Genomic DNA, 40,399 nt, shown 5'->3' with positions numbered 1-40,399 from the left:
TGATGCCAAGCATGCGGGGTTGGCTGGGGCCGTAAATATCCGCATCCAGCACGCCGACCTTGGCCCCTTCGGCAGCCAGCGCCAGCGCCAAGTTGACCGACACGGTGGATTTACCCACGCCGCCCTTGCCGGAGGCGACCACGATGATGTTCTTCACCTGGGGCAACGGCGCCAGGGTGCCCTGCACCTTGTGTGCGTAGATGCGGCTACCGATCGACACCGCGGCCGCGTCAATCGCCGCGTCGGCCTGCAACACCTGCCTGGCCCGTGCGGCCAGGGCATCGATGGCCCCGCTGGCGGGGTAACCCAATTGGATATCCACGGAAACCCTGGCGCCATCCACGCCAATCGCTCGCACGGCCTCAGCCAACGGCGCACCGGTGTGGGGGTCGGTCACATCGCCAAGAAGGCGCCGGACCAGGGCTTCACTCGCCTGTGTCATGTCGTATCGGTATATGAAGAGGGGGAATGCGCATTATGCCAGTGCGCTGGCCCAGGCATGCCCGGCACGGTTGCGCGTTGCAGCTTGACGCCTCCGCCAAGCCTCGTCAGGCTCGGACCATACTGTTCCGTACAGAGGAGGGCACCATGAAGTCATCGTTCCGCTTAGCCATCATCACTGGCCTGTTGCTGGGCACCAGTGCGGTGTATGCCGCCGTCGACACCCCCGTAGGCACCTGGAAAACCATTGATGACGAGACCGGCAAACCCCGCTCGATCGTGGAAATCACCGATCACAACGGGGAGTTGCAGGCCCAGGTGAAGCAGGTTTTGAATCGGACGCCCGAAGAAATCGCCAAAGATGGCGAGCACCCGACCTGCAAAAAATGCGATGGCGAGCGCAAAGACCAGCCGATCGAAGGCATGGTCATCATGTGGGGCGTGAAGAAAGACGATGATATCTGGGATGGCGGCCTGATTCTCGACCCGAAGAAAGGCAAGACCTACAAGGTCAAGCTCACCCTTACCGATAACGGTCAGAAGCTCGACGTGCATGGCTATATCGGCTTCTCCCTGCTGGGCCGCAGCCAGGTCTGGGAACGGCAGCAATAATCTACCGCACTGCGGCCGTTACTGCGGCGGCAGCGCCAAGCCTGGGCTTGTCCAACGGGGCGATCGATCGGCCGTGTCGTCGCCCCGTTGGTTTTTCAGTTTTGCCACGCCTGGCGACACCGGCCTCAGGCGACTGCGTCCGCTCGATGCACCGTTACGTTATGCGCAGCAAACGCCGCCCGAACAGCCTGCTCGACGTCGTGCTCGACCACCAGGTGTTGCACGTCGTCGATGCCGGCAACCCGATGCATCGCCGTCGCGCCGAGCTTGTCATGCGTCACCGCGACAACGGTCTCGCCACTGGCCTCGATCATCGCCCGCTTCAGCAATACCTCTTCGCTATCGAAACCCCATAGCCCGTCGTCGGCGTCGATGGCACACGCACCAGGAAAACACAGGTCGGCACGCACGCGCTGAATTTCCTGCACGGCTTGGGCACCGATGGCAGCGCCGATACGCGCATTGATCCGGCCGCCAATCAACAGGATTTCGAAACCTTCGCGTTCGGACAGAATCTGCGCGATTTCCGGCGAATTGGTCACCACGGTAAGACCAAAATGTTCGGACAAGGCGGAGGCAATCGCCGCATTGGTCGAGCCGGAGTCGATCATCAGCACCTGTCCTTGCCGCACCAGCGTAACCGCTTTGCGCGCCAAGGCCAGCTTGCGGCCGGTGTGCTCCTGGCGGCGCTGCTTGAGTGGCGTAGAGATCGCCGGGGCGGGTAGCGCACCGCCATACACACGCTTGCATAAGCCCTGCGCCGCCAGCTCGCGCAGGTCGCGACGAATCGAATCCTCCGACACATCGAACTCGGCCGAGAGTTCTGCCGCGATCACTCGACCATGACTGCGCAGGCGGTCGAGTATCCACTGCTGCCGCTCTTGCGGCATCGCCTCAGACGCATTCACTTTGCCGACATTCGGCTTAGCCATCAGAACTCACCCCCAGCGGAACCTTCTCATCATGCAGGCCTGCGGCTAGCAAGCCTAGACCAGTCAGCTCATGGCGCAAGCTCACTGCATCGCGAAACAGCAAGGCATGCAAGCCCTGTTGTGCGGCAGCCTCTACGTTACGCGGCGCATCGTCGATATATACGGCACGCGACGGGTCGACCTCATAGCGCGCCAACAAGCGCTGATAAATCGCCGGATTCGGCTTCATCATGCCCTCCTGCCCGGAGACCACAATGCCTTCGAAAGTATGCAGGAAGGGATACAACGCCCAAGCGATGGGAAAAGTTTCCTGCGACCAGTTGGTCAATGCATACAGGCGCACGCCGCGCGCACGCAGCTCTTCGAAGATCGCGATGCTGTCGTGCATCAGCCCGCCAAGGGTCTCTACCCAACGCTCACGGTAAGCCCGGATCAAGGGGGCATGCTGCGGAAACTCAGCGCTCAGCGTCTCGATTGCCTCGCTCCAAGGTCGCCCTGCATCTTGCTGCTCGTTCCAATGCTGGCTGCACACCTCACGCAGGAAGTGCTCCATCGCCGTCTCGTCATCGAACAATTGGCGATAAAGATGTCGCGGGTTCCAGTCGATCAACACCCCACCAAGATCGAAGATCACCGTATCCAGCGTGCTTACCTCGACTGCTTTATTTATCACCGTCATGAGCGCCTCACGATGTTGGCGGCCATCGTCACCAGTAACAGCAAACCGGCGACCACGACCAAAGCTGCTTGCAGACTGCTGGCATGGGCCAGCAAGCCGATGAAAGCCGGGCCGCTGAGCAATCCGGCATAACCTAGCGTGGTTACCGTGGCGATCGAAATCGCCGGCGGGGTCCCTGACAACCGGCCTGCCGCGCTGAACATCACCGGCACAATATTCGACGCACCCAAGCCAATCAGTACAAAACCGAGCAGCGAGAACGCCGGCCACGGCAGCATAGTGGCGAGCAGGAACCCCATCGCGGCGGCACTGGACCCCGCACGCACCGCCCAAACCGGGCCCAGGCGTGCGATGACCAGGTCTCCCGCAAATCGCCCTAGCGCCATCGCCACTGAAAAAAACGCGTAGCCCATACCCGCTGAGGCAGCAGCAAAACCATGCACATCGCGCAGTAATACCGCGCTCCAATCCAGCATCGAGCCCTCGGCCAGAAAACTGATAAAGCACAGCAGGCCAAGCAGCAGCACCAGCCCTTGTGGCATACGCAAGCTGGCCTTGGCAGCGTTTGTATCCTCGACCTCGCTTAGCAAGCTGCCGTACTGAGTGATCACCACGCCCACCTGCACCACTGAAATCGCCAAGGCACACATCCACAGCGGGCACCCCAGCGCCAACAGCAAACTCATGCTTGCCGCGCCCGCCAGGCCACCGATGCTGAATAGCGCGTGGAAACCCGACATCAGCGCCCGGCCATCGCGCCGTTCCACCTCGACGGCGTGTGCATTCATCGAGACATTCAGCGCCCCAAGCGCGACCCCAAAATAAAGCAGCCCGGCGACCAACATCACAGTGCTCGACGCCACCGCCAACATCGGCAAGGCCAGGCTGAGCAGCAAACCGGCAATGCCCATCACCCGGCGATTGCCATACTGATGCGTCAGCCAGCCCATCAATGGCATCGACACCATCGAACCGCCCCCCAAAGCCAGCAGCACCAGACCCAGCGTCGCGTCATCCAGCCCAAGCCGGGCTTTGGCATACGGCACCATCGGCGCCCAGCCGGCCATGCCGATGCCCGAGATAAAGAACATCAAACGGGTCGCCCGGGTGGCCGGGGCAAGTGGCGGACTTTCGGACAAGCAGGCTTCGTTTGCGGCATTCACGGCAGGTACGCCCATCGACAGAACGTGCATAAATGTAAATCAACAAGCACAAACATGCAATATCACGCACCAACAGGTGCAAACAAAGCCACCCAGTCACCCAAGCACCAGCCATTTGCCTGCCCGATCACGCATGCTTCGCGTCCCCTGGAATGGAACTCCCGCCGATGCCAACCATCATTTCTCACGCTGTCGTACCGCTCTTGCTCGGTGCCGCGGCGGGCAAACAACGGATCAGCCGCCGTCTGCTTGCGGCCGGAGCCATCGCGACGATGCTGCCCGACGCCGATGTGCTGGGCTTCAAATTCGGCATCAGCTACGCCGATGCCTTTGGCCACCGAGGCGCCAGCCACTCCATCGCCTTTGCGTTGTTGCTGGGCCTGTTTGCCGCACTACTGCATCAGCCGTTGCGAACGTCGGCGTGGCGAGCCTTCGGCTTTGTCGGTCTGGCCGCACTCTCGCATCCGCTGCTGGATGCGCTCACCAATGGCGGCCTCGGGGTCGAGCTGGGCTGGCCGCTCGACCTGCATCGCTATTTCTTCGCGTTCCGGCCGATCGAGGTTTCGCCGATCGGCGCCCGCTTTTTCAGTGCGCGCGGCTGGGCGGTGATTCAATCGGAGCTACTGTGGATCTGGCTGCCTGCCGCCTTGCTCGCACTGCTGCTGTGGTCATGGCCAATTCATCGCGATAAGCACGGCCAAGCCTGACCTCGCATGCAATAATCGCCAGCCCTGCCACCACCATCGAAACCATGTCCCGCCGACTCCTCGTTACCAACGCCCTGCCCTACGCCAACGGCCCGCTGCACATGGGTCATATGCTGGGTTACATCCAAGCGGATATCTGGGTGCGTGCGCGGCGAATGCAGGGTAACGAGGTGATCTACGTCTGTGCCGACGACGCGCACGGCACGCCGATCATGCTCGCCGCAGAAAAAGCCGGGCTCTCGCCGGAAGCCTTTATCGCGGGCATCCGCCAGGGCCACGAAGCCGACTTCGCCGCATTCGGCGTCGCCTTCGACCACTATCACACCACCCACTCCGACGAAAATCGCGAGTTGGCGTCGATGATTTATCTCCGCCTGCGCGATGGCGGCTTTATCGCGCGCCGTGATATCCAGCAGTTGTTCGATCCGGAAAAGGAAATGTTTCTGCCGGATCGCTACATCAAAGGCACCTGCCCTAAATGCGGCACCCACGACCAGTACGGCGACAACTGCGAAAACTGCGGTGCCACCTATGCGCCTACCGACCTGATCAACCCCTATTCGGTGATGTCTGGCGCTACACCGGTGCTGCGCGACTCAGAGCACTACTTCTTCGAGCTGAGCAAATTCGAGTCGTTATTGCGTGACTGGTTCGCAGGCAGGCGCACCGATGGTGCGCCGGTGGCTAACAGCGGCGTCGTGGCCAAATTAAAAGAGTGGCTGGACGGCGGCCTGAAGGACTGGGACATCTCGCGTGATGCGCCGTACTTCGGCTTTCCGATCCCCGACGCACCGGGCAAGTTTTTCTACGTGTGGCTGGATGCGCCCATAGGTTACCTCGCCAGCTTCAAGGCGCTATGCGATCGCAGCGGATTGAGGTTCGATGATTTCCTCGCCGCCGACAGCAGCGCTGAGCTGCATCACTTCATCGGCAAGGACATCATCAATTTCCACGGCCTGTTCTGGCCCGCCATGCTGCATGGCGCGGGCCTGCGCACGCCGACGGCCCTACATGTCAACGGCTACCTGATGGTGAACGGCGCGAAGATGTCCAAATCGCGCGGCACCTTCATCATGGCCCGCACCTATCTGGATGTCGGTTTGCATCCGGAATTCCTGCGCTACTACTTTGCCAGCATGCTGGGTGATGCGCCGACTGACGTCGATCTCGATCTCAAGGCTTTCGAGGACCGGGTCAATTCGCACTTAATCGGCAAATGGGTGAACATCGCCAGCCGCACGGCCGGCTTCGTACACAAGTTTTTCCATGGTCGCCTCGCGCCGAACTTCGATCACGAAGAAGCCGCGTTGTGGCAAACCTTGCAGACCCACTACGACGACGTCGAGGTGCTTTATCGCGACGGTGACTTTGCCGAGGTCACCCGGCGGTTCGTGCTGATTGCCGATATCGTCAACGGCCATATCGCCGCCAAGGCGCCATGGGTGCTGGCCAAAGACGAGAACCGTCGCACCGAGTTGCATCAGGTCTGCTCGTTCGCCCTGGCTGCTTTCCGCCTGCTCGCCGGCCTGCTCAAGCCGATACTTCCGGCCACGGTTGCCGCTGCCGAACACTTCCTCGCTGCACCCATCGCTGATTTCGACGATGCCCGTGCCGAGTTGCACAGCCACACCATCAACCCCTTTGAACCCTTGCTCAACCGGATTGACCCGAAGCTTATCGAGGCCATGGTTGAAGCCTCCAAAGAATCATTGGGCGGCCCCGCCGAAACGCCACCGCCCGCCAAGAAAAAAACCAAGGAATCCCGCCAGACCATGAGTGAAGTGAGCACCACTAACGCCACCGCTGGCGAAGCCAGCGTCATTGGCATCGATGATTTTGCCAAGCTCGACCTGCGTGTCGGCAAGGTGCTGGCCTGCGAGTTTGTCGATGGCTCGGACAAGCTGCTGCGCTTTGAACTGGATGCTGGCCCGCTGGGCAAACGGCAAATTTTCTCCGGCATCCGCTCTGCCTACGGCGAGCCTGAAAAACTGATCGGCCGCAATATCGTATTTATCGCCAACCTCGCGCCGCGCAAAATGCGCTTCGGCCTTTCCGAGGGCATGATTCTTTCCGCAGGCGATGGCGGTGCCGATTTGTTCTTGCTGGATGCGGATCAGGGAGCGGCACCGGGCGCCACCGTCCGTTGATCGCGTGAACACCGTCGAGCCCACACTCGTGCTGATGCCAGGGCTCGACGGTAGCGGGGAGCTGTTCGAATCTTTTGAAGCCCTGCTACCCGCGGAGCTGGCCCGATGCCGCATCAGCTATGCGGCATCGCTGCCTGCGGCGATCGATGCTTATGTCGAGCACGTGCAAGCCCAGCTTCCCGCGCACGGCCCGCTTATCGTTATCGCCGAGTCGTTCTCCGGCCCCACGGCGATACAGCTTGCGCAGCAACTAGGTAACCGGCTGAAGGCGCTGATCCTGTGCGCATCCTTCGCCAGCACACCGCACCCGCTCACGAGCTTGGCCAGCCGGCTACCGGTTTCGTTACTGGCACCCATAAAAAAGCATCGTCAGCTGTTACGGCAAACCTGCATGGGTACGCAGGCCCCCGCCAGTGTGGTCGAACGCTTGTCGCAGACACTGCAACACCTGGACGGCCGCATCATTCAGCAACGACTTCGATTACTGGCATCGATTGACTCGACCCGGCAGTTGCAGGCTTTGAACCTGCCCATGCTATTGCTGCAAGCTACTAACGACTGGCTGGTCACCACGAAAGCACAACGCCAACTTGAAGCGGCGGCGCCACGGGCGCAAATTATACGCATCGCGGGGCCGCACTTTTTGCTGCAAGCGCTCCCTGAAATTTGCTGGCAGCGCATTCAAACATGGATGAAACAGCATGCCCTTCTATCAAGGCCTGATGACCTTCCGACCGCATCGGGCCCTTTGAAAATGTCCCACTCTCCGTAAGCAGCTGAAAAGCGCATCTGATCAGGCCGATTTATTTTCAAATGAATGCCCTCGTCGAACACATCGACGCCTTGCTTCCTCAGACTCAGTGTGAGCACTGCGGTTACCACGGCTGCCGCCCTTACGCGGAGGCGATCGCGCGCGGCGAGGCAGAGATCAACCAATGCCCGCCAGGTGGTTTGGCCGGCATCGCCAAGCTGGCCGAACTATTGAAGCGCGCGCCGATGCCATTGAATCCCCAGCATGGCGTCGAGAAGCCGCGCACCCTGGCCCGCATCATCGAGGCCGATTGCATCGGTTGCACCAAATGCATTCAGGCCTGCCCGGTCGACGCCATCGTCGGCGCAGCCAAGCTTATGCATACCGTGATCGTTGACGACTGCACCGGTTGCGAGCTGTGCGTCCCCGCCTGCCCGGTCGATTGCATCGTGCTCGAACCGATGCCGATGCCCCATAGAGACCAAGAGCATGCCGACGCCGCACGCCAGCATTTTCAACGCCGCGAGGCGCGCCTGGCCAGCGAACGCGCACAGCGCCAGGCAGAACTGACCGCACGCAAAGCCGAAGTGGGTGTGCAGGTAAACCCCGTGCTCGCCGCACTGGCTCGCGCAAAAGCCAAACAACAGGAGCCCAAGCCGTGAAGCGAGCTGATATCGTCGAGCTGTTTACCCGTTTGCGCGAGATCGACCCGCATCCGACTACCGAACTGGACTACACCACGCCGTTTGAACTTCTGGTAGCGGTGGTGCTGTCGGCGCAGGCCACCGACGTCGGTGTCAACAAGGCAACGCGCAAGCTTTATCCCGTCGCCAATACACCGCAGGCGATGCTCGATCTCGGCGAAGACGAGTTGAAGCGCTACATCAGCACCATTGGCCTGTTCAACGGCAAGGCCAAGAACGTGATGGCGCTGTGTCGCATCCTGCTCGAGCAATACGGCGGTGAAGTGCCCGATACACGCGAGGCACTCGAGGCACTTCCCGGCGTCGGTCGCAAGACAGCCAATGTGGTGCTCAACACCGCCTTCGGCGTGCCGACCATCGCCGTGGATACGCATATTTTTCGCGTTTCCAATCGCACTGGGCTGGCGCCGGGTAAAGACGTACGTGCCGTTGAAGACAAGCTGGAGAAAGTCGTCCCCGCGCAGTTCAAACAGGATGCTCATCACTGGCTGATCCTGCACGGCCGTTACGTATGCAAGGCGCGCAAGCCCGATTGTCCGCAATGTGTCATTAGCGACCTGTGCCGCTACAAAGATAAAACCGCGGCATAAAAAAATCCCTCCCGCAGACTGGCGGGAGGGACGATGCAACATTCCGATAAGTGCCGGGCATCATGCCCGGCAACCGTCATCAAGCGGGGCGTTTCACGCCTTCGACTCTTAGCTCCAGCTCCTGCCAGTCGACCACCAGTTCACAGCCCTTGGTCGAAGCGTTGCGACTCCAATCGCGCAGCAATTCCAGGCACGCCTGATCCACGTGATGCAAGCGATCCATCACCAACTGCAGCCGAGTGTTCGGCGGCACACGTTCCAGGGTGCGCGCCATCGACGGCACCTTGAGGAAGGTTGCCGAGCCCTCGAGATGCAGCGATGCATGGCCTGGCTCGTCATGATGATCCAGATCCACTTTCAGGCGCGATGACAGCAAGGCCAGGCGGAACAGCGACAGCGCAAAGCCGATCAACACACCGGCCAGCAAATCCGTCGCGACAATGGCAACGGTCGTCGCAACGTAAATCGCGGCGGTACCTTTGCCATAAATCGCAAGGCTTTTGACCTGTTTGAAGTTGATCATCTTGACGCCGGTGTAGACCAGGATACCGGCCAGGCAGGCCACCGGCGTCATCCGCATCAGCCACGGCAACAGCATCGCGAACACCAGGATCCAGCCGCCGTGCATGATGGTTGCCATGCGCGTTGCCGAACCCGCCTGCACATTGGCCGCACTACGCACAATCACGCCGGTCATCGGCAATGCGCCCAGAAAACCGCAAAGCACATTGCCGACGCCTTGCGCAGTCAACTCACGATCGTAGTTGGTGCGCGCACCATCGTGCATGCGGTCGACCGCGGCCGCGGAGAGCAAAGTCTCGGCACTGGCGATAAAGGCAAAGGTAATCGCCGCGACAATCAACGACGGCTCAAGCAAGCCGCCGAGACTGGTCAGACTAGGCAGGGTGATGGCAGCGAACAGGTTGGATGGAACATCGACCTTGTTCACGTTAAGCCCGAACGCTTGCACCGCCGCGGTCAAGGCGACCACCGCAAGCAAGGCACCCGGCACAAAGCGCAGCTTGGCTGGACGCAATTTCTCCCAGCCGAGCATGATCGCAATGGTTCCAAGGCCAACCATCATCGCCGTCAAGCCCGTACCCTCACCCGAGAACGCGGTGCGGAGGGCTTCAGGTAACGCAATGAAGTTTTCCAGGCCGCGCGCCTTGGGCAAGGCGTCCAACATCACGTGAGCCTGCGAGGCCACGATAAGCACGCCGATACCCGAAAGCATGCCCGCCACCACGGCGGGCGAGGTCATGCGAAACCAGATTCCGGCACGGCTCAAACCTGCCGCAATCTGGATCACGCCTGCCAACAACACTACCGGCCCTAAAGCGACAATACCGTGCTCGCGCACCAACTCGAATACCAGCACCGCCAAGCCCGCCGCCGGGCCACTGACCTGCAACGGCGACCCAGCAATAGCACCCACCACCAGGCCACCGATGATGCCGGTGATAAGCCCCGTGGCCGGCGGCATCCCCGACGCAATAGCGATACCCATACATAGCGGTAACGCCACCAGGAACACCACTACCGAGCCGAGAAAGTCACGGCCAAACAAACCATGTGAAAAATACGCACGCATAAGTGCCTCCTCAGGCTGCAGCAAGCGCTGTAGCAAAACGGGCATGAGGTGTTGCGTTGGGCACGTCTGGATTGCTCGGGTCGATCATCACGAACTGACCGTTGGTGGCATCGAAAGCACTCAGGCTTGCCTGGGCAATATCGTAGATCCAGCCATGGATACTGAGGCTGCCATTGGCCATCGCCGCGGCGACTGCCGGCAAGGTGCGCAAATGCTCCAGCTGTCCGACCACGTTTTCCTCGGTGAGGCGACGCAAGCCATCCGCGCCGTGCAGGCCCGCGCTGTTTTCGGCAACCACATACCGAGCCACATCCGCGTGCTTAAGCCATGCTTCAACTGACGGCATGCCCTTGAGCTTGGCCGGATTCTGCAGCGCTTTCATCGCACCGCAATCGGAGTGACCGCAGATCACGATATGCCGCACTTCCAGTGCTTTCACCGCATACTCAATCGCCGCGACCACACCGCTGACATGCTGTGCGTACGGCGGCACGATGTTGCCGATGTTGCGATAGACAAACAGGTCACCGGGCTGCGCTGAAAAAATCATTTCAGGCATCACGCGTGAATCGGCGCAGGTAATGAACAGAGTATGCGGGCTCTGTCCTTCGGCGAGTTTCTCGAACAGCTCGCGCTGCTCCGGATAAACCTCGCGACGGAAATAGTCGAAACCTTCGATTAGACGTTGCATGGGTACGTACTCTTCATAGACGAAAAGAAAGGGCTAGACGAACCCGAAAGTTCGCTGGCGAAAACGCTGGGTATGAGAACGACTGGTAAGCCGCGGCACATGAGAGTGCCGCCATGGTCGTTCGTAACAAGAAGCCGTATGAGGCTGAGCGACGGAAGCCAGTCGCAGCTCACACGCAAAGTCGCGTTAAGCGATAGGAGGGCGCAACTCGAGAGATACGCGGCCGCTGCTCAACGGCGGGATGAGTTCATCCAAGGCCGCTGGAGGGAATACAAGCAGGACAAGTTCAAACAATTCACGATGATCGACGTGATCATCGACACAGGTGTTGTCATCCACCGAGCACGGATTCTGCGTGTCATCACGCTCACCACCGGCGGGATCAGGCTCACCTGGAGCCTTCGAGGCGGCATGCATTTACGCCGTGCAACAAGTTCACCGCAGCAACTTTTTGCGACGCGCCGCTTGCGCCCAAAGACATGCTCGTCAGCATCAGCACACCGAGCAGGCATGCGAGGCTGAGCAGCAACTTTTGGCAGGTGCGATGAAAAAGCATGAGCTTGAACTTAGTATCTTTTCGCTGAAAAACAAGTATCTCGGATGAAAAATCTTAACCGGTTAAGTCTGAATACGATGTTGTCATGTTGAGGCCACCGTCGCCGTGGTGGCAGAAACATCGCATCGTCACAATGCTGTCACGAAGCTTACGTACGGTTCTGCCCAAGGCGAAATCGTAATTTATTGCGAAACAACGCGTTAGCGATTGCCGCCCCGCGTTACCCCCGAACATCGGCCGGCTGCCCGAGATATCAGGGCATCGCGACTGGGCGGCAGATGCCGCTGTCACGACAGCCACTGACGACCGTGTTTATTCAGCCTGTCGGCTTGCCTCTCTCATCACGATGGTCATACCCACCACTTATGAAGAAAAAAACCCTAGCGACCATGCTCTGGACCATGAGTGCGACCGCTACCGCGGAAACCTCGCCCGCCGCCATCGATTTCTATGTGGATCGCAAAACCCAGCAGATCTTTGCTGAGCCAGGCCCGGGCCGAGTCAAACTAGGCACCTTTGTGCAGGTCGACGAAAAACAAAGCACCACGCAGCCCAGTGCGACTCCCGCCATTACACCGCCGGCTGCCGGCGCCGCCCCGCGTAGCGACCTTGTTGCCGCCAGTGCCCTGCCCGCAAAGAGTATCGACAAGAAGTGGTACGACCGCCTGTCCCTGCGCGGCTACACCCAGCTGCGCTACAACCATGGCATCGGTGGCGATGCGTCGTCCCTGCGCTCGCCCGGCGACCGCTTCATCGGTGACAACCAAAGCTTTGGCATTCGCCGCGCACGCGTCGTGCTCAGCGGCGACTTGAACGAGCAAGTGTCGCTTTATCTGCAACCCGATTTCGCCAGCACGCCTACCGGCTCAAGCACCTCCAACTTTGCGCAATTGCGCGATGCCTATGCCGATATCTATTTTGACAAGCAACGCGAGTTTCGCCTGCGCGCGGGTCAGTCCAAAGTGCCTTACGGCTGGGAGAATCTGCAATCCAGCCAGAATCGGCTCGCCCCGGATCGCGCGGATGCGCTCAACTCCGGCGTCCGCGATGAGCGGGATATCGGCTTGTTCTTTTACTACACGCCAAGCAAGATCAAGCAGCGATTTCAGGATCTGGTGAAATCCGGCCTGAAAGGCAGCGGCGATTACGGCGTCGTCGGTTTAGGCGTCTATAACGGCCAAGGCGCCAATCGTTCGGAGAGCAATAACAGCCTGCATACCGTGTTGCACTTCACCTACCCGTTCCAGTTCGCCAACGGCCAGTATCTTGAGGTGGGCGCCGATGCCTACAGCGGCCGCTTCAAAATCGCCACGCCCACCGCCATCACCAGCCAGGGCCGTACCTTCACTCCGGTCGATACCTCACCAGTGCAAGGCTCAAAAGACCAGCGTGCCGCCGTGCATGCCATTTACTATCCGCAGCCGTTCGGCTTGCAGGCGGAGTGGACCGTAGGCCGAGGCCCGCAATTGGACCTCAGCAAAGGTACGATCAGCACGCGCCCACTGCGGGGCGGCTATGTGCAGGCGATGTACAAAATCGATCACCACGCCTTTGGCACCATCATCCCTTACATCAAATGGCAAACCTACAAAGGCGCCTCGAAATTCGACACCAACGCGCCGCGCATGCTGGTCAACGAAACTGAAGTGGGCGTGGAATGGCAGCCCTCATCGGTGCTCGAAATCGCCGTGGCCTACGCCAATATGCGCCGCACCCGGGTCAGTACCGCACCCTACAACACCGTTCGCGGCGACCTGCTGCGCTTCCAGCTGCAGATCAATTACTAAGCCTGAACGGGGTCGACAAAGCCACCATCATCATCTAGCTGGCAAACAACCGAATCATCGAGGCCTTGCCCCCGGAACCCACCGCCGGGCAGGATTTTTAGCCCCGCTGGCATCGATGCAGGCCGTCACCAGCGGGCCTGATGCCGTTTGACCGCCATCCAGACCGCCTCCCTACACTAAGCCCACACCCATTCGGGGCAGATCAAGCCTATGCTCGACCTCGTGTGCCGCCATCGAAACCCGACGTAAGTTGGATTTAAGCCTTTGCGGTGATGATGGTGATGGAACTGGATCGCTTGGCCATGACGGCCATCGCATTGGCTAAGCAACAGGTGACCTGACATGCACATCATGCTGGTGGAGGACGACGCTCAACTGGGTGAGGCGATCCGGCACGCGCTGGAACAGCAGTCGTATGCCGTCACCTGGCTGCGCGACGGCCGCGAGGCTGCATTGGCATTACGTGACCAGCCTGCCGATCTGGTCTTGCTCGACCTGGGCCTGCCCGGCCGCGACGGCCTGGATGTGCTGGCTGAAGCTCGCCGCCAGGGCGTGAAAACACCGGTCCTGGTCATGACCGCACGCGATGCCTTGGAAACGCGCAGTCGCGGCCTCGATCTCGGTGCCGACGATTATCTGGTCAAGCCGTTTCATCTGGGTGAACTGGCCGCCCGCATCCGCTCGCTGACCCGGCGTGCGCAAGGCCTGGCCGACAGCCTGGTCGAAGCCGGCGGGCTGCGCTTGAATCTGGCGACGGCCGAAGTGGAGTTTCGCGGCAAGAACATCGTGCTCACGCGGCGCGAGTTCGCCTTGCTGCGCGTGCTGATGGAGCGCGCCGGGCGTATCGTGCGCCGCGAAAGCCTGGAGAACTCGGTCTATGGCCTGGATACCATCGTCGAGAGCAATGCCCTGGAGGTGCAGGTGCACTGGCTACGCCGCAAACTCAGCGCCGACGTCATTCACACCGTGCGCGGCGTGGGCTACATGATTCCGCGGGAGCCCAAGTGAGCCACGCCAGCCTGCGCACCCGCCTCACCTTGTTGATCATCGCGGTAATGATGGCGGTGCTGATTCCGCTCGGCGTGCTCAGCTACCGGCGCGAGCTGCGCGAGATGAACGAATTGCTCGACGGCCGCCTGGCGCAGGCCGGCCGCACCCTGGGCGTACTGATCGAACATAGCGGCGCCCTCGTAGCCGCCGATCCGGCCAGCGGCAATACGACGCCCGCGCAACTGCGCAATGCGGTGATGGTGTCGGTGCGCAACCGCAACTACGAACCCGAGGTAGGCTTCCAGGCCTACGATCGACAGATTCACCTGTTGCTGGCGACCGACAATCTGGCCGACCTGCCGGCGCCAACGGCAGAAGAACGCGGCTTTCGCGACCTCACCCGCGACGGCCATCAATGGCGCACCTTCACTTTGCAGAACCGGGCCGGGCTGGTCATTCGCATCGGCGAGCGCTACGACAACCGCCAGGACATCACCCGCGGCCTGATTCTTGAGCATGGATTGCCCTTGTTGATCGGCTTGCCCCTGCTGGCCCTGCTGGTGAGCTGGGCGGTCTATCGCGGCCTGCGGCCGTTGAATCTGCTCACCGCCCAATTGGCCGAACGCACCCCCGGCAGTCGCCAGCCCATTGCCGCAGATAAGACACCGCGCGAAATCAAGCCGCTGATTGTCACCTTGAACCAGCAATTGGAGCGCCTGGAAGATGCGCTGGAACGCGAGCATCGCTTCAATGCCGATGTCGCTCACGAGCTGCGTACGCCCCTCGCCGCCACGATGATCCACCTGGAAAGCGCCGCGCTGGCTAAAAGCCCGCTGGATACCGACTTCGGCTTGAAGAGCGCGCAGCAAAGCCTGGCCCGGCTGGCACGCCGCATCGAACAGATTCTGGCGCTGGCGCGGCTTGAAGCCGGTGCCGCCTCGCAACAGCAGACGCGACTCGATCTCATCGCCATCGCTACCGAAGTGATCGAGGAACTGGCGCCGATCATCGCCGAGAAAGACATCGCGTTCGGTCTCGTACATGACTTGCCGCATTTGTATGTGCTCGGTCACGAGGTCGCGCTAACATCGATGTTTCGCAATCTGATCGAGAACGCGCTGCGCTATGTCTCCGAGGGCGGCCAGGTCGAAGTCATGCTCGATCGCACCGGCACGGAGGCGCTGATCGATATTCGCGATGATGGCCCGGGCATTCCGCCGGAGCGCCGTGCGGCGGTGTTCGATCGTTTCCATCGTGAGGCGGAGGGATCATCGCGCGGCTATGGCCTGGGGCTGAGCATTGTGCAACGTGCGGCGCAGTTGCACGGGGCTGAGCTTGAGTTGCGGGAGTCGGCGTTTGGGCATGGGTTGCATGTGCATATTCGGTTGGCGTTGGCGGAGGGATGAGGTTTTTGTTGGGTTCTTGAGTTGACTTGCCTGCGTCGGGCTTGTTTATTTGCGGTGATAGCGCGATCTGGCTAGCCTGCGACGAGCGTTTAGCTTGTTTGATGTGGTGTCGTGACCTGGCTCGCCTGCGGCGGGCTTTCGAACCCCTGCCGGGGTCCGAGTCACTTTCTCTTGAGTGGCCAAGAGAAAGTAACCCAAGAGAAGGCCATCCCCGCTTGTCGCCCTTCGGGTGCGTGACGGCTGACCGGGCTTTTCGACAGGGCGTCCTGCCCTGACGAAAAGGCATTGGAGTCCATGCCAATGCCCCTGCGGGCCTGATCGTCCAGCCCTCACCGACGCACAGGGGACTTGAAGGTCAAAAGCCACGGCAAGGGCAAGGGCAAGGGTTGCAGCAGCGGCAATAGCGGCGTGCTCTGTTTGCCTCAATTCTTGGGCTTGCGGCGTTAGCCCCTCCCCCTACTTGCAGGGGGAGGCTGGGAGGGGGGCGGCCCGGCAGCTGAAGCATGGTGGCAACGAGCGCCCGTTTGTAGCCCAGTGCTTGCTCACAAGCGGCTACGGGGTTGTATCAACAACCTCGTCCGGCATCGCTTGAAGCTGACCCATGCTTGAACCTGCCCCCTGCTTAAGGGAGGCCAAAAGGTTTCCATAAGGCAAGGTTGAGATGATTTGCTGGCCCTGAAAAGCCTCTATCAGTCCGTGACATAGCGACCCTAGGCTGGGCAGGTCTTTGAATCCTTTCCGCCACCGCCTATACGCCCTGATGACGCGCCGCTGCCACCATTCTCTTTATCTCGCCGCTTAGATCAGCTCACGCCGCATCGCGCACTGAACGCACCGACGCCCACGGAATCTCTCCATGCTTGGCCTAGTCCGGACCGCCTTATCCCGCCCTTACACGTTCATCGTGCTGGCGCTGCTCATTCTTATCGTCGGCCCACTTGCCGCGCTGCGAACACCCACCGATATTTTTCCGAACATCGGCATCCCGGTGATCAGCGTGGTATGGAGCTATAACGGCTTGCCGCCAGATCAAATGTCGGGGCGGGTGATTTATTACTACGAGCGTCAGCTCACCACCTCGGTCAACGATATCGAGCACATCGAATCGCAATCGTTGCCAGGCGTCGGTGTGGTGAAGATCTTCTTCCAGCCGGGTGTGGATATCCGCACCGCTACGGCGCAGGTCACCTCGATCTCGCAGACGGTGGTCAAGCAGATGCCGCCGGGCATCACGCCGCCGTTAATCCTCAACTACAACGCCTCAACGGTGCCGATCTTGCAGATGGCGCTGTCGAGCACCGATCTTTCGGAAACGAAGATCCGCGATATCGCACAGAATTTCATGCGCCCTACCCTGGTCTCGGTGCCGGGCGTCGCCATCCCCACGCCGTATGGCGGCAAGCAGCGCCAGGTCACGCTGGATCTCAATCCGCAGGCCTTGGCCGCAAAGGGCTTATCGGCGCAAGACGTGGGTAACGCGCTGGTCGCGCAAAACCAGATCATTCCGGTAGGCACCGCAAAAATCGGCACCTACGAATACCACGTGCAGTTAAATAACAGCCCTACCGCGATCGAGTCATTGAATGACTTGCCGATCAAAACGGTCGACGGCGCCACCATCACCATCGGTGAGGTCGCCCATGTACGCGACGGCTCGCCACCGCAGAACAACGTGGTGCGCGTGGATGGCAAACGTGCGGTACTGATGCCTGAGCTGAAAAACGGCAACGCATCGACGCTGGACGTTGTGGCCGGCATCAAGAAGCTGTTGCCGCTGATCAAGGAAACGCTACCGCCATCGTTGAAAGTATCCTTGCTCAACGATCAATCGATCTTCGTCAAATCGGCGATCAGCTCGGTGGCCCGCGAAGGCGTCATCGCGGCGCTGCTGACCTCGGTGATGATTCTGGTGTTTCTTGGCAGCTGGCGCTCGACGGTGATCATCGCCATCTCCATTCCGCTGTCGATTCTGTCCGCGATTGCCTTGCTTTCCGTCACCGGGCAAACCTTGAACGTGATGACGCTGGGCGGCCTTGCCTTGGCGGTCGGCATCCTGGTGGACGACGCCACCGTCACCATCGAGAACATCAACTGGCATCTTGAGCAGGGCAAGGATGTACATAGCGCCATCATGGATGGTGCCAAGCAAATCGTCGGCCCCGCCTTTGTCTCGCTGCTGTGTATCTGCATCGTGTTCGTGCCGATGTTCATGCTTAACGGTATTGCCGGCTTTCTGTTCCGGCCCATGGCGCTGGCGGTGATCTTTGCGATGGCGTCGTCATTCCTGCTGTCTCGTACCCTGGTTCCGACGCTGGCGATGTACTTGCTAAAGCCGCACATCACCGAAAAGGGTACAGGTGAGCATCCGGAAGACGGCTATATCAATCATCACGAAGGCGACCAGCATCCGCCGCGCAAGCGCAGCGCGCTGGTCCGCGGGATGGTTCGCTTCCAGCAGGGTTTCGAAAGCCGCTTTTCGAGTATCCGCGACACTTACTATGCGACGCTGACCATCGCGCTGACCCATCGCCGCCGCTTCATCATCGGCTTTCTCGCCTTCGTGCTGGCCTCGTTCGCGCTGGTGCCGTTCCTGGGGCGTGACTTTTTCCCCTCGATCGATTCCGAGTCGATCGCCTTGCACGTACGTGCACCGATGGGCACACGCGTCGAAGAAACCGCGGCCGAGTTCGACCACATCGAACAAGCCATCCGTAAGGTGATTCCCGCCGACGAGCTCGATTCCGTCATCGACAATATCGGCCTGCCATTGAGCGGAGTGAATCTGGTCTACAACAGCAGCGGCACCATCGGTCCACAAGACGGCGATATCCAGATCACCCTGAAGGAGCATCACCGCCCCGCCGCGGAATACGTCAAAGCCTTGCGTGAGCAATTGCCACGCAACTTCCCTGGCAGCGACTTTGCCTTCCTGCCCGCCGACATGACCAGCCAGATTCTCAACTTCGGCGCACCGGCACCGCTGGATATCTCGATCACCGGCCGCGATCGCGAAGGCAACGAGGCCTACGCCATGCAAATCATGAAGCGCCTCAAGGCAGTGCCGGGTATCGCCGATGTACGCCTGCAGCAAAGCACCAGCTATCCGCAATTGAACGTACACGTGGACCGCACGCGCGCCGACGGCCTGGGCATCACCGAGCGCGATGTGACCAACAGCATGGTCGCCTCGCTTGCCGGTAGTTCGCAGGTGGCGCCCGCGTTCTGGCTGAATCCGAAGAACGGCGTGTCTTACGCCATCGTCGCGGCGACCCCGCAGTACCGCATGGATTCCATGGCCGACCTGGCCAGCTTGCCGGTGACCGCGCCAGGCAATAGTTCAAGCCAGGTGCTGGGTGGTATCGCGACGTTCTCGCGCGAGCCCAGCGCGGCGGTGGTCTCGCACTACAACATCATGCCGGCCTATGACATCTATGCCTCGGTGCAAGACCGCGACCTCGGCGCAGTGGCCGGTGGCGTGCAAAAGGTCTTGGATCAGTTCGCCAGCACCCGCCCCAAGGGCACCCTGGTCAGCCTGCATGGACAGGTCGGCACCATGAACGAAGCCTTTGGCGGTTTGCTCTTCGGCTTGATCGGCGCCGTTGTACTGATCTATCTGTTGATCGTGGTGAATTTCCAGTCGTGGCTGGACCCGTTCGTGATCATTACCGCGCTGCCTGCGGCGCTGGCCGGCATTGTATGGCTGCTGTTCCTCAGCCATACCTCGCTGTCGGTACCAGCACTGACCGGCGCCATCATGTGCATGGGCGTGGCTACCGCGAACTCTATTCTCGTGGTCAGCTTCTGCCGCGAGCGCCTGGCCGAACATGGCGACCCGGTCAAGGCCGCGCTTGAAGCAGGCTTTACCCGCTTTCGTCCGGTGTGCATGACCGCACTGGCGATGATTATCGGCATGCTGCCGATGGCGCTCAGCCAGGAACAAAACTCACCGCTTGGCCGCGCCGTCATCGGCGGCCTGCTCTTCGCCACCTTTGCCACCTTGCTCTTCGTGCCAGTGATTTTCAGCCTGGTGCATGGCCGCGAATTGGCCCAGCCCTCTTCCGAACTTCTGCTTGGAGAACACCCCCATGTCGCCTGATCTCAAGACGAGCGACGCTATCGCCGTCGCGCCCCCGCGCACGCCACGCCTGCGGCGCGCCATCATCATCGGACTGACACTCGCCGTGGTGGCTACCGCAATCGGCTTGTCCGTGCGCGCCTACGACTACCACCGGCTGGTGAAATGGACCGATGCGCAGCTGATACCCACCGTGCAGCTGGTCGTACCGATCGCCGGCACCGGCCAGCACGCGATGACCTTGCCCGGCCGTCTGGACGCCTGGATCAGCGCACCGATTCATGCCCGTGTCGGCGGCTATCTGAAAAGCTGGAACAGCGACATCGGCACCCAGGTGAAAGCCGGCGACGTGCTCGGCACCATCGACACGCCTGAGCTGGATCAACAGTACGAACAGACCAAGGCCGGACTGGTGCGCGCACAGGCGAACGCGCGGCTGGCCGAGACCACCGACAAGCGCTGGCAGAATCTGCTCCGCTCGAACTCAGTCTCCAAACAAGAGGCGGATGAGAAAAGCGGCGAGGCGGAAGCCGCGCGGGCCAACGTTTTGGCGGCACAAGCCGATCTCGACCGGCTCGCCGCGATGGAATCCTTCAAGCGCATCACGGCTCCTTTCAATGGCACCGTGACACGACGCATGACCGACGTCGGCGATTTGATCGCCGCCAACAATGAGAGCAGCCCCGCCCTGTTCACCGTGTCCGATACCAGCAAGATGCGTTTGTATGTGCAGGTGCCACAGGGCTACGCCGCGTCGATCAAGCCGGGCATGCAGGTCAGCCTCAACGTGCTCGAACATCCTGGCAAAACCTACCAGGCCACGTTGATTGGCAACTCGGGCGCCGTCACCCAGGCCTCAGGCACGGTGCTGGCTCAGTTCGAGGCGGACAACCCGCATGGTGAGTTGATGCCTGGCGATTACGCCGAAGTAAGCATGCCGATGGCTAGCAACAGCAAGTTGATCACCCTGCCCGCCACCGTGCTGATTTTCCGCGCCGCCGGCCCCCAGGTGGCAGTGCTCGGCGCAGACAACCGCGTCGTGCTGCGCAAAGTGCATATCGGCATGGACCTGGGCGATACGCTGGAAATCGATCAAGGCATGGAGCCCGGCGATCGGATCATCGATCACCCCTCCGACTCATTGATGCAAGGCGACCAGGTACGCCTCGCCGCCGCTACGGAGGGCGTGCCGCATGATCAGCCTCATCAAGATTGATCGAGCCCGCATGTACTCGACCAAGCGCATGCTCGCCTTATGTTTATCGGCCGCGCTGTGTGGCTGCTCGCTGACGCCGGTTTACCAAGTGCCCAAGCTGGATATTCCGGCCAACTACAAAACCGCCGATGGCCTATGGACCCAAGCCACGCCAGCCGATGACAGCTCACGCGGCGATTGGTGGGCGGTCTATCACGACCGCACACTGAGCGACCTGGAAGCGAGCCTGGACAGTGCCAACCCCAGCCTCGCCGTCGCCTTGGCCCGTTATGACAAAGCCACCGCATATGAGAGCCAGCAGCGCGCCGGCTTGTTTCCGCACCTGGGTTTCAACGCTTCGCCCAGCAATAATCGCCAGTCAAATCACCGCCCATTGCGGGGCAGCAACCAACCCGACGAATACGACAGCAACACGGTGGGATTCGTCGCTGACTACGAACTCGACCTATGGGGCCGGGTACGCAACGAAGTCGCCGAAGGCAACGCACAGGCGCAAGCGGCGCAAGCTGACCTGGCCTCGGTCAAGTTAAGCCTCGAGGCACAACTGGCCGACCGGTATATCCGTCTGCGCGGTTATGACGTGCAGGCGCGCATCCTGCACGACTCGATCAGCGCTTATCAGCAGGCTCTCGACCTGACCCAGAATCGTTTTGCCGGTGGCGTTGCGTCCGGACTGGATGTATCACGCGCCACCACCCAGCTTTCCGATGCCAAAGCACAGGCTGCCGAAGTCACCGCACAACGCGCGCTCACCGAGCATGCCATCGCCAGCCTGGTCGGCACTTCGGCATCGAGTTTTTCGCTGCCAGTGGCAACCACGCCGATGAGCGTGCCTTCCACGCCACTGGGTGTGCCCTCCACCTTGTTGCAACGCCGCCCGGATATCGCCGCCGCCGAACGCCGCACCTACGCCGCCAATGCAGCCATTGGCGTAGCCCACGCAGCGTTTTATCCCAGCATCAGCTTGTCGGCAGCCTTTGGTTGGCAGAACACCGGCAACGGCGCACTGCTCAGCGCAGGCAATCGCTTCTGGGCGGTCGGCCCGCTAGCTGCATTGAACCTTTTCGATGCCGGCCTGCGCCGAGCTAAAGAACGTGAGGCCCGCGCGACCTTCGACGAAGCCTCAGGACAATATCGCGGCATCGTGCTCGGCGCGTTCCAGCAGGTCGAAGACAACCTGTCGCTGCTCAAAAACCTGGGTGACGAGGCCCACGATGAAGACGATGCGGCGACTTCAGCCAAACAATCACAGGACATCGCCACCAACCGCTATCGCGAAGGCGCCGTCAGTTATCTGGATGTCGTCAGCGCGCAAACCGCCGCACTGCAAGCGGAGCGTCAAGCCGAACAAGTACGCACCCGTCGCCTGCAGGCCAGCGTGGATCTGATCCGCGCCCTCGGCGGTGGCTGGAGCGTTGCAACGATGAGTGGCGGTTCGACGGTAGCCGATAGCCACTAAGCCAAGCGTCACGATGGTTGCAGAAAACCATCGTGACGCCCGCACAAAAGCAAACGGCGGGCTATGCCCGCCGTTTTCCGTCCTTGGGTCGAACTCCCTTCCGATAACCGGATCAACCGACTCTGATCGAACTGCCCTGGATCAGAACGGGTAGTAGCGGAAACTGGTGAAGACCATGTCTTCCTTCGCGGTCGGCGCGCCACCCACACCGTCGAACGCTTTGCGCTCGGTATGCGAGTACTGCGTGCCGAACTGCATCTTGCCGAACTTGCCCTGGTAGAACTTCCACCAGAAGCCCAGCGTGCCCTGCCAGATTTCTTTGCTGTTGCCTACGCACAACGAGGAGGCCGCACCTTCGGTGTTGCAACCGCTGTTGTTGTAATTCGGGTTGCCGTAACCGAACGGAATACCCTTGTAATCGAATGCCTGTTTCTCTTGACGCTCGCGACCGGCAAAGCCGTAGATGTCCCAATCGGAGGTCGGGTGGTAGGTCAGACCCGCCAGCATCATGTTCTCCTTGATCGGAGCGAGGCTGCCATTCGGGTTAAAGGTGACGTCCGGCATCTGCGCGCTGCCGTAACGGCCAATGCCCTTGCCGCTCATGCCGGAGAACTGGAAGTCGAGCATCTTGTCGATCAACGGCAGGATCACGCCGATACCGACGCCGCCGCCATAAACGTTGTGGTTGGTGCTGCCATAGCGGTTGTAGAACGCGCGACCCAAAGCAAACAGCTCGTAATGGCCATAACCCGGATCGGCCGCGAACTTCACGATCACGTCAGGAATATGGTTCAACGAAAGCGTGTTGGCCGAGTCGAAGCCCGAACCCGCGGTGATGTTGTAGACCGACTGCACCGGCGCCTTGGAAGCGTTCGGGCTGTTGTAGAACGTGGTCTGCGGGTTTTCCAGCGAGACGCCCAACCAGTAGGTCTTGTCCCAGTCTTTGACCAGGCGGATCTGCGCCTGACGTGCCCAGGTAAAGCCCGGTACGTACTGAGCGTCGATCTGCGGCGGGGTCAACTCGGTGCGCGGGGTAATCCCCTTGCTGTTAAGCGTGAGCAACGACCAGTTCTGACCGGCCAGCAGGTGCAGGCCCTGGGTATCCCAGTCAGCCGCGGCGTAGACATTGCGGATGCGCGGGTTGAACGAGTTGCTTTCGTTCTCGTTCGCGGTCTGCGCGCCACCGAGGAAATCCAGCTCGGCGTAACCGCTCAGGTGGGTGTTCTCGTTGAGGTCGCCCTGAGCCAGCATCGAGACGCGGCTTTGACGTGCGGAGAAACGAGTCTCTGCCGTATGCGCGGTCGGCACGTTCTTGAACGGGATCGCATTGTAGTTGGTCGCCATGTCGGCGCCTTCGTTACGGCTGCGATAAATCGTTTCGCCGGCGAGGAAGCCGCCGAGGGTGATGTTCACACCCTTGTAGGAGAGCTTGTCGGCCGATTTCTTCACCTGGGCATCGGTGGCTGCCACCGCCTTCTGCACGGCTTCGACGTTCTGGCCGGTGGACACGTTGATGTCGGATTGCGCATCAGTGCGCTGTTCCAACTCCGCGACCTTAGACTGCAGCGCCGCGAGCTGAGCTTTCAGCAACTCGATTTCCGCGTCGCGCGACGAGGTCTGGGTGCTGACCGCCTTCTTCGTGTGCGACTTGCTATGAACCGGAGCCGCATCCTGGGCTTGAACCGCAAAACTGGCTAAGCCCAACCCGGCAGCAATAGCTACCGCGAGCATCGTGGAACGCATGGATTATCTCCGCATGATGTTTTTAGGAATCATCTCGACCGCCCCCCATCAATCGATATGGCTGGCCAAGCAGATCGGCGGCAGGATGCGGCCGCGCCTTTACGATTCGATGCCATTTTTATGACAAACATAAGACACCGCACCAAACTGTCGCGAAACTTGCACGCGTGAGGCCCGATCAGAGCGGCGGCAGCTTGCGACAAAGACCCAGCGGCGGCCCAATGCACAGGTGAAAACCCGCAATCGGCCATTCCAGGCTCGCTATGGCCCGCTTGCTCCAGCGACCAGCGGCGGCGTAGCGGCTCTGTCATGAAGGCCGCGACGCCGGACTCGACCACCCGGCCTGCAATGCTGCAAAAAACACACAAATAGCGTTCATGATCGCCCAGCCCGGCTGATATGCTTCGCCGATGGAGAATTTGAGTAATAGCACTGCAATCCGCATGGCCGAACGCTTTCGCGGTTTTTTGCCGGTTGTCATAGATGTGGAAACCGGCGGCTTCGATGCCGAGCGCGACGCCCTGCTGGAGATCGCCGCCGTTGCTGTAAGAATGGATGCCGATGGCTTTCTATGGCCCGAGCCGGCCGTTTCAGCTCACGTCGAGCCCTTTCCCGGCGCCAACCTCGATCCGCGTTCGCTGGAAATCACCGGCATCGATCCAGACAACCCTTTGCGCGGCGCCTTGAATGAGCGCATGGCACTCGATCATATCTTCAAGGCCGTGCGCCAGTCGTTGCGCGACGCCGATTGCCAGCGCGCCATCCTGGTCGGCCATAACGCCGCGTTCGACCTGGGCTTTGTCAATGCCGCCGTGCGCCGCTGCGGGCACAAGCGCAATCCATTCCACCCTTTTAGCTGTTTCGATACGGCCACACTCGGCGGCCTGGCTTATGGCCAAACCGTGCTGAGCAAAACCGTGCTGGCCGCCGGGCACAGCTTCGATACGCGTGAAGCGCATTCGGCGATCTACGATGCCGAGCGCACCGCGGAATTGTTCTGCACCATCGTCAATCGGTGGCGCAAGCTGGAGCTGTTGGAGCGCTAAAGCAGTAAAGCCGGGTGCTGAATGTGCATTCCTTGTCTATATCGCAAGTTTTTGACCCACCCCGCACACACTGACAAATAACTGTTTATAGAAGAAAAGATGACAGTCAGACACACGCTGTCATACAGATGAAACATTCAACTCATTTCATTGCAACACGACGCGCATGAAATAGAGGGCAGGGAATCCCCCGTAACCCTCCCACTAAAGGAGCGACCGTGTTGATCACTTATTCTTCTCTGTCCCGCATCGGCGTTACTGCCGCGATCACCGCGGCCTCGCTGTTCGGTATGTCCGCCCATGCCACTGACATCACTGGCGCGGGCTCCAGCTTCGTTTATCCGGTGCTGTCGAAATGGTCGGCAGCCTATGCCGAGAAAACCGGCAACAAGCTCAACTATCAATCGGTCGGCTCTGGCGCAGGCGTTGCGCAGATCAAGGAAGGCACCATCGATTTCGGCGCCACCGACGCACCGCTCAAGGCAGAAGACCTGCAGAAGTTCGGCCTGGGCCAGTTCCCGGTCGTGGTCGGCGGTATCGTGCCGGTAGTCAATATTGCCGGTGTCGACGCGGGCAAGATCAAGCTCGACGGCGCCACCCTCGCCGATATCTTCCTCGGCAAGATCAATAACTGGAACGACCCGAAGATCGCCGCGCTGAATGCCGGCCTCAGCCTGCCTGCCGGCAAGATCACCGTGGTGCATCGTTCGGATGGTTCGGGCACCTCGTTCAACTTCACCAACTACCTGTCCAAGGTCAGCCCGGAGTGGGCCGAGAAAGTGAAGTTCGGCACCGCCGTCGAATGGCCGACCGGCGTGGGCGGCAAAGGTAACGAAGGCGTGTCGCAGTACGTCAAGCAGATCAAGGGCTCGATCGGCTACGTCGAGTACGCCTATGCCGTGAAGAACAAAATCACCTGGGTCGACCTGAAGAACGCCGCCGGCCAATTCGTCTCGCCGAACGCCGATGCCTTCGCCGCTGCTGCTGCTACGGCCGACTGGGCCAGCGCCAAAGACTTCAACCTCATCATGACCAACGCCCCGGGCGCCAAGGCATGGCCGATCACCGCCACGACCTGGGTCGTGATGTACAAGAAGCCGAAGAATGCCGAGCACACCAAGGTGACGTTCGAGTTCTTTAAGTGGGCGCTTGAGAATGGCCAGAAAGATGCCGCCGCACTCGACTACGTGGCACTGCCGGATGCTTTGACCCAGAAAATCGAAGCTTATTGGGCGAAAGAATACGCGCATTGATCTTGCGGTTGATCCGGCCACACAAGCACCGGATGATTGAGCACGAAAGCTGAAAAGTACGATCGGGCCGCCCCTTCTTCGGATCGGGCGGCCTGTTGCTGAAAGGCCTGAAACTGAAAACCCGAAGCTGCACGCGTATCGCCGGAGTCGTCAGGCCATACGCGCCAATACGACTGACCAGGCGACCTCGTGTCAGCCAGATTTACCCAAGGTTCTGAGGGATCGATATCTCATGCAAGCCGACCAGGGCGCCAATGCGCTCGCCATCGCCCAAGAACAGCGCGCTTTAAAAGACGCCAATCACGATCTCCTGTTCAGCTGGTTACTGAAAGCTTGCGCGTTGCTGGTGCTGGCCTGTTTGCTGGGTGCCGCAGGCGCCACCTTGTGGGGCGGCCGCCATGCCTTTGGCGCGTTCGGCTGGCACTTCCTCGGCAGCGATGCCTGGGATCCCGGCAACGATATCTACGGTGCGCTGGTCCCGGTCTACGGCACCATTGCCACCTCGCTGATCGCCTTGCTGATCGCGGTGCCGGTGAGCTTCGGCATTGCGCTCTATCTTTCTGAAGTAGCCCCACCCTGGCTGCGTACTCCGGTGGCTTCGGCGATCGAATTGCTGGCCGGTATTCCATCGATCATCTATGGCATGTGGGGCCTGTTCGTGTTCGCCCCGTTCTTTGCCGACCACATCAAGCCGTGGCTGACCGACCATCTCGGCAACCCGCCGCCGGTTCAGGTGCCGTGGGGCGACGGGGTGATCCCGTTTACGCCGTGGGCGGTCGAGCACGTGTCGGTCATCGGCCCGGTGGCGCACCTGCTGCACAAATTGACCTGGGCCTTCGGCCAGTTGTTCACTAGCGACTCCCCTTTTGGCGCCAGCATTCTTACCGCCGGCATTGTGCTGGCGGTGATGATTATTCCGTTCATCTCCTCGGTGATGCGCGAAGTGTTCCAAACCGTGCCGACGCGGTTGAAAGAGTCCGCCTACGCGCTGGGCTCCAGCACCTGGGAAGTGTCGTGGGACATCGTGCTGCCGTATACCCGCTCGGCGGTGGTCGGCGGCGTCTTTCTCGGCCTGGGGCGCGCACTGGGCGAAACCATGGCGGTGACCTTCGTGCTCGGCAACGCCATGAGCTTGTCGCCCTCGCTGCTAGATCCCGGCGCATCGATTGCCTCGACCATTGCCAACCAATTCAGCGAAGCGGCCGGCCTGCAAAAATCCAGCCTGATGGCGCTGGCCTTCCTGCTCTTCGTGGTTACCTTCTTTGTGCTGCTGATCGCCCGCCTGATGCTGCGGCGGCTGGCTCTGAAGGAGGGTCGCTGATGAGCAACGCACTGTATCTACGCCGCCGTGTCGCCAACATGGTCGCGCTCTGCATGAGCATGCTGGCCACCCTGATCGGCCTGACTTTTCTAGCCTGGATTTTGTGGGAAACCCTGCATCAAGGCATTGGCGCGCTCAATCTGAAGCTGTTCACCAAGATTACCGCCTATGGTGAAGACGGTGGCCTGGCGAACGCGATGATCGGCAGCCTGATCATCAACTTCATCGGCATCGCCATCGCCACGCCGATTGGCGTGATGGCAGGTACCTGGCTGGCCGAGTACGCCAATCGCACCAAGCTGGGCGAATCGATCCGCTTCCTCAATGACATCTTGCTGTCCGCGCCGTCCATCGTGCTGGGCCTGTTCGTCTACACCATCATCGTGCTGCCCAGCACCGCCATCACCCATGGCTCCACCACCTTCTCCGGTTTGGCCGGCGGCGTGGCGCTGGCCTTGATCGCCTTGCCGGTGATCGTGCGCACCACCGACGAAATGCTGCGGCTGGTGCCATCCACCTTGCGTGAGGCGGCGCTGTCGCTGGGTGTACCGCAATGGAAGCTGACGGTACAGATCCTGATCCGCGCCGCACGCTCGGGCCTGATTACCGGCGTGCTGCTGGCCTTGGCTCGCATCAGCGGCGAAACTGCACCACTGCTGTTCACCGCATTCGGCAACAACTACACAACCTTCAACCCGATGGACAAGATGTCCAGCCTGCCGCAGATGATTTATCAGTACGCCAATGATCCGGGCGAGGCCATGCACTCGATTGCCTGGGCCGGTGCCTTTGTCATCACGATGTTTGTGTTGCTGCTAAGTCTTGCTTCCCGCTTGGTCCTTTCTCGTAACAAGGTGTCCCATGATTGAGTCCGCCGCCGGCGTCAACCCGCAATCCACGGCCGCGGCCGCATTGGCGCCCTGCAAGCTGCAAGTGCGTGATCTGCACTTCTACTACAACGGCTTCCATGCGCTGAAAGGCATCGACATGGATATCCCGGAGAAGAAGGTCACCGCCATCATCGGCCCTTCCGGCTGCGGCAAATCCACGCTGTTGCGCATTTTCAACCGCATCTATGCGATCTACCCCAAGCTCGAGGCAAAGGGCGCGATCACCCTGGACGGCGAGAATATTCTCGACCCCGGTTACTCGATGAACCGCCTGCGCAGCAAGGTCGGCATGGTGTTTCAAAAGCCGGTACCGTTTCCGATGACGATTTTCGAAAACGTCGCCTACGGCATCCGCCATCACGAAAAACTATCCCGTACCGACATGGACATCCGCGTCGAGCAGGCACTGCGCAGCGCCGCACTGTGGGACGAGGTCAAGGACAAACTCAAGCAGAACGCCCTGGGCCTCTCCGGCGGTCAGCAGCAGCGCTTGTGTATTGCCCGCGCCATCGCCCTGCGCCCCGAAGTACTGCTGCTGGACGAACCGACCTCCGCACTCGATCCGATTGCCACTGGCCGTATCGAGCAACTGGTCGAAGAGCTGAAGAACGAGTACACCATCGTCATCGTCACGCACAACATGCAGCAGGCGGCGCGCTGCTCCGACCTCACCGCTTTCATGTATCTGGGTGAGCTGATCGAATTCGATCAGACGGAAAAAATCTTCACCAAGCCGAGCAAGAAGCAGACCGAGGATTACATCACCGGCCGCTTTGGTTAAAGCAAACGATACCCCTGCGCCCCGGTTACCTATCCACGGAGCGCAGGCTGGGGTGAAGGGCCGCGTAGTCGCGCCCGCCCTATTCCACACAGGCGAAACGCATATGAGCGGTGGCAAGGAACACATCATCAAGAGCTACGACGACGAGCTGACCCGCCTCACCGGCGAGATCGTGCGTATGGGCGAGCTATCGATCAGCCAGCTGGAAGCCGCCATCGACGTGGTCGAGCGCCGTGACGAGCGCGCCGCCCAACACGTGGTGCACAACGACGACGCCATCGACCAGCTGGAGCAGGAAATCAGCCACGACGTGGTGCGCCTGCTGGCCTTGCGCGCGCCGATTGCCGGTGACCTGCGCAACGTCTTCGCTGCCCTGCGCATTGCCGCCGATATCGAACGCATTGGCGACTATGCCGCCAATGTCGCCAAGCGCTCGATTCCGCTATCGATGGTGGCGCCGGTGACCCCGACCAATGGGCTGGCTCATCTCGCGGAACTCGCTGCCGCCGAAGTGCGCGATGTGCTGGTCGCCTATCGCGACCGCGACGCCGAGCGTGCCTACCAGGTATGGAAAGACGACGCCGACCTCGATGAAGCCTATACCGGCTACTTCCGTCAGCTGCTCACCTACATGATGGAAGACCCGCGCAACATCACGCCGTGCACGCACCTGCTGTTCATGGCAAAGAACATCGAGCGCATCGGCGACCACGCCACCAATATCGCCGAAAGCATCTGGTTCCAGGTCAACGGCGAGCCGCTTACCGCCCAACGCAGCAAGCGCGACTACACCTCCAGCCCCGAGATGCCCCCGCTGGGCGGCAAGTCCGAATAAGCGAGACCCTCCCCCTGCGCACTGGCAGGGGGAGGCTTCAGTGCGTCACCAAAGATCGACTTTATGTCCTGCCGCGCGAGCTTCGCGCCGCACTTTGAATCCGCGCGCGATACCGTAGGCACCGATCAACAGCCACGCCACCTGCATGATGAAGGCCGGCGTGTTGAAGGTGCCGGCCAGCAGCGACATCATCACGCCGATGGCACCGAGCACATTCATCAGCTGATAGATCAAGCCGGTGCCGTGCAGCTTGCGTACCTGCAATAGCAGAAAGGCCAGCAGCACCAGGGCCACGCCGATATAGCCAGCCCAGTCATGCCATTCAAAGGTCATTACTTAGCTCCTCGTTGACCGCCACTTCGCTGACGTACGGCTTCGAACAATGCCACACCGGTGGCTACCGAAACGTTGAGGCTTTCCATCTCGCCGGGCATGGGGATCTTCGCCACGAAATCGCAGGTTTCCCGCGTCAGTCGACGCATCCCCTCGCCTTCGCTGCCGAGCACAATGGCGACGGGGCCCTTGAAGTCGATCGTGTAAATCGATGTTTCGGTATCGCCCGCCAAACCGGTAATCCACACCCCGGCATCTTTCAGCTGGCGCAGCGCCCGGGCCAGATTGGTGGCGGCAATCAACGGCACGCGATCCGCGCCGCCAGCCGACGCGCGCCGCGCTACCGGAGTAAGCCCGACCGCGCGATCTTTGGGCACGATGACCGCCGTGACCTTGGCCGCTGCCGCGCTGCGCAGGCAAGCGCCGAGATTGTGCGGATCGGTGACGCCGTCCAGCACCAACACCAGGGCATCGCTACCCGCCTGCTCCAGCAAATCGACCAGATCGTTCTCGGTGGCCAGCGGCGGTGCCTCGTAGCGCGCGACGATGCCTTGATGCCGTGCGGCACCGGCGAGTTTGTCCAATTGCTCACGCGGCCGGTGCTGCACGGGAATCTTCAATTCGCGTGCACGCTCCATCAACTCTTGTAGGCGCGGGTTGCGCTGACCGTTTTCGATCAATAGCTCACGCACACGCTCAGGGTCGTTGCTCAATGCGCCTTCGACGGGGTTGATTCCGGCGATCCAACTCTCACTCATGACTTGCCTTTAGGTTTCTTTGGAGTACCACTGCCCTTCCCGGGTTTGCGTGAATCCGCCTTGGCGGACCCCGGCTTACGCGAATCAGACTTTCGTGGGTCAGATTTACGCGAGCCCGCTGCCGCCGACTTCTTGCCGGCTGCGCCAGGCGTAGCGGCGGCACGGCCCTGCGGGCGGCTGTCATCCGGTTTACGCGGGGCAGGCCGTGAACGGGGCGGCGGATTATCGCCTGTTCTGCTGCTCGCCGGGGCCGCCACCGGGGTCGCGGCGTCATCGCGGCGTCCAAACACCCGGCCAATGGCTTTGGCAGCACGACCGATCGCCGCAACGGCACCGGTCTTGGCGGTGGGCGCCTTGCGCGCGCCGGGCAGCGAATAGCGGTCCCCGGCGGCGGCATAGTCATAAGCGCGCCCGCTGCTGGCCGGTGGCGGTGCCGCCACCCGCGACGGGACCAGCCGGAAATCGATCTTCCGATCCTCAAGGCTGGCCCGCAGCACTTGCACGCGGACATGATCGCCGAGGCGAAACTGCGCACCGGTGCGCTCGCCCTTCAATAAATGGCGTGCTGGATCGAAATGGTAGTAATCGTTGGACAGCTGGCTGATATGCACCAGTCCCGAAACCTTCGATTCGTCCAGCTCAACGAACAGGCCGAACGAAGTCACGCCAGTCACCACGCCATCGAACTCGCTACCGACGTGCTTGGACATCCAGGCACATTTGAAGCGCTCATCGACATCGCGTTCGGCCTCTTCGGCACGGCGTTCGCGCTGCGAGCAATGCACCGCCATCGCAGCCATCTCGCCTGGGGTATAGCTGTAGTCGCTGGGCTTGCCGCCGGTCAACGCATAGCGAATCGCCCGGTGCACCAGCAAATCGGGGTAGCGGCGAATCGGCGAAGTGAAGTGCGCATAGGCCTGCAACGCCAGGCCGAAATGACCGCGATTGTCAGGCTGATACGCCGCCATGCTTTGGGCACGCAGCAATACCGACTGGATCAATTGCCGCTCGGGGCGATCTTTGACCATGCGCAATACATCGGAGAAATCGCCCGGGGTCACATCTTCCACCGAAGGCATACGCAATTTGAACTCACGCAAGAATTGCTGCAGGTCTTCGTATTTTTCGGCCGGCGGCGGCTCGTGTGCGCGGAACAAGGCCGGGATCTTTTTCTTTTCCAGGAACAACGCCGCCTGCACGTTCGCGGCGATCATGCATTCTTCGATCAGCTTGTGCGCATCGTTGCGCTCAGTAGCGCCCATGGCGACCACACTGCCGGTCTGATCGAGACGAAATTTCACTTCCGGGGTTTCAAAATCGATGGCCCCACGGCGACGGCGCTGCTCGGCCATGCTTTGATAGAGCGCATGCAGGTTTTCGATCTGCGGCAACACATCGGCGATTTCATGCCGTGCGTCTTCCTGCCTGAGACCTACCGCCTCCCACACCTTGTCGTAAGTAAGCCGGGCATGCGACAGCATCACCGCATCGTAGAATTTCGACTTCACCACTTCGCCGTCGGCGCTGACCTGCATATCGCAAACCATGCACAAGCGTTCGACTTTAGGATTCAGCGAACAAATGCCATTGGACAAAGCCTCCGGCAACATCGGTACGACAAAGCCGGGAAAGTAGGTCGAGGTACTGCGCTCGTAGGCTTCGCGGTCCAGCGCATTGCCGATACGCACGTAATGCGACACGTCGGCAATCGCCACGATCAGGCGATAACCGCCGCCACGCTTGGGCTCGGCATAGACCGCGTCATCGAAATCGCGTGCATCGGAGCCATCGATGGTGACCAGCGGCAGATGCCGGATATCCACGCGCCCCTCACGCTCGGCCGCGGTGACCTGCGGCTCGACCTCGGCTGCATCGCGCAACACTTCCGGCGGCCATTCATGCGGTAAATCGTGGCTGGCGATCGCCATCTCCACCAACAGCGAAGGCTGCAGCCGGTCGCCCAGCACCGCACGAATCGCGCCCAGCGGGCCACGGTGCGCAGTCGGCGGGTCGGTGATTTCGACCACCACGATCTGGCCCGAGCGAGCACCCTGCTCCTGCCCCGGTGGAATCATCACGTCCTGATGCAGGCGGCGATCATCCGGCGCGACCACGGTCACCCCGTTTTCGATCACCACGCGGCCCACCAGGCGCGGCGAACGGCGTTGCAATACCTCGACAATGGCGCCTTGCCGGCGGCCGCGCCGATCCACCCCGACCACACTGGCCAGCACGCGATCGCCGTGTAAAACGGTGCGCATCTGCTGCGGCGAGAGGTAAAGATCTTCACCACCCTCGTCCGGGCGCAGAAAGCCATAGCCCTCGGCATTGGCCAGCACCACGCCCGGGATCAGATCGAGCTTGCGGGCGGGTGCATAGCCGTCACGGCGCCCCAGCAGCAGCTGACCGTCGCGCACCATCGCCCCCAGGCGTTTACGCAAGGCGTTGAGGTCTTGTTCATCGTCCAGCTTCAAGGCCTCGGCGATACGCGCCTCGGTCAGCAATTCGCCCCGCTCATCGAGCAAGGCAAGAATGGCTTCACGACTGGGAATGGGACGCTCGTAGCGCTGGGCCTCGCGTTCGGCATGCGGATCGTGGCCACCACGGGAGGGCTTACCGGAGGGCTTGGCCGTGCCGGTGTCACGTGCACGGCGTCCAGAGGCCGCCGCCGGCGGGGCCGCCTTGCTTGGGGCGGATGGGCGCGCCGGCTTGGCTGGACCTTTATCTTTGTTTTTTTTCGTCACTTAGTTGCCTTGGCATGTGCAACGCGATCAGTACGACGCGTATGCGATGTATTCAGTATGAAGTCCGCGGGGCAAAATCCGCTGCAGATGTCATGGGGTGAAAAGAATATGAAAAGAAATAGTTGACAACCATCCAACAGATACCTAGTCTACGCGGCTCACGCAGACCAAACAGCCTGTGTGAGACACCTGCCCAGATGGCGGAATTGGTAGACGCACTAGCTTCAGGTGCTAGCGGGGGCAACTCCGTGGAGGTTCGAGTCCTCTTCTGGGCACCAATTGTAAACGAAGCCCGCAGCGATGCGGGCTTCGTTTTTTTGTGCCTTTCAAAAAGATAGCGACCGATACTGACCGTCGATCATCCGCCGGCCTTGGCTCGCTTCGCCGGCACGGCCTTGCTGACCTTCTTGGTCGCCTTTTTTGCCGTCTTTTTGCTCGCCGGTGCCTTGCGGCCGGCGACCAGCAGATGGCGCTGTTCCAGGCGATGCTCTTCCCTGAAAGCCTCGGCGTATTCCTGCAACTCGGCCTTGAGCTTGGCCGCCCCGCCCGGCCCACGCACCACATCCTTGTCGAGGCTATCGATCATCCGCTGCATCAGTTCGTAATCGTGATAGTCGCGATACGGCTTGAGGTCGAGATCGGCCGGAACCTTGCTCAAGCGTTCATCGCCAATCGACTTCACATATTTCTGCATAAAGCGATCGTAGGCAGCCCAGGTCACTCGCTCGGCATTCACCGCCGCCTCTTCGGCACGAGTCGCGATCTGATGGGCATGCAAATAATGCAGGCCGAGTTGGTCGATCAGGGTTTTCTCGACCTCCTCATGCAGAACCAGGAAGCGATCCACCTCGACCTTGCGTCCGCGAAACATGAAGCTTTTCGGCAAGTGCCGGTCGATGTAAATCGTCTTGCCGTCTTTGCTATAGCCCGCGAGATAAGGAATATCGTGGTCGCGATCGAGGTTTTTAACCCGCCGCAAGATCGCGTCGAGGGCGCGATCCAGCATCAAGGCGGAGATGTACCAGTCGGGGACTTTCAGCTTCTTGTGCGGGGCGTTCGGATGACAGGTGTTCAACGGCATGAGCGACTTCTCCTAAGCATGGAAAACGATGCCCCAGCGCTGCCAACCTCCCGCCCCATGTGCAAGAGGCCAGGAAAAAACTCAGGCCGCCGGCGGCCCCTTCAGCTCGACCATATTGCCTTGTGGATCGTACAGATAGATCGACGGACCTTCGCCCTGCGCACCATAGCGCGAACCCAGCTCACCAACGCGTACGCCATGCGCCTTGAGATGGGCCAGGATGGCGGCCTCGTCGTAGCCCTCCACACTCAGACACAAATGATCCATGTTGTGCCCTTCGGCGCCCGGCGCCACGCCACCGCTGCGACCCAGCTTGCTATCCATCCGAACCAGGTCGATCAGGGACGAGCCGGCGCGCAATTGCACCAGGCCGATTTCATCCTGGCGACGCTCCTCGCGACAACCCAGCACCTCGCAATAAAAACGCTGCATGACATCGGCGTCCAGAACCCTCAGCACGATGTGATCCAGATGCTGCAGCTGAAACGGCGGTTGGCTCATAGTGACTTCCGGTAAATAACTGCGGGGCCAGATAGTAAACCCAAGCACGGCTCAATAACTGGCTTGCCGCAGCGCCGATTCACCTCGACCTTCCGCAGCGAGGTCACACTGCTCTTCGCCGCCCCGATGAAGCGCAAAGCCGCTACGCCCTTCACTCAAACCAGGTTTGAGCGTCAACGCCGGAATCAGATAATCGCCATGATTCTGCCGACGGTAAGCAATCGGCTGCGCCACCATCGCCTCATCCAATCGCTTGCCAAGCGCCGCTACGGTTTCTTCATACCGCTGCGCGTGCATCGCTCCGCTTTTGAACACCACGAAGGGCGGCAGCACTTCGAACCCTGGATAAAACAACATGCCGTGCTGGATCGGAAACAGCACATCGTCGATCGCTCCGTTGATGCCGCGTTCGCTGTAGTGCTCAGCCCAGCCGCCGGTGGTGACCACCAGCATCGCGCGCTTGCCTTTGAAGCTGCCCTCACCGTAACGCTCGCCCCAACGCGCCTCGGAATGTTCGCCCACGCCATAGGCGAATCCGTACGCATAAACTCGTTCGAACCAGCCTTTGAGCATCGCCGGCATCGAGAACCACCACATCGGAAACTGGAACAGCACCAGATCAGCCCAGCGCAATTTGTCCTGCTCAGCAACGACATCGGCGATCTGCGTACCCTCGACAAAGGCATGCCGTGAATCCATGGAAGGATCGAAACGTTGGGTGGCATCGCGCTGCGGAAAATCCTCCGCATCCAGACTAGCCTTCCAATGCATCGCATAGAGATCGCTCAGCTGCACCGCATGGCCGCTGCTGCGCAGACGGTCCACCATGAAATCGCGCATCGAGCCGTTCAAGGATCGTGGTTCGGGGTGGGCATACACCAGTAAGACGTTCATCGTGGTCACTCCGTGAGGGATGCGACCAAGCTAAGCCGGCGCCAGGCATAATGGAAATGAATAGACTCAATGCCAGGTATAGCCATGCGTAATATCCGGGGTATCGATCTCGAATTGCTGCTAACCCTCGAAGCGTTGTTGACCGAGTGCAATGTCACTCGCGTGGCGCAACGGCTGCATCTAAGCCAACCAACCGTCAGCGTGCGGCTGGGCAAGTTACGACGCCTGTTCGCCGACCCCTTGCTGGTCTCTGGCCCTAGAGGCATGCGGCCCACCGCACGCGGCCTCGAACTGCTCGCCCCGTTGCGCGATGCCTTGAGCGGGGTCGAACGGATGCTTAGCGCGCAGACACCATTCGATCCCGCCAGTAGCGATCTCACCTGGCGGGTTGCCGCCTCGGACTATGCACAATGCGCCATCTTGATGCCCTTGCTGACGCATTTGCGCCGCCATGCACCCGGGATACGCAGTGCGGTACACCCGCTAATCCCCGCTGAAGTCGCCCGTATGGCCGAGCGCGGCGATATCGATGCAGCATTCAGCACGACCGATACCGTACCGGAGAGCCTGCGCAGCGTGACCTTGTTCGCTGAAAGCTACCAATTCATCGCCCGCAAACACCATCCACTATTGAAAGGCACGCCCACGCTGGCGCAATTTTGCGCGCTCGACCATGTACTGGTATCCCCCACGGGCGGCGGCTTCAAGGGCCCCACCGATGTATTGCTTGAGGCACGCCGGCGCAAGCGCCGGGTGGTGTTGTCGGTGCCGCATTTTCTGCTGGTGCCCGACCTGGTGCGCCAGTCGGACATGGTCGCCATGCTGCCCGCGCGCCTGCTGAAAGGACACAGTCAGGGCTTGCAGCTACTGGATTCGCCGATTCAGCCACCCGGCTATGACATGGCCATGAGCTGGCATGAACGAGTACATGCCGATACCGCGCACGCCTGGCTGCGCGAACAGGTGATCCAGGCCGTAACGCAAGCCGCCACGCCATCGGCGAGGCCCTGAGCGCCTGTTCAGCTGCCCTGGGACAGCCCGCAAAGCCAGATCCAGGGGCCTGAACACGGGCGCAGAAAAAGCAGGAACACACGCAGCCGACCTCTGTATAATCGGCCGGACTAGCTCGCGGTGGGAGAAGCGGGGATAACCCGCTGCCGAAGACGCAACGCCCGTAATCGCTCAGGCTCCCATACCACCGCGCGCCAACACACTCTGGAGAGACCGGTTAAATCCGGCGCCGAAGGGGCACGAAGCGCATCACGCTTCCAAACTCTCAGGCAAAAGGACAGAGGGGCGCCCCGCGTGCGGCACGGCACGTTATCTTCGGACGCCCCAGTCATGAGCCACAACTCCACACCTTCCCTGCGTGAGCTGGAACATCACAACGCTTTCATCGAGCGTCACATCGGCCCTAACGATACCGAGATCGCGCAAATGCTGCGCGTGGTCGGCCACGATTCACTGGAAGCGCTGACCGGCGCTATCGTACCCAGCTCGATCAAGTCCGCCGCGCCGCTGGCGATGCCCGAGGCTATTACCGAAGTCGCCGCGCTGGCCAAGATCCGCGCCATCGCCAACAAGAATCTGGTCTTCAAGAATTTCATCGGCCAGGGCTACTACGGCACGCATACGCCTAACGTCATCCTGCGCAACATCCTGGAAAACCCGGCCTGGTACACCGCTTACACCCCTTACCAGGCCGAGATTTCGCAAGGCCGCATGGAAGCGCTGATCAACTTCCAGACCATGGTCGCCGACCTTACCGGCATGGATATCTCCAACGCCTCCCTGCTCGACGAAGCCACCGCCGCCGGCGAGGCGATGACCCTGGCCAAGCGTTCGGCCAAGTCCAAGTCGAATGTGTTCTTCGTCTCCAATGGCGTGCATCCGCAGACGCTGGAAGTGCTGCACACCCGCGCCGATGGCATGGGCATTGAGCTGCATATCGGCGATGACAGCGAAGCGGCCACGGTCGATAGCTTTGGCGTGCTGCTGCAATACCCCAACACCTTCGGTCAGATCAACGACTACCAGGCACTCGCCCAGGCCGTGCATGCGCGCGGTGGTTTGGTGGCCGTGGCCACCGACCTGCTGGCGCTGACCTTGATTGCCGCCCCCGGCAGCTGGGGCGCGGACATGGTGGTCGGCAACAGCCAGCGCTTTGGCGTGCCGTTTGGCTTCGGTGGCCCGCACGCCGCCTACCTGGCCTGCCGCGATACTTATAAGCGCTCGATGCCCGGCCGCCTGATCGGCGTCTCGGTGGACGAGGAAGGCAAGCCGGCCTACCGCCTGACCCTGCAAACCCGCGAGCAACACATCCGCCGCGAGAAGGCCACCTCCAACATCTGTACCGCGCAGGTGCTGTTGGCGGTGATGGCCAGCATGTATGCGGTCTATCACGGCCCCGAAGGCCTGACCCGGATCGCTCGCCGCGTGCATCGCCTGACGGCGATCCTCGCTGGCGCGCTGCGCCAGGCCGGGGTTGCCGTCGGCGCCGACTTCTTCGATACCTTGCATGTCAGCAACGTCGACGCCGCCGCCATCCACACGAAAGCCCGCGCCATCAGCATCAATCTGCGCGCGATCGACAACCACAACCTCGGCATCAGCCTGGACGAAACCAGCACCCGCGAAGATGTGGTGCAGATCGCCGCCTTGTTCGGCGCCAAGATCGCCGACATCGATGCACTGGACGCCAGCACCGCCAATGCCCTGCCCGCTGCACTGATCCGCCACGGCGACTTCCTGCAGCATCCGGTGTTCAACACGCACCACAGCGAGCACGAACTGCTGCGCTACATGCGCTCACTGGCCGACAAGGATCTGGCCATGGATCGCACCATGATTCCGCTCGGCTCCTGCACCATGAAGCTCAACGCCACCGCCGAGATGATACCGGTGACCTGGCCAGAGTTTTCCAGCATCCATCCGCTGGCTCCCGCCGAGCAGGCACAGGGTTACAAGCAGCTGATCGACGAACTCGAAGCGATGCTGGTGGAGTGCACCGGCTACGACGCGGTCAGCCTACAACCGAACTCCGGCGCCCAGGGTGAATACGCCGGCCTGCTGGCGATCCGCGCTTATCACCAGTCGCGCAACGAAGGCCATCGCGACATCTGCCTGATCCCCGAATCCGCTCACGGCACCAATCCGGCCTCCGCGCAAATGTGCGGCATGACCGTGGTGGTGACCAAGTGCGACAGCAACGGCAACGTCGACGTGGAAGACATCCGCGCTCGCGCCGAACAATACAAAGACCGTCTTGCCGCGCTGATGATCACCTACCCGTCCACGCATGGCGTGTTCGAGGAAGACATCGTCGCCATCTGCGACATCGTCCATGCCAATGGCGGCCAGGTGTACACCGACGGCGCCAACATGAACGCGCTGGTCGGCGTGGCCAAGCCCGGCAAGTGGGGCTCGGATGTGTCGCACCTGAACCTGCATAAGACCTTCTGCATTCCGCACGGCGGCGGTGGCCCGGGCGTGGGCCCAGGCGCAGTGAAATCGCATCTGGCGCCGTTCCTGCCACGCACGCTGGGCGGTGACGGCAAGGTCGGCATGGTCAGCGCCGCCAGCTTCGGCTCGGCATCGATCCTGCCGATTTCCTGGATGTACGTCACTCTGATGGGCACCAACGGTCTGCGCAAAGCCACCCAGGTGGCCCTGCTCAATGCCAACTACATTGCCAAGCGCCTCGCCCCGCATTACGAAACGCT

34 protein-coding genes, 1 tRNA gene and 1 riboswitch are annotated in these 40,399 nt (G+C 60.9%); of the genes, 22 read left to right on the top strand and 13 right to left on the bottom strand.

Features of this window, described 5'->3' with window-relative positions; genetic code table 11:
• The coding region (locus tag OUZ52_RS09465) for a P-loop NTPase (protein WP_266158139.1) at window positions 1-442 on the bottom strand (442 nt) is incomplete at its 3' end.
• A 146-nt stretch (window positions 443-588) separates the two neighbouring features.
• On the opposite strand from OUZ52_RS09465, the gene OUZ52_RS09460 reads away from it, so the two are divergent.
• Window positions 589-1,053 carry a DUF2147 domain-containing protein gene (locus OUZ52_RS09460; RefSeq protein ID WP_266158138.1) on the top strand — a complete coding sequence of 155 codons (465 nt, stop codon included), beginning with the start codon at window positions 589-591 and terminating at the stop codon, window positions 1,051-1,053.
• 125 nt (window positions 1,054-1,178) lie between these two features.
• Here OUZ52_RS09460 and OUZ52_RS09455 read toward each other — a convergent pair whose 3' ends face one another.
• The 3 genes from OUZ52_RS09455 to OUZ52_RS09445 are packed head-to-tail and all read right to left on the bottom strand — an operon-like array spanning window position 1,179 to window position 3,803.
• On the bottom strand, window positions 1,179-1,985 hold the full coding sequence (locus tag OUZ52_RS09455) for a DeoR/GlpR family DNA-binding transcription regulator (RefSeq protein ID WP_266158137.1): 807 nt from the start codon (window positions 1,983-1,985) through the stop codon (window positions 1,179-1,181).
• Window positions 1,978-2,664, bottom strand: a complete 687-nt coding sequence (locus OUZ52_RS09450) for an HAD family hydrolase (protein WP_266158136.1) — start codon at window positions 2,662-2,664, stop codon at window positions 1,978-1,980. The genes OUZ52_RS09455 and OUZ52_RS09450 overlap by 8 nt, the downstream gene beginning before the upstream one ends.
• Window positions 2,661-3,803, bottom strand: coding sequence for an MFS transporter (locus OUZ52_RS09445; RefSeq protein ID WP_323135331.1), 1,143 nt, complete (start codon window positions 3,801-3,803; stop codon window positions 2,661-2,663). Before OUZ52_RS09445 ends, OUZ52_RS09450 begins: the two co-directional genes overlap by 4 nt.
• 191 nt (window positions 3,804-3,994) lie before the next feature.
• On the opposite strand from OUZ52_RS09445, the gene OUZ52_RS09440 reads away from it, so the two are divergent.
• From OUZ52_RS09440 to nth, 5 genes are read left to right on the top strand one after another with little or no spacing between them, the layout of a single operon-like run.
• Entirely contained in the window at window positions 3,995-4,534 is a 540-nt protein-coding gene (locus OUZ52_RS09440; RefSeq protein ID WP_266158135.1) for a metal-dependent hydrolase, read from the top strand.
• Window positions 4,535-4,578: 44 nt separating this feature from the next.
• A complete protein-coding gene (gene metG, locus OUZ52_RS09435; protein ID WP_266158134.1) occupies window positions 4,579-6,681 on the top strand; it encodes a methionine--tRNA ligase in 2,103 nt (700 codons plus the stop codon).
• Window positions 6,682-6,685: 4 nt separating this feature from the next.
• Window positions 6,686-7,453 (top strand): alpha/beta fold hydrolase, encoded by a 768-nt coding sequence (locus OUZ52_RS09430; RefSeq protein ID WP_266158133.1) that lies wholly within the window; start codon window positions 6,686-6,688, stop codon window positions 7,451-7,453.
• A 41-nt stretch (window positions 7,454-7,494) separates the two neighbouring features.
• Window positions 7,495-8,094, top strand: a complete 600-nt coding sequence (locus tag OUZ52_RS09425) for an RnfABCDGE type electron transport complex subunit B (RefSeq protein WP_266158132.1) — start codon at window positions 7,495-7,497, stop codon at window positions 8,092-8,094.
• Window positions 8,091-8,726, top strand: a complete 636-nt coding sequence (gene nth / locus OUZ52_RS09420) for an endonuclease III (RefSeq protein ID WP_266158131.1) — start codon at window positions 8,091-8,093, stop codon at window positions 8,724-8,726. The genes OUZ52_RS09425 and nth overlap by 4 nt, the downstream gene beginning before the upstream one ends.
• A gap of 79 nt (window positions 8,727-8,805) precedes the next feature.
• On the opposite strand, the gene OUZ52_RS09415 is transcribed toward nth, so the two are convergent.
• Both OUZ52_RS09415 and OUZ52_RS09410 read right to left on the bottom strand, forming a co-directional pair.
• The gene (locus OUZ52_RS09415) at window positions 8,806-10,317 is read right to left on the bottom strand and encodes a SulP family inorganic anion transporter (protein ID WP_266158130.1); all 1,512 of its coding nucleotides are present in this window, start codon (window positions 10,315-10,317) and stop codon (window positions 8,806-8,808) included.
• 10 nt (window positions 10,318-10,327) lie between these two features.
• A complete protein-coding gene (locus tag OUZ52_RS09410) occupies window positions 10,328-11,008 on the bottom strand; it encodes a carbonic anhydrase (RefSeq protein WP_266158129.1) in 681 nt (226 codons plus the stop codon).
• A gap of 424 nt (window positions 11,009-11,432) precedes the next feature.
• Here OUZ52_RS09410 and OUZ52_RS09405 point away from each other — a divergent pair, with 424 nt between their 5' ends.
• The 7 genes from OUZ52_RS09405 (at window position 11,433) to OUZ52_RS09375 (ending at window position 22,497) form a co-directional block, all read left to right on the top strand.
• Window positions 11,433-11,612 (top strand): hypothetical protein, encoded by a 180-nt coding sequence (locus tag OUZ52_RS09405; RefSeq protein WP_266158128.1) that lies wholly within the window; start codon window positions 11,433-11,435, stop codon window positions 11,610-11,612.
• A 317-nt stretch (window positions 11,613-11,929) separates the two neighbouring features.
• Window positions 11,930-13,351, top strand: coding sequence for a porin (locus tag OUZ52_RS09400; protein ID WP_266158127.1), 1,422 nt, complete (start codon window positions 11,930-11,932; stop codon window positions 13,349-13,351).
• 342 nt (window positions 13,352-13,693) lie between these two features.
• On the top strand, window positions 13,694-14,359 hold the full coding sequence (locus tag OUZ52_RS09395; RefSeq protein WP_266158126.1) for a response regulator: 666 nt from the start codon (window positions 13,694-13,696) through the stop codon (window positions 14,357-14,359).
• Window positions 14,356-15,747, top strand: a complete 1,392-nt coding sequence (locus OUZ52_RS09390) for a sensor histidine kinase (protein WP_266158125.1) — start codon at window positions 14,356-14,358, stop codon at window positions 15,745-15,747. The genes OUZ52_RS09395 and OUZ52_RS09390 overlap by 4 nt, the downstream gene beginning before the upstream one ends.
• A gap of 856 nt (window positions 15,748-16,603) precedes the next feature.
• On the top strand, window positions 16,604-19,843 hold the full coding sequence (locus OUZ52_RS09385) for an efflux RND transporter permease subunit (RefSeq protein WP_266158124.1): 3,240 nt from the start codon (window positions 16,604-16,606) through the stop codon (window positions 19,841-19,843).
• Complete coding sequence (locus tag OUZ52_RS09380; RefSeq protein ID WP_266158123.1) at window positions 19,833-21,038, top strand: efflux RND transporter periplasmic adaptor subunit; 1,206 nt, start codon at window positions 19,833-19,835, stop codon at window positions 21,036-21,038. The genes OUZ52_RS09385 and OUZ52_RS09380 overlap by 11 nt, the downstream gene beginning before the upstream one ends.
• Window positions 21,016-22,497, top strand: a complete 1,482-nt coding sequence (locus OUZ52_RS09375) for an efflux transporter outer membrane subunit (protein WP_266158122.1) — start codon at window positions 21,016-21,018, stop codon at window positions 22,495-22,497. The genes OUZ52_RS09380 and OUZ52_RS09375 overlap by 23 nt, the downstream gene beginning before the upstream one ends.
• Window positions 22,498-22,638: 141 nt before the next feature.
• Here OUZ52_RS09375 and OUZ52_RS09370 read toward each other — a convergent pair whose 3' ends face one another.
• Window positions 22,639-24,240 (bottom strand): hypothetical protein, encoded by a 1,602-nt coding sequence (locus tag OUZ52_RS09370; protein WP_266158121.1) that lies wholly within the window; start codon window positions 24,238-24,240, stop codon window positions 22,639-22,641.
• Between the two features lie 410 nt (window positions 24,241-24,650).
• On the opposite strand from OUZ52_RS09370, the gene rnt reads away from it, so the two are divergent.
• The 6 genes from rnt (at window position 24,651) to phoU (ending at window position 30,366) form a co-directional block, all read left to right on the top strand.
• The gene (gene rnt / locus OUZ52_RS09365) at window positions 24,651-25,286 is read left to right on the top strand and encodes a ribonuclease T (protein ID WP_266158120.1); all 636 of its coding nucleotides are present in this window, start codon (window positions 24,651-24,653) and stop codon (window positions 25,284-25,286) included.
• 248 nt (window positions 25,287-25,534) lie between these two features.
• Complete coding sequence (pstS, locus tag OUZ52_RS09360; RefSeq protein WP_266158141.1) at window positions 25,535-26,539, top strand: phosphate ABC transporter substrate-binding protein PstS; 1,005 nt, start codon at window positions 25,535-25,537, stop codon at window positions 26,537-26,539.
• A 232-nt stretch (window positions 26,540-26,771) separates the two neighbouring features.
• Window positions 26,772-27,860 (top strand): phosphate ABC transporter permease subunit PstC, encoded by a 1,089-nt coding sequence (pstC, locus tag OUZ52_RS09355; RefSeq protein ID WP_266158119.1) that lies wholly within the window; start codon window positions 26,772-26,774, stop codon window positions 27,858-27,860.
• Complete coding sequence (gene pstA, locus OUZ52_RS09350; protein WP_266158118.1) at window positions 27,860-28,729, top strand: phosphate ABC transporter permease PstA; 870 nt, start codon at window positions 27,860-27,862, stop codon at window positions 28,727-28,729. Before pstC ends, pstA begins: the two co-directional genes overlap by 1 nt.
• Window positions 28,722-29,531, top strand: a complete 810-nt coding sequence (pstB, locus tag OUZ52_RS09345) for a phosphate ABC transporter ATP-binding protein PstB (protein WP_266158117.1) — start codon at window positions 28,722-28,724, stop codon at window positions 29,529-29,531. Before pstA ends, pstB begins: the two co-directional genes overlap by 8 nt.
• Before the next feature lie 103 nt (window positions 29,532-29,634).
• Window positions 29,635-30,366, top strand: a complete 732-nt coding sequence (gene phoU / locus OUZ52_RS09340; RefSeq protein WP_266158116.1) for a phosphate signaling complex protein PhoU — start codon at window positions 29,635-29,637, stop codon at window positions 30,364-30,366.
• Between the two features lie 45 nt (window positions 30,367-30,411).
• Here phoU and OUZ52_RS09335 read toward each other — a convergent pair whose 3' ends face one another.
• From OUZ52_RS09335 to rnr, 3 genes are read right to left on the bottom strand one after another with little or no spacing between them, the layout of a single operon-like run.
• A complete protein-coding gene (locus OUZ52_RS09335; RefSeq protein ID WP_266158115.1) occupies window positions 30,412-30,699 on the bottom strand; it encodes a CBU_0592 family membrane protein in 288 nt (95 codons plus the stop codon).
• Window positions 30,699-31,457 carry a 23S rRNA (guanosine(2251)-2'-O)-methyltransferase RlmB gene (rlmB, locus tag OUZ52_RS09330; protein WP_266158114.1) on the bottom strand — a complete coding sequence of 253 codons (759 nt, stop codon included), beginning with the start codon at window positions 31,455-31,457 and terminating at the stop codon, window positions 30,699-30,701. The genes OUZ52_RS09335 and rlmB overlap by 1 nt, the downstream gene beginning before the upstream one ends.
• On the bottom strand, window positions 31,454-34,201 hold the full coding sequence (gene rnr / locus OUZ52_RS09325; RefSeq protein ID WP_425493825.1) for a ribonuclease R: 2,748 nt from the start codon (window positions 34,199-34,201) through the stop codon (window positions 31,454-31,456). Before rnr ends, rlmB begins: the two co-directional genes overlap by 4 nt.
• Before the next feature lie 191 nt (window positions 34,202-34,392).
• On the opposite strand from rnr, the gene OUZ52_RS09320 reads away from it, so the two are divergent.
• Window positions 34,393-34,479, top strand: a tRNA-Leu gene (locus OUZ52_RS09320).
• A gap of 80 nt (window positions 34,480-34,559) precedes the next feature.
• On the opposite strand, the gene OUZ52_RS09315 is transcribed toward OUZ52_RS09320, so the two are convergent.
• From OUZ52_RS09315 to OUZ52_RS09305, 3 genes are all read right to left on the bottom strand, one after another.
• Window positions 34,560-35,282 (bottom strand): hypothetical protein, encoded by a 723-nt coding sequence (locus OUZ52_RS09315; RefSeq protein WP_266158113.1) that lies wholly within the window; start codon window positions 35,280-35,282, stop codon window positions 34,560-34,562.
• Window positions 35,283-35,363: 81 nt separating this feature from the next.
• The gene (locus tag OUZ52_RS09310; protein WP_266158112.1) at window positions 35,364-35,783 is read right to left on the bottom strand and encodes a VOC family protein; all 420 of its coding nucleotides are present in this window, start codon (window positions 35,781-35,783) and stop codon (window positions 35,364-35,366) included.
• A gap of 51 nt (window positions 35,784-35,834) precedes the next feature.
• A complete protein-coding gene (locus OUZ52_RS09305) occupies window positions 35,835-36,677 on the bottom strand; it encodes an NAD(P)H-dependent oxidoreductase (protein ID WP_266158111.1) in 843 nt (280 codons plus the stop codon).
• A gap of 84 nt (window positions 36,678-36,761) precedes the next feature.
• Here OUZ52_RS09305 and OUZ52_RS09300 point away from each other — a divergent pair, with 84 nt between their 5' ends.
• A complete protein-coding gene (locus OUZ52_RS09300) occupies window positions 36,762-37,688 on the top strand; it encodes a LysR family transcriptional regulator (RefSeq protein WP_266158110.1) in 927 nt (308 codons plus the stop codon).
• Window positions 37,689-37,882: 194 nt separating this feature from the next.
• A riboswitch (glycine riboswitch) is annotated at window positions 37,883-37,979 on the top strand.
• Between the two features lie 39 nt (window positions 37,980-38,018).
• Window positions 38,019-40,399 (top strand): aminomethyl-transferring glycine dehydrogenase (gcvP, locus tag OUZ52_RS09295; RefSeq protein ID WP_266158109.1); only part of this gene is annotated, 2,381 nt, incomplete at its 3' end.

It is taken from the genome of Dyella silvatica, from assembly GCF_026283955.1.
In the GTDB taxonomy this organism is placed as follows: domain Bacteria; phylum Pseudomonadota; class Gammaproteobacteria; order Xanthomonadales; family Rhodanobacteraceae; genus Dyella_C; species Dyella_C silvatica.
The sequence above is the reverse complement of the archived record's forward strand: the minus strand, read 5'-3'. Positions and strand labels throughout refer to the sequence as shown.

Coding starts and splice junctions, on each gene's coding strand:
- OUZ52_RS09450 (WP_266158136.1), bottom strand. CDS start 2,664: ATGACGGTGATAAATAAAGCAGTCGAGGTAAGCACGCTGGATACGGTG.
- OUZ52_RS09410 (WP_266158129.1), bottom strand. CDS start 11,008: ATGCAACGTCTAATCGAAGGTTTCGACTATTTCCGTCGCGAGGTTTAT.
- OUZ52_RS09315 (WP_266158113.1), bottom strand. CDS start 35,282: ATGCCGTTGAACACCTGTCATCCGAACGCCCCGCACAAGAAGCTGAAA.
- metG (WP_266158134.1), top strand. CDS start 4,579: ATGTCCCGCCGACTCCTCGTTACCAACGCCCTGCCCTACGCCAACGGC.
- OUZ52_RS09335 (WP_266158115.1), bottom strand. CDS start 30,699: ATGACCTTTGAATGGCATGACTGGGCTGGCTATATCGGCGTGGCCCTG.
- OUZ52_RS09375 (WP_266158122.1), top strand. CDS start 21,016: ATGATCAGCCTCATCAAGATTGATCGAGCCCGCATGTACTCGACCAAG.
- OUZ52_RS09380 (WP_266158123.1), top strand. CDS start 19,833: ATGTCGCCTGATCTCAAGACGAGCGACGCTATCGCCGTCGCGCCCCCG.
- OUZ52_RS09305 (WP_266158111.1), bottom strand. CDS start 36,677: ATGAACGTCTTACTGGTGTATGCCCACCCCGAACCACGATCCTTGAAC.
- phoU (WP_266158116.1), top strand. CDS start 29,635: ATGAGCGGTGGCAAGGAACACATCATCAAGAGCTACGACGACGAGCTG.
- OUZ52_RS09415 (WP_266158130.1), bottom strand. CDS start 10,317: ATGCGTGCGTATTTTTCACATGGTTTGTTTGGCCGTGACTTTCTCGGC.
- OUZ52_RS09455 (WP_266158137.1), bottom strand. CDS start 1,985: ATGGCTAAGCCGAATGTCGGCAAAGTGAATGCGTCTGAGGCGATGCCG.
- OUZ52_RS09310 (WP_266158112.1), bottom strand. CDS start 35,783: ATGAGCCAACCGCCGTTTCAGCTGCAGCATCTGGATCACATCGTGCTG.
- OUZ52_RS09300 (WP_266158110.1), top strand. CDS start 36,762: ATGCGTAATATCCGGGGTATCGATCTCGAATTGCTGCTAACCCTCGAA.
- OUZ52_RS09440 (WP_266158135.1), top strand. CDS start 3,995: ATGCCAACCATCATTTCTCACGCTGTCGTACCGCTCTTGCTCGGTGCC.
- pstC (WP_266158119.1), top strand. CDS start 26,772: ATGCAAGCCGACCAGGGCGCCAATGCGCTCGCCATCGCCCAAGAACAG.
- pstA (WP_266158118.1), top strand. CDS start 27,860: ATGAGCAACGCACTGTATCTACGCCGCCGTGTCGCCAACATGGTCGCG.
- OUZ52_RS09385 (WP_266158124.1), top strand. CDS start 16,604: ATGCTTGGCCTAGTCCGGACCGCCTTATCCCGCCCTTACACGTTCATC.
- OUZ52_RS09400 (WP_266158127.1), top strand. CDS start 11,930: ATGAAGAAAAAAACCCTAGCGACCATGCTCTGGACCATGAGTGCGACC.
- rlmB (WP_266158114.1), bottom strand. CDS start 31,457: ATGAGTGAGAGTTGGATCGCCGGAATCAACCCCGTCGAAGGCGCATTG.
- rnt (WP_266158120.1), top strand. CDS start 24,651: ATGGAGAATTTGAGTAATAGCACTGCAATCCGCATGGCCGAACGCTTT.
- OUZ52_RS09460 (WP_266158138.1), top strand. CDS start 589: ATGAAGTCATCGTTCCGCTTAGCCATCATCACTGGCCTGTTGCTGGGC.
- pstB (WP_266158117.1), top strand. CDS start 28,722: ATGATTGAGTCCGCCGCCGGCGTCAACCCGCAATCCACGGCCGCGGCC.
- OUZ52_RS09395 (WP_266158126.1), top strand. CDS start 13,694: ATGCACATCATGCTGGTGGAGGACGACGCTCAACTGGGTGAGGCGATC.
- OUZ52_RS09425 (WP_266158132.1), top strand. CDS start 7,495: ATGAATGCCCTCGTCGAACACATCGACGCCTTGCTTCCTCAGACTCAG.
- OUZ52_RS09370 (WP_266158121.1), bottom strand. CDS start 24,240: ATGCGTTCCACGATGCTCGCGGTAGCTATTGCTGCCGGGTTGGGCTTA.